General features: G+C 71.4%; 46 protein-coding genes, 1 tRNA gene, 5 pseudogenes and 1 riboswitch (2 of these 53 only partly in view). Of the genes and pseudogenes, 20 read left to right on the top strand and 32 right to left on the bottom strand.

Annotated features, from left to right (window positions below; genetic code table 11):
- From ABZV31_RS23595 to ABZV31_RS23575, 5 genes and pseudogenes are all read right to left on the bottom strand, one after another.
- On the bottom strand, positions 1-959 hold the 5' portion of the coding sequence (locus ABZV31_RS23595) for a hypothetical protein (RefSeq protein ID WP_355897150.1). It extends 127 nt beyond the left edge of the window; only the first 959 of its 1,086 coding nucleotides appear in the window; its start codon is at positions 957-959; its stop codon lies off the left edge, out of view.
- A complete protein-coding gene (locus ABZV31_RS23590; RefSeq protein WP_355897147.1) occupies positions 956-1,885 on the bottom strand; it encodes a hypothetical protein in 930 nt (309 codons plus the stop codon). The genes ABZV31_RS23595 and ABZV31_RS23590 overlap by 4 nt, the downstream gene beginning before the upstream one ends.
- Before the next feature lie 30 nt (positions 1,886-1,915).
- Positions 1,916-2,624 (bottom strand): annotated as a pseudogene (locus tag ABZV31_RS23585) (LPXTG cell wall anchor domain-containing protein).
- A gap of 264 nt (positions 2,625-2,888) precedes the next feature.
- Entirely contained in the window at positions 2,889-3,437 is a 549-nt protein-coding gene (locus ABZV31_RS23580) for an ATP-binding protein (protein ID WP_355897145.1), read from the bottom strand.
- Between the two features lie 246 nt (positions 3,438-3,683).
- Positions 3,684-4,061 (bottom strand): STAS domain-containing protein, encoded by a 378-nt coding sequence (locus tag ABZV31_RS23575; RefSeq protein WP_355897142.1) that lies wholly within the window; start codon positions 4,059-4,061, stop codon positions 3,684-3,686.
- 237 nt (positions 4,062-4,298) lie between these two features.
- Between ABZV31_RS23575 and ABZV31_RS23570 the strand changes: the two genes are divergently transcribed.
- Together ABZV31_RS23570 and ABZV31_RS23565 are read left to right on the top strand one after the other, a co-directional pair.
- Positions 4,299-5,234, top strand: a complete 936-nt coding sequence (locus ABZV31_RS23570) for an RNA polymerase sigma factor SigF (protein ID WP_355897139.1) — start codon at positions 4,299-4,301, stop codon at positions 5,232-5,234.
- A gap of 355 nt (positions 5,235-5,589) precedes the next feature.
- Positions 5,590-7,140 (top strand): RICIN domain-containing protein, encoded by a 1,551-nt coding sequence (locus ABZV31_RS23565; protein WP_355897136.1) that lies wholly within the window; start codon positions 5,590-5,592, stop codon positions 7,138-7,140.
- 99 nt (positions 7,141-7,239) lie between these two features.
- Here the strand turns inward: ABZV31_RS23565 and hutI are convergent, their stop codons facing one another.
- The 4 genes from hutI to hutU form a co-directional block, all read right to left on the bottom strand.
- Entirely contained in the window at positions 7,240-8,436 is a 1,197-nt protein-coding gene (gene hutI, locus ABZV31_RS23560) for an imidazolonepropionase (protein ID WP_355897133.1), read from the bottom strand.
- Positions 8,437-8,533: 97 nt separating this feature from the next.
- Positions 8,534-9,868 (bottom strand): formimidoylglutamate deiminase, encoded by a 1,335-nt coding sequence (locus ABZV31_RS23555; protein WP_355897131.1) that lies wholly within the window; start codon positions 9,866-9,868, stop codon positions 8,534-8,536.
- Positions 9,865-11,082 carry an allantoate amidohydrolase gene (locus ABZV31_RS23550; protein WP_355897128.1) on the bottom strand — a complete coding sequence of 406 codons (1,218 nt, stop codon included), beginning with the start codon at positions 11,080-11,082 and terminating at the stop codon, positions 9,865-9,867. The genes ABZV31_RS23555 and ABZV31_RS23550 overlap by 4 nt, the downstream gene beginning before the upstream one ends.
- On the bottom strand, positions 11,079-12,743 hold the full coding sequence (gene hutU, locus ABZV31_RS23545) for a urocanate hydratase (protein ID WP_355897125.1): 1,665 nt from the start codon (positions 12,741-12,743) through the stop codon (positions 11,079-11,081). The genes ABZV31_RS23550 and hutU overlap by 4 nt, the downstream gene beginning before the upstream one ends.
- Before the next feature lie 161 nt (positions 12,744-12,904).
- On the opposite strand from hutU, the gene ABZV31_RS23540 reads away from it, so the two are divergent.
- The 4 genes and pseudogenes from ABZV31_RS23540 to ABZV31_RS23525 form a co-directional block, all read left to right on the top strand.
- On the top strand, positions 12,905-14,290 hold the full coding sequence (locus ABZV31_RS23540; protein ID WP_355897122.1) for a diaminopimelate decarboxylase: 1,386 nt from the start codon (positions 12,905-12,907) through the stop codon (positions 14,288-14,290).
- A 169-nt stretch (positions 14,291-14,459) separates the two neighbouring features.
- Complete coding sequence (locus tag ABZV31_RS23535; protein ID WP_355897119.1) at positions 14,460-14,852, top strand: hypothetical protein; 393 nt, start codon at positions 14,460-14,462, stop codon at positions 14,850-14,852.
- 86 nt (positions 14,853-14,938) lie between these two features.
- Positions 14,939-15,261 (top strand): annotated as a pseudogene (locus ABZV31_RS23530) (transcriptional regulator); the annotation flags it as partial.
- Positions 15,261-15,449 (top strand): annotated as a pseudogene (locus ABZV31_RS23525) (hypothetical protein); the annotation flags it as partial. The pseudogenes ABZV31_RS23530 and ABZV31_RS23525, both read left to right, overlap by 1 nt.
- 13 nt (positions 15,450-15,462) lie before the next feature.
- On the opposite strand, the gene ABZV31_RS23520 reads toward ABZV31_RS23525, so the two are convergent.
- Together ABZV31_RS23520 and ABZV31_RS23515 are read right to left on the bottom strand one after the other, a co-directional pair.
- Positions 15,463-16,047: a hypothetical protein gene (locus tag ABZV31_RS23520; protein WP_355897117.1), complete on the bottom strand. Its 585-nt coding sequence runs from the start codon at positions 16,045-16,047 to the stop codon at positions 15,463-15,465.
- Between the two features lie 112 nt (positions 16,048-16,159).
- Positions 16,160-17,002: a MurR/RpiR family transcriptional regulator gene (locus tag ABZV31_RS23515; RefSeq protein WP_355897114.1), complete on the bottom strand. Its 843-nt coding sequence runs from the start codon at positions 17,000-17,002 to the stop codon at positions 16,160-16,162.
- A gap of 202 nt (positions 17,003-17,204) precedes the next feature.
- Between ABZV31_RS23515 and ABZV31_RS23510 the strand changes: the two genes are divergently transcribed.
- The 3 genes and pseudogenes from ABZV31_RS23510 (at position 17,205) to ABZV31_RS23500 (ending at position 19,983) form a co-directional block, all read left to right on the top strand.
- Positions 17,205-17,891, top strand: coding sequence for a carbonic anhydrase (locus ABZV31_RS23510; protein ID WP_355897112.1), 687 nt, complete (start codon positions 17,205-17,207; stop codon positions 17,889-17,891).
- Positions 17,892-17,934: 43 nt separating this feature from the next.
- A complete protein-coding gene (locus tag ABZV31_RS23505; protein WP_355897109.1) occupies positions 17,935-19,536 on the top strand; it encodes a SulP family inorganic anion transporter in 1,602 nt (533 codons plus the stop codon).
- A gap of 19 nt (positions 19,537-19,555) precedes the next feature.
- Positions 19,556-19,983: pseudogene (locus ABZV31_RS23500) on the top strand (hypothetical protein).
- Positions 19,984-20,468: 485 nt separating this feature from the next.
- On the opposite strand, the gene ABZV31_RS23495 reads toward ABZV31_RS23500, so the two are convergent.
- Positions 20,469-21,860 (bottom strand): cystathionine beta-synthase, encoded by a 1,392-nt coding sequence (locus ABZV31_RS23495; protein ID WP_355897106.1) that lies wholly within the window; start codon positions 21,858-21,860, stop codon positions 20,469-20,471.
- Positions 21,861-22,020: 160 nt separating this feature from the next.
- Here ABZV31_RS23495 and ABZV31_RS23490 point away from each other — a divergent pair, with 160 nt between their 5' ends.
- The 3 genes from ABZV31_RS23490 (at position 22,021) to ABZV31_RS23480 (ending at position 25,587) form a co-directional block, all read left to right on the top strand.
- Positions 22,021-23,046, top strand: coding sequence for an SGNH/GDSL hydrolase family protein (locus tag ABZV31_RS23490; RefSeq protein WP_355897104.1), 1,026 nt, complete (start codon positions 22,021-22,023; stop codon positions 23,044-23,046).
- A gap of 236 nt (positions 23,047-23,282) precedes the next feature.
- Complete coding sequence (locus ABZV31_RS23485) at positions 23,283-24,503, top strand: acetyl-CoA C-acetyltransferase (RefSeq protein ID WP_355897101.1); 1,221 nt, start codon at positions 23,283-23,285, stop codon at positions 24,501-24,503.
- 292 nt (positions 24,504-24,795) lie between these two features.
- Positions 24,796-25,587, top strand: coding sequence for a hypothetical protein (locus ABZV31_RS23480; protein ID WP_355897098.1), 792 nt, complete (start codon positions 24,796-24,798; stop codon positions 25,585-25,587).
- 58 nt (positions 25,588-25,645) lie between these two features.
- Here the strand turns inward: ABZV31_RS23480 and ABZV31_RS23475 are convergent, their stop codons facing one another.
- Entirely contained in the window at positions 25,646-25,957 is a 312-nt protein-coding gene (locus tag ABZV31_RS23475) for a hypothetical protein (protein ID WP_355897097.1), read from the bottom strand.
- A 101-nt stretch (positions 25,958-26,058) separates the two neighbouring features.
- On the opposite strand from ABZV31_RS23475, the gene ABZV31_RS23470 reads away from it, so the two are divergent.
- A complete protein-coding gene (locus ABZV31_RS23470; protein ID WP_355897094.1) occupies positions 26,059-26,289 on the top strand; it encodes a DUF4287 domain-containing protein in 231 nt (76 codons plus the stop codon).
- A gap of 125 nt (positions 26,290-26,414) precedes the next feature.
- Here the strand turns inward: ABZV31_RS23470 and ABZV31_RS23465 are convergent, their stop codons facing one another.
- From ABZV31_RS23465 to ABZV31_RS23450, 4 genes are all read right to left on the bottom strand, one after another.
- Positions 26,415-27,341 carry a Bax inhibitor-1/YccA family protein gene (locus tag ABZV31_RS23465; RefSeq protein WP_355897091.1) on the bottom strand — a complete coding sequence of 309 codons (927 nt, stop codon included), beginning with the start codon at positions 27,339-27,341 and terminating at the stop codon, positions 26,415-26,417.
- Positions 27,342-27,530: 189 nt separating this feature from the next.
- The gene (locus tag ABZV31_RS23460) at positions 27,531-28,718 is read right to left on the bottom strand and encodes a 4-hydroxybenzoate 3-monooxygenase (RefSeq protein WP_355897088.1); all 1,188 of its coding nucleotides are present in this window, start codon (positions 28,716-28,718) and stop codon (positions 27,531-27,533) included.
- A gap of 206 nt (positions 28,719-28,924) precedes the next feature.
- Entirely contained in the window at positions 28,925-29,356 is a 432-nt protein-coding gene (locus ABZV31_RS23455) for a hypothetical protein (protein WP_355897086.1), read from the bottom strand.
- A gap of 241 nt (positions 29,357-29,597) precedes the next feature.
- A tRNA-Leu gene (locus ABZV31_RS23450) sits at positions 29,598-29,680 on the bottom strand.
- Positions 29,681-30,071: 391 nt separating this feature from the next.
- Here ABZV31_RS23450 and ABZV31_RS23445 point away from each other — a divergent pair.
- Together ABZV31_RS23445 and ABZV31_RS23440 are read left to right on the top strand one after the other, a co-directional pair.
- Positions 30,072-30,872, top strand: a complete 801-nt coding sequence (locus ABZV31_RS23445) for an ABC transporter ATP-binding protein (RefSeq protein WP_355897083.1) — start codon at positions 30,072-30,074, stop codon at positions 30,870-30,872.
- 40 nt (positions 30,873-30,912) lie between these two features.
- Positions 30,913-33,441, top strand: coding sequence for an FtsX-like permease family protein (locus ABZV31_RS23440; protein ID WP_355897080.1), 2,529 nt, complete (start codon positions 30,913-30,915; stop codon positions 33,439-33,441).
- Between the two features lie 66 nt (positions 33,442-33,507).
- Here the strand turns inward: ABZV31_RS23440 and ABZV31_RS23435 are convergent, their stop codons facing one another.
- The 12 genes and pseudogenes from ABZV31_RS23435 to ABZV31_RS23380 form a co-directional block, all read right to left on the bottom strand.
- Positions 33,508-34,818 carry a cyclopropane-fatty-acyl-phospholipid synthase family protein gene (locus tag ABZV31_RS23435; protein ID WP_355897208.1) on the bottom strand — a complete coding sequence of 437 codons (1,311 nt, stop codon included), beginning with the start codon at positions 34,816-34,818 and terminating at the stop codon, positions 33,508-33,510.
- Positions 34,819-35,015: 197 nt separating this feature from the next.
- Positions 35,016-36,398 carry an NAD(P)/FAD-dependent oxidoreductase gene (locus ABZV31_RS23430; RefSeq protein ID WP_355897077.1) on the bottom strand — a complete coding sequence of 461 codons (1,383 nt, stop codon included), beginning with the start codon at positions 36,396-36,398 and terminating at the stop codon, positions 35,016-35,018.
- A gap of 455 nt (positions 36,399-36,853) precedes the next feature.
- The gene (locus ABZV31_RS23425; protein ID WP_355897074.1) at positions 36,854-37,795 is read right to left on the bottom strand and encodes a Ppx/GppA phosphatase family protein; all 942 of its coding nucleotides are present in this window, start codon (positions 37,793-37,795) and stop codon (positions 36,854-36,856) included.
- The gene (locus ABZV31_RS23420) at positions 37,792-38,352 is read right to left on the bottom strand and encodes a DUF501 domain-containing protein (protein WP_355897071.1); all 561 of its coding nucleotides are present in this window, start codon (positions 38,350-38,352) and stop codon (positions 37,792-37,794) included. The genes ABZV31_RS23425 and ABZV31_RS23420 overlap by 4 nt, the downstream gene beginning before the upstream one ends.
- A 25-nt stretch (positions 38,353-38,377) precedes the next feature.
- Positions 38,378-38,854, bottom strand: coding sequence for a septum formation initiator family protein (locus ABZV31_RS23415; RefSeq protein ID WP_355897069.1), 477 nt, complete (start codon positions 38,852-38,854; stop codon positions 38,378-38,380).
- 159 nt (positions 38,855-39,013) lie between these two features.
- Positions 39,014-40,300, bottom strand: coding sequence for a phosphopyruvate hydratase (gene eno, locus ABZV31_RS23410; RefSeq protein ID WP_355897066.1), 1,287 nt, complete (start codon positions 40,298-40,300; stop codon positions 39,014-39,016).
- A 386-nt stretch (positions 40,301-40,686) separates the two neighbouring features.
- Positions 40,687-41,382: a transglycosylase family protein gene (locus ABZV31_RS23405; protein WP_355897063.1), complete on the bottom strand. Its 696-nt coding sequence runs from the start codon at positions 41,380-41,382 to the stop codon at positions 40,687-40,689.
- Positions 41,383-41,386: 4 nt separating this feature from the next.
- Positions 41,387-41,552: riboswitch (cyclic di-AMP (ydaO/yuaA leader) on the bottom strand.
- Positions 41,553-41,734: 182 nt separating this feature from the next.
- The gene (locus tag ABZV31_RS23400) at positions 41,735-42,739 is read right to left on the bottom strand and encodes a transglycosylase family protein (RefSeq protein ID WP_355897060.1); all 1,005 of its coding nucleotides are present in this window, start codon (positions 42,737-42,739) and stop codon (positions 41,735-41,737) included.
- Positions 42,740-42,939: 200 nt separating this feature from the next.
- Complete coding sequence (locus ABZV31_RS23395; protein ID WP_355897057.1) at positions 42,940-44,211, bottom strand: cytochrome P450; 1,272 nt, start codon at positions 44,209-44,211, stop codon at positions 42,940-42,942.
- Complete coding sequence (locus tag ABZV31_RS23390; protein WP_355897054.1) at positions 44,208-45,248, bottom strand: nucleoside triphosphate pyrophosphohydrolase; 1,041 nt, start codon at positions 45,246-45,248, stop codon at positions 44,208-44,210. Before ABZV31_RS23390 ends, ABZV31_RS23395 begins: the two co-directional genes overlap by 4 nt.
- A gap of 123 nt (positions 45,249-45,371) precedes the next feature.
- Positions 45,372-46,019, bottom strand: a complete 648-nt coding sequence (locus tag ABZV31_RS23385; protein ID WP_355897051.1) for a SurA N-terminal domain-containing protein — start codon at positions 46,017-46,019, stop codon at positions 45,372-45,374.
- Between the two features lie 229 nt (positions 46,020-46,248).
- Positions 46,249-46,428 (bottom strand): annotated as a pseudogene (locus ABZV31_RS23380) (peptidoglycan-binding protein); the annotation flags it as partial.
- A gap of 308 nt (positions 46,429-46,736) precedes the next feature.
- On the opposite strand from ABZV31_RS23380, the gene ABZV31_RS23375 reads away from it, so the two are divergent.
- Entirely contained in the window at positions 46,737-46,919 is a 183-nt protein-coding gene (locus ABZV31_RS23375) for an antitoxin (RefSeq protein ID WP_355897049.1), read from the top strand.
- A gap of 179 nt (positions 46,920-47,098) precedes the next feature.
- Complete coding sequence (locus ABZV31_RS23370; RefSeq protein WP_355897047.1) at positions 47,099-47,290, top strand: hypothetical protein; 192 nt, start codon at positions 47,099-47,101, stop codon at positions 47,288-47,290.
- A 24-nt stretch (positions 47,291-47,314) separates the two neighbouring features.
- Here ABZV31_RS23370 and mfd read toward each other — a convergent pair whose 3' ends face one another.
- The 3 genes from mfd to ABZV31_RS23355 all read right to left on the bottom strand — a co-directional run bounded on the left by mfd (position 47,315) and on the right by ABZV31_RS23355 (position 54,606).
- Complete coding sequence (mfd, locus tag ABZV31_RS23365; RefSeq protein ID WP_355897044.1) at positions 47,315-50,851, bottom strand: transcription-repair coupling factor; 3,537 nt, start codon at positions 50,849-50,851, stop codon at positions 47,315-47,317.
- Between the two features lie 405 nt (positions 50,852-51,256).
- Positions 51,257-53,821 (bottom strand): FtsX-like permease family protein, encoded by a 2,565-nt coding sequence (locus tag ABZV31_RS23360; RefSeq protein WP_355897042.1) that lies wholly within the window; start codon positions 53,819-53,821, stop codon positions 51,257-51,259.
- Complete coding sequence (locus ABZV31_RS23355) at positions 53,818-54,606, bottom strand: ABC transporter ATP-binding protein (RefSeq protein WP_355897039.1); 789 nt, start codon at positions 54,604-54,606, stop codon at positions 53,818-53,820. The genes ABZV31_RS23360 and ABZV31_RS23355 overlap by 4 nt, the downstream gene beginning before the upstream one ends.
- Positions 54,607-55,045: 439 nt before the next feature.
- On the opposite strand from ABZV31_RS23355, the gene ABZV31_RS23350 reads away from it, so the two are divergent.
- The 3 genes from ABZV31_RS23350 to ABZV31_RS23340 all read left to right on the top strand — a co-directional run.
- Entirely contained in the window at positions 55,046-56,539 is a 1,494-nt protein-coding gene (locus tag ABZV31_RS23350; RefSeq protein ID WP_355897037.1) for an MFS transporter, read from the top strand.
- 21 nt (positions 56,540-56,560) lie between these two features.
- The gene (locus ABZV31_RS23345) at positions 56,561-57,109 is read left to right on the top strand and encodes a GNAT family N-acetyltransferase (RefSeq protein ID WP_355897035.1); all 549 of its coding nucleotides are present in this window, start codon (positions 56,561-56,563) and stop codon (positions 57,107-57,109) included.
- Positions 57,110-57,274: 165 nt separating this feature from the next.
- Positions 57,275-57,460, top strand: partial view of a DUF485 domain-containing protein gene (locus tag ABZV31_RS23340; protein ID WP_355897032.1) — the start only. It continues 279 nt past the right edge of the window; 186 of the gene's 465 nt are visible here — the first part of the coding sequence; it begins with the start codon at positions 57,275-57,277; the stop codon falls past the right edge of the window.

The following is a 57,460-nucleotide window of genomic DNA, read 5'->3' as shown; positions in this document are numbered from 1 at the left end:
GCGGTGCTGTCGGTGGTGCCGAACCTCGGCAGGTGCAGGGCGAGGCCGGGCAGGCGCAGCCCGCGGTGCCGTACGCCGCCGGGGCGCCGTGGGCGTACCCGGTCCACCAGGGCCATCCCGGCGCGGAACACGGCGGCCGGCACGACCAGGGCCACCAGGATCCAGAACAGGGTCACGCCCCAGGGGCGGCCCACGCCCCACGGCTGCTCGGCGAGGACTTTGCCGCCGTACTTGAGGGAGACGGTGTAGTCGCCGTTGTAGTCGCCGTGCGCCCCGGCGGCCAGTTCGACGGGGAGTCCGATCTCGGCCTTCCGGCCGGGCGCGATCGTGCCGCGCCACTGCTGGTCGTCCCACTGCGGGGCGAACACGCCGTGGGAGGTGCCGACCTGGAAGACGGGGTTCTTGACGGTTTCGGAGCCGACGTTGCCGACGGTGAAGACGAGCGTGCGGGCGGGCGGCGCCCCGAACCAGGTCAGCAGTCCGCCGGCGCCGTCGAGGTGGGTGTCGGTGAGGACGGACAGCCGTCCGCCGGCCGGCTCGGCGGGCAGCGGTTCGACGGCGTGCCCGGCGACCTGGAAGATGGCGTCCGCGTCGGCCTTGGCGCCGGTCACCGTGGCCACGTGCACCACGCACGGGCACGGCGCCGGTGGCTCGGCGACGGGCAGCTTCCGGCTGAAGCGGCCCCTGGCGTCGGTGGTGACGGCCCTCCCGTCCCCGTTGGCGCAGGAGTTGGTGCCGCCGATGACACCCCGGGACGGCACGGACTGCCCGCAGATCAGCAGCATCAGCAGGGTGTGCGGCCGCCAGCCGGTGCCGGTCACGGTGATCGAACCGCCGGTCCCCGCCTGCGACGTGGAGAGCTTCACGCCCGGCCCGTCGGCCGCCGCGGTGCCCGCCAGGGGCATCAGGAGCAGCGCGAGCACCGTCACCAGCGCCGGTATCCGCACCTTGCCGCTCACGTCACCGCTCCCGTCAACTCGACCTGCTCGTACGGTCCTTCGCCGACGTCGCCGCTGTTCGTCGTACGACGCCTGCGCCGCCGTACGACGGACAGGGCCCCGCCTGCCGCCGCCGCACCCGCCGCGCCCGCGCCCGTGGCCACCGAGCCCCAGGGCACGAACCACGCCGACGCGTCCGCCGTGTCGTGCGCCCCGCCCACGGCCGTCACCGTCAGCCGTACGGCGACCGCGTCCAGCGCGGGCCGGTCGGGCCACGGCTCGCTGAGCTGGATGCGGCGGCCCGGGGACAGGACGACGGACAGGGGGCGCGGGGCACGGTCGAGGACCGTGCCGAAGACGCCCTCCGCGTGCACGGCGAGGCGCGGGGCGAGGATCGTGGTGCCGCGGTTGACCAGCTCGTACGTGATGCGGCCGCCGCGCACGGCAACGTGCTCGACGGTCAGCGCGGCCAGCGCCGGTCCGCCGACCCGCAGCCGGAGCCGTACGGTCGCCTCCCGGCCGTCCGTACCGCGCGCGGTGACCGCGCCGGGGCGGTCGCCGGGCGCGGCCGCCGTCGGGACGGTCACCGTGAAAGGAACGTCGGCGCGGGTGCGGGCGGGCACCCGTACCTCGGGCCGGGCGAAGGTGATCGGCACGCCGGTGCCGCGCAGCCGTACGGTGACGGGCTCCGTCCCCCGGTTGGTCACGGACACCGTGTCCTGCAGGACGGTGCCGGGCATGCCCTCGGCGTAGAAGGACGGGCGGCCGCCGCCCGAGGGCGCCACGGACCAGCCGCGCGGGGGTCCGCCCTGCCCGTGCGCAGCCGAGAGTTGGGGGGAGGCGGTCGCGGCCGGAGCGGCGGCCGGCAGGGCGAGAAGGGCGAGGAGGGCGAGGAGGGACAGGCACAGGACGCGGACGGTTGACGGCCCGGGCGGCATGGGCGGCATGGGCGGCTCCAGCGGTCGTACCTACGGCTGTCAGCGGCGGACGCGGGCCGCCTGGTTCCGCCGTGTCAGCCACAGCGCGCCCGCCGCGCCCGCGAGGAGCACGGTGCCGCCGAGCGTGCCGAGGGCGATCGCCGAGTCCTCGGGGCCGGTCTGCGGGAGCTGTCCGCCGGAGCCGGAGCCGGTGCCGCTCTGCGACGAGGACGAGGCCGAGCCCGACGAGCCCCCGCCGCTCGCGGCCGTGACATCGAGGGTGAGCGACGGTCCCGGGCTGTTGGTGGGTATGCATGTGGTCGTCGTACCGAGGGCCTTGATGGTGAGGATGCCCGCCGTGAAGGTGACCTTGCCGGTCTTCCTCGGCTGTACGTGCCGCTCAAGTCGTTGATCTTGATGGGGGTGTTGGCGGGGATCGCGGCCTGGTTGGCCGGGCCCGTCACCGTCGTGGTGCCGCTGTCGGCGCCGCCCAGCTTGATGGTGGCGCTCGGGTTCATCGCGCCCTTGCCCAGCTCGACCGGGCTGGAGGAGACGCCCTTCTGCCAGGACATGGTGATCTTGTAGCCGCTGCCGCTCCTGACGCCCTTGATGTCGATGGGCGAGACGGCGCTCTTGACGCCGATCGGCGTCCGGCACCGGTAGTTGACGTCGACCACGTCGGCCCGCGCAGCGGGGCGGCCAGCAGCACCGCCGAGCCGGCCAGGGCCGCGGCGGACGCGAACGCGGCGGTTCGTTTGTGGTACGACACGGTCCACCCCTCATTCCTGACGGCATATCAGATCGGCCGTCAAGGTACGCCCGGGGCCTTGCCCAGGGAAGACACGACGCGCCCTGGATGTGTGGGATCCGGCACGCAGGACGGGGAGTTCGGAAGGAACGGTGACCCTCGGTAACACGGGAAGGGGAACAGCCACCGCGCAGACCCCCGGCCAAAGGGTCCGCCCTCTCTCTACGCCAGTGCCTCTCTACGCCGGTGTCTCTCCACGCCGCGTCTCTCTACGCCGGCGTCTCTCTACACCGGTGCCCCCAGCTCCGCCCACACCGTCTTGCCGGCGACGCCCGGGGTGCGTACGACGCCCCAGTCGAGGCACAGGCGCTGGACGATGAACATGCCGTGGCCGCCGGGGCGGCCGGCGCGATGGGGGGTGCGCGGGGCCGGCTGGCCGGTGCCGCGGTCGGAGACCTCGATGCGAATCACCTTGTTGTCGCAGGCGATCTCCAGTTCGTCCGGCCCCTCGGCGTGCAGACAGGCGTTGGTGACCAGCTCGGAGACGACGAGCAGCACGTCCTCGGCGGCGGCCCGCCGGTCGGCGCTCGCGGCGGGCAGCCAGCCCCACGCGTACAGCGCCTGGCGAGTGAAGTCGCGGGCGAGCGGCACGACCCCGCTCTCGCCGTCGAAGCTCAGCCTGCGGACCTGACGACCCCCTGACGACACCGTCGGCGCGGCCGCCGCACCCCCTGGGGACGCTCCGGCTGCCGGCATGTCCCCCTCGGACGCCCCGGAAGCGCCGCTGGGCTCCGGGCCACGGTCGCCCGGCGAGAAAGGCCGGGTGGTGCTCATCAGCGCTTCACCTCACCGATTCACCAGTTCACGATTCAGAAGTCACTACACATGGACACAGTGGGTACGCCAGTACACACGCCAGAACGCCGGTCCTCGGCTCCCCGCGGACCGCCGACAGGTTCAGGATGTCTCCTGCCCGACCGATCGGGCAGAACACCCCCGTTTTCGGCACGAACGGCGTGACGTCCGGAACGTGCCGGTCGCAGGGGGCGGGAGAGGCACGTCGGCGGCTCCGGCGACAGCTCAGCCGGCCTCGTCGGCCAGGGCGTCCTCGAGCGTGTCGTGCACGGTGAAGACGGCGTCCGCCCCCGTGATCTCGAACACGCGCGCGACCACCGGCAGCATCCCGGCGAGATGTACGCCACCCCCGGCGGCCTCCGCCTTCAGGCGGGCGCCGAGCAGCACATTCAGCCCCGTGGAGTCGCAGAACTCCAGGCGCGAGCAGTCCACGACGAGCCGCGAGTGCCCCTTGTCCAGGCAGTCCTCGAGGGGCTCGCGCAACAGGTCGGCGGTGTGATGGTCGAGCTCACCCGCCGGTGTCACGACGGCACTGGAACCCTCTTGCCGCACCTCCACCAGAAGCCGGCCCGACTGTGCGCTGCCGACCGTCCCGCGGTCCATGCCGTCTCTCTCCCGAGGTCTTGGCTGCTGACTGACGCCCTCGAACACTACGCCTTCCTCACACACTCCGACACCCGAACAAGCGCACACACTCAGACATACCTACACAGAACGCACTTGCGGTGGCCTTGGGAAAGCGGGTAGGGCTAGTAGAGACACGTACCCGACACGGCCGGCTTTGGAGGCGCCGCACACCGCAGTGCACGAACTGGCTTCGGCAGCCATATGCCGAGAACGATGGAGGACATCATGTCACCCCGGCTCGACGCATCGCATACCCAGAGGGCGACGTCGGCATCCCCTCCGGACCACCTGGATCCCATCGAGCTTCATCCCCTGAGCGCCGAGCGGGCCGATGAGGACGGCGCGCTGGCCGGACTTCCGGACATCCCCCCGTACGACGAAGTGGCGCCGGACGACGCCCGGGCCCTGTCCAAGACCCTCTTCGAGCGGCTGGAATCCCTCGAGGAAGGCACCCACGAGTACTCCTACGTCCGCAACACCCTCGTCGAACTCAACCTCGCCCTGGTCAAGTTCGCCGCCTCCCGCTTCCGCTCCCGCAGCGAGCCGATGGAGGACATCATCCAGGTCGGCACCATCGGCCTGATCAAGGCGATCGACCGCTTCGAACTCTCTCGCGGCGTCGAGTTCCCCACGTTCGCGATGCCCACCATCATCGGCGAGATCAAGCGCTTCTTCCGCGACACCTCGTGGTCCGTGCGCGTACCGCGCCGGCTGCAGGAGCTCCGGCTCGACCTGGCCAAGGCCGGGGACGAACTGGCCCAGCAGCTCGACCGCGCCCCGACGGTGGCGGAGCTCGCCGAGCGCCTCGGCATCTCCAACGACGAGGTCGTGGAGGGCATGGCGGCGTCGAACGCGTACACCGCTTCGTCGCTGGACGCACAGCCGGAGGAGGACGACTCCGAGGGCGCACTCGCCGACCGCATCGGCTACGAGGACCACGGGCTCGAAGGCATCGAGTACGTCGAGTCGTTGAAGCCGCTGATCGCCGAACTCCCCTCCCGGGACCGGAAGATCCTGTCCCTGCGGTTCGTCGCGAACATGACCCAGTCGGAGATCGGCGAGGAGCTCGGCATCTCGCAGATGCACGTCTCACGGCTGCTGTCGCGGACGCTGGTGCGACTGCGCAAGGGCCTGACGGTCGAGGAGTGACGGTCGCGACGGTCGAGGAATGACGGTCGCGACGGCCGTGACGTGACGGTCTCCGACCGCGTCCCAGCCCGGGCCGGCCGTCGTCGTGACGTGAGGGTCGCGACGGCCGAGAAGTGACGGTGTCCGTCCGGTGCCGTGCGCGGCGCCGGACGGCCGTCGGCAGGACACCCTCAGGAGTTCTGCCGCATCCTCAGGAAGCTCACCTGCGCGCCCTTTGGTTACTTGTGGGAACCTCTTTCCCCCAAGGGCCTCATCCATCACTATGGTCACCCGCAAACTGGCCGGTACGTCAGGGCTCCGGGGCCGGCCGCCGCGAACACGCGGCAGCCGCACCGGGGTGCGAGGAGGCAGGTGGATGGCTCGGGCCGACGGGACCGACAACGACGTCGAGACCGGGGACGCGGGCGGCGGGGTGCATGCGGGCGCGTCCGACGCGCAGCTCACCGAGCTGCTGCGCGCGAACACGCCGACCGTCTATCCGGCGTTGCAGGAACTGCGCGCCCGCCACCGCCCCTCGGTCCTCGCCTACGCGCGTCAGTGCACGGCGAGCGAGTCGGCGGCCCGGCAGCTCGCGGCGCAGGCGTTCACCCTGGCGGCCCGCGAGACGGCCCGGGGCGCGGACCCGGGCGTTCCGCTGCGGCTGCACCTCCTGCTGCTGACCGGCCGGTTGGCCGCCTCCTGGGCGCGCGACGAGCGGTCCGGCGGCCTGGATGCCGGGCTGCTGCTGGTGCTGAACACGGCGGGCCCCGAAGGCCCCGTCCCGCCCCTGCTCGCGGCGTTCCACACCCTGCCGACCCGTGCCCAGGGCCTGGTCTGGTACGGGATCGTGGAGCAGGAGCCCGAGGAGCGCACGGCCGCCTTCCTCGGCCTCACCCGCGAGGACGTGGTGTACGGCACTCCCCAGGCGCTCCAGGCCATGGCCCAGGCGTGTCTGAGGTCCCGCCTCGCCGCGTCCGACGACCCACGCTGCGGAGACTTCCGCCGGCTGATCGAGGAGTCGGTACGGCCGGACAACCCGCGTCACAGCGCCGACCTTCAGGCCCACATGGCGCACTGCGCCCACTGCACGGCCGCGTTCGAGGAGCAGACCGCCCTGCGCGACACCCCGCGCACCGTACTGGCCGAGGGCCTGCTGCCGTGCGGCGGCACGGCGTACGTGACGCGGCGCCCGACCGCGCCGCGCGCCAGGGCCGTCACGCGGAGCGCCACGTGGCCGCCGCCCCGCCGCTACGTCCTCGCCTCGGCCGCGCTCGGCGTGGCCCTGGCACCCCTGCTCCTCTTCCTCCTGACCTCGGGCGGCGGCGGCTCGCAGCACCAGCGCTCGGCCGGCTCGGTGACCACACCCACGCCGCCTCCGCAGGTCACGGTGACCGCGACGGTGTCGGCGCCCCCGCCGACGCCCTCGCCCTCTCCGACCTCCAGGAAGCCGTCGGCGAAGCCCAGTCCGCGCCCCTCCCGGACGGTCCGCCCGAAGCCGACCCCGACCCCCTCCCCCACATACCCGCCGAGCGCCGCCTACGCCCAGGTGGTCAACGTCGCCTCGGGCCGCTGCCTGGACGTGGCCGGTGACTTCGACAACGGCACGGACGTCGTCACGGCGCCCTGCAACTCCTCCCGCACCCAGCGCTGGCGGGTCGACTCCGCGCGCGGCGTCCTGCAGTCGTACGCCGACCCCGACTTCTGCCTCGACAGCCGCGGCTCCGTGGACAACGGCGTCGGCATCTGGGGGTGCGACTCGGTCGACGGCGACCACGGCCAGAACCTGAGGTTCACCGTGGATCCGGACGGCGTGATCCGCCCGGCCATCGCCATCGAGACCGCCCTCACCCCGAACGGCGACGGCGAACTGTCCCTGGACCCGCTGTCCGGCGGCCCGGAGCAGCGGTGGCGGGCGGGGGCCTCCTGATCAGGCCTCGCGCCGCACAGGTGCCCCTGCCGCCACGCTCAGACCACGCGCCGCACAGGTGCCCCTGCTGCCTCGCGTCGACGCGGCTTGCCGCCTCGCTCAGACCACGCGCACCCCTCGTCGCCACACGCCCGTGACCAGGGGGACGCCCGGACGGTAGGCCAGGTGGACGTGGCTGGGGGCGTCGAGGAGGGCCAGGTCGGCGTAGGCGCAGGGGGCGAGGCGGCCGATGTCGGTGCGGCGGAGGGCCGTGGCTCCGCCGGCCGTGGCCGACCAGAGCGCCTCGTCCGGGGTCATGCCCATGTCGCGGACGGCGAGGGCGATGCAGAAGGGGACGGAGGAGGTGAAGGACGAGCCCGGGTTGCAGTCCGTGGACAGGGCGACCGTGACGCCGGCGTCCAGGAGGCGGCGGGCGTCGGGCCACTGGGCGCGGGTGGAGAACTCGGCGCCGGGGAGCAGGGTGGCGACGGTACGGCTGTTCGCGAGCGCGTCGACGTCCGCGTCCGTCAGGTGGGTGCAGTGGTCGGCGCTGGCCGCGTCGACCTCGACGGCGAGCTGGACGCCGGGGCCGTAGGAGAGCTGGTTGGCGTGGATGCGCGGGTGCAGGCCCTTGGCCTTCCCTGCGGTGAGGATCGCGCGGGCCTGCTCGCCGTCGAAGGCACCCTTCTCGCAGAAGACGTCGATCCAGCGGGCGTGCGGGGCGCAGGCGTCGAGCATCTCGCCGGTGACGAGGGCGACATAGCCGGCCGGGTCCTCGGCGTAGTCCGGGGAGACGATGTGGGCGCCGAGGTAGGTGACCTCGTCGGTGTGGCGGGCGGCGATGCGCAGGGCGCGGGCCTCGTCCTCGACGGTCAGGCCGTAGCCGGACTTCGTCTCGAGCGTGGTCGTGCCCTGGCGCAGGGCCTCGGCGAGGTAACGCGTGAGGTTGGCCTCCAGTTCCTCGTCGGTCGCGGCGCGGGTGGCGGCGACCGTCGTGCGGATGCCGCCCGCGCTGTAGGCCCGGCCCGACATGCGGGCGTTGAACTCCTCGGTGCGGTCGCCCGCGAAGACCAGGTGGGAGTGGGAGTCGACGAAGCCCGGGATCACCGCCCGGCCGCCGGCGTCGACCCGATTGTCAGTGGCGGGTGCTTTGCTGGATTCACCGGTCCACGCGATGCGGTCGCCGTCGATGACCACGGCCGCGTCCCGGATCAGGCCGAGCGCGGATCCGTCACCGAGGGAGGGGTCGTTGGTGACCAGCGTGGCGATGTTGGTGATGACGGTGGTCGTGCCGTTGCTGCCGGTCGTGCTGCTCATGACGTCCTCGTGGGCGGGGGCGGGGGTGTCGGTGCGGGGGCGGGGGTCGGTGCGAGGGCGGGGGTCGGTGCGAGGGCGGGAGCCGGTGCGGGGGCGGTCAGCCGCGCAGGGCTTCGACGGCGGCCGCGAGGGCCTGCGGCACGTCGGGAACGAGGGTGTGCGCCCCGTCGCGTACGACGTGACGTCCTGCGACGACGGTGTGGCGTACGTCCGCTGCCGTCGCCGCGAATACGGCCGTCTCGGCGGCGAGCCTGGGCAGCGTCCCCGCTGTTCTGACCGAGTCCAGCACGATCGTCGTGAAGTCGGCGAGGGCGCCGGGGGCGAGGCTGCCCGCGTCGCTCCAGCCGAGGGCCGCGTGGCCGTCGGCGGTGGCGGCCCGCAGCAGGGCGGCAGCGGTCCAGTGGCCGCGGATGCGGGTGCGCAGCCGCTCGTTCAGCTCCATCGCGCGTGCCTCTTCGAGCAGGTCGATGACGGCGTGGCTGTCGGAGCCGAGGGAGAGCGGCGAGCCGGCCTTCTGCAGGGCGACGGCGGGTCCGATGCCGTCGGCCAGGTCCCGCTCGGTGGTCGGGCACATGCAGGTGCCGGTGCCGGAGCCGCCGAGGAGGGCGATGTCCTCGTCGGTGAGGTGCGTGTTGTGCACGCCGGTGGTGCGCGGGCCGAGGACGCCGTGGTCGGCGAGGAGCCGGGTCGGAGTGCACCCGTGGGCGGCTCGGCAGGCGTCGTTCTCGGCGGTCTGCTCGGACAGGTGCACATGGAGCGGTGCCCGCCGCTCCTCCGCCCACCGCGCCACCGTCGCGAGCTCCCGCGCGGGCACGGCCCGTACGGAGTGGACGGCGGCCCCGATCCGCGCGTGGTCCCGTTCCTTGAGAACTGAACAGCGTTCGGCCCAGGCCTCGGCCGTTCCGTCGGAGAAGCGGAGCTGGTGCGCGGTGGGCGGCTGTCCGAAGCCGGAGGAGAGGTAGCAGGTGTCGAGTAGGGTGATGCGGATGCCGGCTTCGGCGGCGGCCTCGACCAGGGCCGCGCCCATGGCGTTCGGATCGGCGTACGGCCTGCCGCCCGGGGCGTGGTGGACGTAGTGGAACTCGCCTACGGCGGTGATGCCGGCCAGGGCCATCTCGGCGTACACGGCGCGGGCGAGCGCGTGGTACGTCTCGGGGGTGAGCCGGTCGGCCGTGGTGTACATGACCTCGCGCCAGGTCCAGAAGGTCCCGGAGCCAACCTGAACGGTGCCGCGCAGGGCCCGGTGGAAGGCATGGCTGTGGGTGTTGGCGAGCCCCGGCAGGGTGAGGCCGCGCAGCACCTCGGCGCCCTGCGGCGGGGCGGGGACGTCCGTCCGCAAGGCCGCGATACGGCCGTCCCGTACGTCGAGTGCCACGCCCGGCTCGACGTGGGTGCCGAGCCAGGCATGCTCCAGCCAGTACGTCTGCGTCACCTGCAGGCCAGCCCTTCCAGTACGTCGGCGAGTGCGCGCACCCCGGCCACGCAGTCGTCCTCGGCCGCGAACTCGGCCGGGGAGTGCGAGACGCCGGTGGGGTTGCGCACGAACAGCATGGCGGTCGGGATGCTCCCGGAGAGGATCCCGGCGTCGTGTCCGGCGCCCGTGCCGAGGACGGGCACCTTCAGGTCGGTGTCCTTGCCCAGGATGCGGGCCAGTTCGTCGCGCAGGGCGTGGTCGAACTCGACGACGGGTGTGAACGACTCGCGGACGACGTCGAGGTCGACGCCGTGGACCGCGGCGTACTCGCGGGCCGCCTTCTCGATACCGGTGACCACGGTGTCGAGGGTGTCCTGGTCGGCGGCGCGGGAGTCGAGCCAGCCGCGCACCAGGGAGGGGATCGCGTTGACGCCGTTCGGTTCGACGGCGATCTTGCCGAAGGTGGCTACGGCACCGGCGAGCTGCGCCTCGCGCCGGGCGGCGAGCACGGTCCCGGCGTACGACAGCATCGGGTCGCGCCGGTCGACGAGCCGGGTCGTGCCGGCGTGGTTGGCCTCGCCCCGGAAGTCGAACCGCCACCGCCCGTGCGGCCAGATCGCGCCGGCCACGCCCACGGCGTCTCCGGTGAGGTCGAGGGCCCGCCCCTGCTCGACATGCAGCTCGACGAACGCCCCGATGCGGGCGAGCCGCTCCGGGTCGGGCCCGATGGCATCCGGGTCGTATCCGGCGGCCTCCATGGCCTGCGGCAGCGTGACCCCGTCCCCGTCGGTCAGCCGGTGTGCCTGCTCGACGGTGAGCCGCCCGGCGGTCAGCCGCGATCCGACACACGCCAGCCCGAACCGGGCACCCTCTTCATCGCCGAAGTTGACGATGGCGAGGGGCCTGGTGAACTGCGCTCCCCGGTCGCGCAGTTCGTCGAGCGCAGCGAACGCCGACACGACCCCGAGGGGCCCGTCGAAGGCCCCGCCGTCGGGCACGGAGTCGAGGTGCGACCCGGTGACGACGGCATCCCCTTGGGCGGGGTCGCCGAGCCAGGCCCACTGATTCCCGTTCCGGTCGACTTCGTGGACGAGCCCACGGGCCTCGGCCTGCTCCTGGAACCAGGCCCGGCACTCGGCATCGGCACCGGTCCAGGCGAATCGGCGGTAGCCGCCGGAGGCGGAGCTACGGCCGATCGGCAGCAGCTCCGCCCACATGCTGTGGAAGGTCACGCCTGGTCACCTTCACGCATCGGGACGCGGACGCCCCGCTCGCTCGCCACCGACTCAGCGATGTCGTATCCGGCGTCCACGTGCCGGATCACGCCCATCCCGGGGTCGTTGGTCAGCACCCGCCGGATCTTCTCCCCGGCGAGCTTCGTGCCGTCGGCCACGGTGACCTGGCCGGCGTGGATGGACCGCCCCATGCCGACGCCGCCGCCGTGGTGGATGGAGACCCAGGACGCGCCGGAGGCCACGTTGACCATGGCGTTGAGCAGCGGCCAGTCGGCGATCGCGTCGGAGCCGTCGAGCATGGCCTCGGTCTCGCGGTAGGGGGAGGCGACGGAGCCGCAGTCGAGGTGGTCGCGGCCGATGACGATCGGCGCGGCGAGCTCGCCGCTCGCGACCATGTCGTTGAAGCGCTCACCGGCTTTGTCGCGTTCGCCGTAGCCGAGCCAGCAGATGCGCGCGGGCAGGCCCTGGAAGTGGACCCGTTCCCCGGCCATCCTGATCCAGCGGGCCAGGGACTCGTTCTCGGGGAAGAGCTCCAGGATCGCCTTGTCGGTGCTGGCGATGTCGGAGGCCTCACCGGACAGAGCGGCCCACCGGAAGGGGCCCTTGCCCTCGCAGAACAGCGGCCGGATGTAGGCGGGGACGAAGCCGGGGAAGGCGAACGCCCGGTCGTACCCGGCCAGTTGCGCCTCGCCGCGGATGGAGTTGCCGTAGTCGAAGACCTCGGCACCGGCGTCCATGAAGCCGACCATCGCCTCGACGTGCCTGGCCATGGACTCGCGGGCCCGGGTGGTGAAGCCGGCCGGGTCCTTGGCGGCGTAGGAGGCCATGTCGTCGAAGTCGACGCCGAGCGGCAGGTACGCCAGCGGGTCGTGGGCGGAGGTCTGGTCGGTGACGATGTCGATCGGGGCGCCCATGGCGAGCAGTTGGGGGACGAGCTCGGCGGCGTTGCCGAGGACGCCGATGGACAGCGGGCGGCGGGCGTCGCGGGCCTCGACGGCCAGTTGGAGGGCGTGGTCGAGGGAGTCGGCCCTGACGTCGAGGTAGCGGTGCTCGATGCGGCGCTCGATGGCACGCGGGTCGCAGTCGATGCAGATCGCCACGCCGTCGTTCATCGTCACCGCGAGCGGCTGGGCGCCGCCCATGCCGCCGAGGCCGGCGGTCAGGGTGATGGTCCCGGCGAGCGAGCCGCCGAACTTCTTCGCGGCGACGGCGGCGAAGGTCTCGTAGGTGCCCTGGAGGATGCCCTGGGTGCCGATGTAGATCCAGGAGCCGGCGGTCATCTGGCCGTACATGGTCAGACCGAGGGCCTCCAGGCGGCGGAACTCCTCCCAGTTGGCCCAGTCGCCGACGAGGTTGGAGTTGGCAAGGAGCACGCGCGGGGCCCACTCGTGGGTCTGCATGACGCCGACGGGACGGCCGGACTGGACGAGCATGGTCTCGTCGGCCTTGAGGGTCTTCAGCGTGCGGACCATGGCGTCGAAGGAGCGCCAGTCCCGGGCCGCCTTGCCGGTGCCGCCGTAGACGACGAGTTTGTCGGGGTGCTCGGCGACCTCGGGGTCGAGGTTGTTCTGGAGCATCCGCAGGGCGGCTTCCTGCTGCCATCCCAGGGCGCTCAGTTCCCTACCGCGCGGCGCTCGTACGGGGCGGGGTCCTGACATGGTCTGCCTCCTAGCGGATTGCTCCCGGCGAATTGTTGCTGTGACTATTCACATCCTGTCCTTCTGAATAGAACTAGTCAATACGTTGGTGGGCCGACGCGGGTGCACCCTGGATGATGGCTGGATGTAGGAACGCCGACAGCGACAGGACGGGGGACGGCATGGACAACGGTTACGGCGACGGGGTGAGCGAGGCGGACGGCGAGCGGGCCGCCCGGCGGGACGAGGCGGTGCGGGCCGCGGTGGAGCAGGGGCTGGTCGGACCGGACACCCCCATCGTCGGTCTGCTCGACGTCACGGGCATCCGGGAGTCGGCGGCGGCACTGCGGGCGGCGTTCGACGCGGTGGTGGCGCCGGGGACGCCGGTGCTGCACGCCTTCGCGGTGAAGGCGACCCCGCTCGTGCCGGTGCTGCGGCTGCTGCGGGAGGAGGGCATCGGCGCCGAGGTGGCGAGCCCGGGCGAGCTGGCGCTGGCGCGGGCGGCCGGGATCCCGCCCGCCCGCACCGTCCTCGACTCGCCCGCGAAGACGCCGGCCGAGCTGCGCGAGGCGCTGGCGCTCGGCATCGCCGTCAACGCGGACAACCCGCAGGAGCTGAACCGCATCGACGCCCTGGCTCGGTCGGGCCCCACCCGCTCCCCGCTCGGCATCCGCGTGAACCCGCAGGTCGGCGGGGGCTCCATCGAGGCGCTGTCGACGGCGACGGCGACCTCGAAGTTCGGGGTGGCGCTGCGCGACGAAGGGGCGCGCGAGTGGGTGGTGCGCGCATGCCTGGACCGCCCGTGGCTGACCCGGCTGCACGCCCACACCGGCTCCCAGGGCATCCCGCTCTCCCTTATGGCACAGGGCGTGGCGGAGACGTACGCGCTCGCCGAGGAGATCAACGCGCGCGCCGGGCGGCGGCAGATCGACACCCTCGACATCGGTGGCGGACTGCCGGTGAACTTCAGCTCGGAGGCGACGACACCGACGTACGCGCAGTACGCGCGGCTGCTGAGCGAGGCGGTGCCGGGGCTGTTCGACGGGCGGTACGGCCTGGTGACCGAGTTCGGGCGGTCACTGCTGGCCAAGCACGGCACGGTGGTGGCGCGGGTGGAGTACACCAAGAGCGCCGGCGGGCGGCCGGTCGCCGTCACGCACGCGGGCGTGCAGGTCGCGACGCGGACGGTGTACGCGCCGGCGGCGTGGCCGCTGCGCATCGCCGCGTACGACGCGAAGGGGCGGCCCAAGTCGGGGCCCGAGGTGGTGCAGGACGTCGCCGGGCCCGCCTGCTTCGCGGGCGACCTGCTCGCCGAGGGGCGCGCGCTGCCGCTGCTGGAACAGGGCGACTACGCGGCGGCGCTGGACACCGGCGCGTACTACTTCGCGCACCACTACGCCTACAACTCCCTCGCCCGGCCCGGCATCCACGGCTTCGCCCCGGACGCCTCCGGCGGTGTCGCCTTCGCGACCGTACGGGAGCCACAGGCGCTCGACGAGATTGTGGCCGAGTCGGGAGGGGCGCACGCGAGCGCCCTCACCACGCTTCCCGTGCCCGGGCGCCCTTGACGCCCCCCGGTGGACGCGCCGTTCAACTGGTCCGGAAACGAGCTCAGTTGACCCACCTTAGCCGCCTGGCGCATGTTCCACCGGAAAATGCCAGAACCCTCACCCCTCGCACACACGGTGCGTAGCGTCGGTGTCACTCAGCCGAACGCCAGGCGGGAGGGGAGCCACGGTGCCCGGAATCGACGAGTGCCTGCTGGAAGCCATGCGACTGCCCGGTGCCCGGGGTGCCGCGCTGGTCGACTGGACCAGCGGACTGGCCCTGGGCACCGTCGGTGAGTCGCCGGGCGGCGACCACGAGGCGACCGCGGCGGAGGCCGCCGAGCTGGCCCGGCTGGCCGCCGAGCACGGCGCCTTCACGCCCGCCGACGGCACCGACGACGCCGACCCTCCGGTCGAGGACCTGATCATCAGCAACCGCGACAGCTACCACCTGCCGCGGTTCGTGCGGACGTCCTTCGACAGCAGCGTCTTCCTGCACCTGTGGCTGACCCGCGCGGAGGGCAACCTCGCGCTGGCCCGCATCCGGCTGGGCGAGATGGCCGGACGGCTGGTGCTGGGATGACCGTGGTCAAGGCGACTCCACCGCCGCCCCTGCCGGTGCGGGACAGGGCCGCGGCCCGCGAGCGGCCCTGGGGCGGCGTCTCACCCATGCTGACCCGGCTCGCCGCCGAGCAGGCCACCGGCGTCCTGGGCCGCGAGCGCGGCACGCTTCACCTCGCCGAGGGCCAAGTGGTGCACGCCGAGACCCGTTCGCCCCGGGCCTCGGCGTGCTCCTCACGGCCCACGGTACCCTCGACGCCGAGGCCTGGCAGGAGGCGGTGGCCCGCGCCGACGACGACCACCCGGCCGGCCGCATCCTGGTGGACGCCGGCCGCCTCACCGAGGGCGAGCTGGAGCTGTGCCACCTGGGCGCCCTGTACGACGCGGCGTTCTTCGCCCTGGCCCCCAGCAGCACACCGGGCCGTTTCCGCACCTCGGGCTCAGGGGCCAGATCGAGGACATCCTGATCACACTGTCCGACCAGTACCACCTGCTCCGCCTGATCAGCGGGCGCGGCGGCAACGGCCTCTTCCTCTACCTCGTCCTGGACGCCAAGCGGGCCAACCTGGCGATGGCCCGCCACCAGCTGAAGAAGATCGAGGAGGACCTGGAGGTCTGACCCCCGACCCCTGCTAGACGAGCGCCGCGGTGCGGCGGCGCGCCCCGCCCGGGGCCGCGTCGCCCGCCGCGATGCCCGTGCTGCGGTAGGCCTTGACCGCCTTGCCCGCGGGGCGTCCGCCGCGCTTGTCGAGCCAGTCGACGCGCACCCACAGCAGCGTCTCTCCGGCCCGCTCCCGCCGCCCGAGCCACGCGGCCTTCAGCCGCAGCCCGGTCCCGGCACCGGCCAGCAGCATCCCGCCCGCCGCGGGTACGGCGAACGCGCTGCCCAGCGCGGCCACGAAGGCGAGCAGCAGCCACCAGCGGTGCCCCCGGCGCCAGTTGCGGATACTGACGGCGCGGTCCTGGAGCACGTCGTGCCGTCCGGCGCGGGCGGCGCCGCGCGCGAGGGTGGCGTAGCGCCGACGGCGGACGCACGCCACGACGGCCGCGGTCACGAGGAACAGCGCGGCCCCTGCCATGACACCGATCCGACGCCCGGTCAGCCCCGGCACCAGCAGACCGATCCCCGTCGCGCACACCCCGAGCCACCACAGCGGTGCCGCTCCGGCCCGTACGACGACGGCCACCCGAGCCAGTCCCTGACCTCCGCGTGCCACGTGCTGCCTCCTCATCGTCCTTGTCGTCCCGGCACACTCCGTTCGGGCGGGCAGGTTAGCGAGGATTGGTGAGACGAATCTGAGAGCGCGCCGCAGCGTTCCCGGCAGCTTCTCACTCCACGAACAGCCCCCGCGCCGCCGCCTTCGCGTCGAACTCCTCCAGGCGTGCCTGCGCGTCCGGCAGGTCGTCGCACATGGCCTCCAGCAGGACCCGGCCGAGCAGCATCGGCGCGCACGCGGTGTCGAAAGCGAGCGCGGTGCCGACGGCGGCGGGCAGCAGGAGGTCGGAGTGCTTCGCGACCGGTGCGAAGGCCGAGTCCGCGACCGTGACGACGGTCAGCCCCGCGTCCTTGGCGTAGGCGAGGGTGTCGACGACCTCGCGCGGGTGCCGCGGCAGCGCGAAGCACAGCAGCGCCGAGGCACCCGCCCGTACCGCACCGTCGATGCGGTCGTGGATCATCGTGCCGCCCTCGTTGAGCAGCCGTACGTCCGGGTGCACCTTGGCGGCGAAGTATGCGAAGCCGTACGCCTGGGAGGCCGCGGCCCTGAGGCCGAGGACGGGCAGCGGGCGCGAGGCGGCGAGGACCCGTCCCGCCTTCTGCACCGGCCGCGGATCGGCCAGCGCCTCCGACAGGTGCTTCAGGTTCTCGATCTCGGCCGCGACGGCCTGCTGGTATTCGTTGTACGACGCCGACTCCGCCGCCGGTTCGGCGGGCGCCACCTCGCGCAGGTGCCGGCGCAGTGCCGGGTAGCCGTCGAAGCCGAGGGCGACGGCGAAGCGGGTCACGGACGGCTGGCTGACCCCGGCCAGTTCCGCCAGCTCGACGCTGGACAGGAAGGGCACGTCGGCGGCCCGCCGCACCATGCTGTGCGCGATGCGCCGCTGGGTCGGCGTGAGCCGGTGCCCCTCGAAGAGCGCCTGCAGCCGTGCGGCAGGGCTGTCGGTCACGCTCATGACGTGCTCTCCCCCTCCAGATGTCCTCGACGCCCCGGGAGAGTACTCCCCGACCACTACCTATTCAGACACCAAGAACTCTGCATGAGGTCATACAGGGCGGGCAAGGGATCGACCAAGTGTCGTTAAACGGGCACTCACCGTGACACCCCGTGCGCTTACCGTGAGCAGGCGCTACACGCACGACTCCTGAGGAAGCGTCATGGCCTCCAACCGCAGGGCTTTTCTGACGGCCACCGCCGTCGGCGCACTGGCCGCAGCCCCCGCGACGGCGGCGGGCGGCCATGCGCCGACCGTCGCCGACAGCCCTTCCCGCCCGCCGCCCGCCGCCCACGAGGCGCTCGACGAACTGCTCGCGGGCAACCGGCGGTACGCCACCGGCCGCCCCCGGCACCCTCACGAGGGGAGCCGGCGGCGACATCTGCTGGCCACCGGGCAGCATCCCTTCGCGGTGGTCGTCGGGTGCGTCGACTCCCGGGTGCCGCCGGAGCTGGTCTTCGACCAGGGGCTCGGGGACCTGCTGTGCATAAGGACCGCCGGGCAGGTCCTGGACGAGGCGGTGCTCGGTTCCATCCAGTACGGGGTTGAGGAGCTGCGCATCCCGCTGGTGCTGGTGCTGGGGCACGAGCGGTGCGGGGCGGTCGCGGCGACGCTGGAGCACCTGCGGACGGGGGCCCCGGTGCCCGGCCATCTGGTCCTGCTGGTGGACGAGATCATCCCCGCCGCCCACCGGACGCGGGCGCTGCCCGGCGACTGGGCCGAACACACCATGCGGGCCCACACGGCCTGGGTCCGCGACGCGATCCGCGCCGACCCCGCCTTCACGTCGGCGCACGTCGCGGCGGCTCGCTTCGACCTCGACACGGGGCTCGTCTCCTTGCTGCCCTGAGCTGCCCCGACCTCTCCCCCTCCCTCCCTCACGCGAAGAAGACATGAACCTCACCCGCGCTCTGTCCGTCCTGCCCTCCCCCGCCGACCTCCGCTCCATGACCCGCACGCCCCGGCGCGACCTCATGTGCGGACTCACCGTCGCCGTCGTCGCCCTCCCCCTCGCCCTGGGTTTCGGGGTCACCTCCGGGCTCGGTGCCGCCTCGGGCCTCGCCACCGCGATCGTCGCCGGAGCCCTCGCCGCGCTCTTCGGCGGTTCCGCGCGCCAGGTCAGCGGACCCACCGGCGCGATGACGGTGGTCCTCGTGCCGATCGTGCACCGGTACGGCGCCGCGGGCGTCCTCACCGTCGGTCTGATCGCCGGGGTGATGCTGCTGGCGCTGGCCTTCGCGCGGGCGGGAGCGGCGATGGCGTACGTGCCCGCACCGGTGATCGCCGGTTTCACCATCGGGATCGCCTGTGTGATCGCCCTGCAGCAGGTGCCGGCGGCGCTCGGTGTGCCCACGCCGCCCGGTGAGCAGGTCGCCGTCGTCGCGGCGCGGGCGGCCGAGGGGTTCGGGCGGGCTCAGCAGTGGCCGGCCCCGCTCCTCGCCCTCGGATCGGCCGCGCTGATGCTCGCGGGCGCCCGCTGGAAGCCGGCCGTGCCCTTCTCCCTCGTGGCCGTCGCCGCCGCGACCGCCGTCGCCGAGGCCCTGCACCTGCACGTCACCCGCATCGGCACGCTCCCCGCGTCCCTCCCGGCCCCCTCCCTGGCCTTCCTGGACGTGTCCCGCGTCCCCTCCCTCCTCGCGCCCGCCGCCGCGGTCGCCGCCCTGGCCGCTCTGGAGTCGCTGCTGTCCGCCTCCGTGGCGGACGGCATGCGCCCCGGCGAACGCCACGACCCCGGCAAGGAGCTCTTCGGCCAGGGCATCGCCAACCTCGCGGCCCCGCTCTTCGGCGGCGTCCCGGCGACGGGCGCGATCGCCCGCACGGCGGTCAACGTCCGCACCGGCGCCGCCTCCCGCCTGGCCGCCCTCTCCCACGCGCTGATCCTCGCCGGGATCGTGGCGGTGGCGGCCCCGCTGGTGGGCCATATCCCGCTGGCCTCGCTGGCCGGGGTGCTGCTCGCCACGGCCGTACGGATGGTGGAGACGGACACGGTCCGCGCGATGGCGCGGGCCACCCGCGGGGACGCCCTGGTCCTCGGCCTGACCGCTGCCTCCACCCTCGCCCTCGACCTGGTGCGCGCGGTGCTGATCGGCCTCGGCGTCTCGGTGCTGCTGGCGCTGCGCGCGGCGGTGCGCGGCACCCGGCTCACCCCGGCCGCCGCCGACGAACTGCCCGGCGGCGCGGGCACGGTGACATACCGCTTCGACGGCCCGCTGCTGTTCGCCGGCGCCCACCGCCTGCGCCGCAGCCTCGGCGACGTGCACGACGGCGTCTCGGCCGTCGACCTGCGGCTGTCGGGCCTGACCGCGGTCGACGCCACCGGCGCGCTGGCGCTGAAGGACGCGGTCGGCGAGCTGCGCGGCCGGGGCATCGAGGTCCGCATCACCGGCGTCGACCACAGCCACCGCAAGGCGCTGGAGTCCCTCGGCGTCCTCCCTGCGGGCCCTACGCCGAACAGGGGGGCTATCCCTACTGTGGCGGGCGTCCCGGCTCCCTGACGTGGACCGCATGACCGGAATGGACACGCGGGACGCCGACCTGAAGAAGGAACTCAACGCCACCCTGCAGGCCCGCAGGGAACTGGGCGAGGAGTACGAGTCCGCGCTGGTCGACTCGTTCCTGGAGAAGGTCGACCAGCGCATCGACGGCGCAGTCGAGCGCCGGGTGCGCCGACAGCTCGCCGAGCAGCAGATGACGGTGGCCCGGGACTCCCGGTCGCCGAAGGCCACCGACTCCTGGGGCGAGCGCTTCGGCTTCGGCATCGTCTCGCTGGTGCTGGCGGTCCCGCTGTCCGCGATCGGCGCCGGCACCGCCCCACCTCCCCGGCCTCATCGGCGCCTGGTTCGGCATCGTCGGCGTCAACGCCGTCCAGGCCGCGCGGAGCAACCCCGGCCTTCGGCGGCCGGCGCCGCGGGTCCTCCCAGGACGACGGCTGGGAGGACTGACCGTCCTCCCCCCCGCTGCGCGTGCCGGGTGGCAGCACCCTGATCTGCCGCAGGTAGACGTGCCGGGGCCGGCTGGTGTCGTACGCGACGACGGCCGCACAAAGACATGCGCGGGGACCGCCGCACAAAAACATGCGCGGGGACCGCCGCACCCCCGTTGCCGGGGGGCGGGACGACGGCGGTCCCCGCGAGGGACGCGGGCCGGGTCAGGGCCGGGCTTGCGCGTCCGTGGCGTCCATGGAGGTCCGGGAGCCGCTCCGGAGGTCCTTGGCGCCGTTTCGGTCGCCGGCCGGGGCGCGGAGCCTCCCCCAGTGCTCAACACCTGGGAGGTACCCCCACCGCCCTGCCGGCACCCACTAATCTGCCGGACCCGTGTTAAGCGGGTGCTGCGTGAACGTGACACGCTCGTACCACTTCCGCGACTTCCTCTCAGCCGGAGGTCACCGCACGTTCCCCGCCGACACGCCCGGTTCACCGGACGTTCGCTACTGCTTTCCGCCCTTGGCCAGGAAGGCCAGCAGGTCCTGCCGGCTGACCACACCGGTCGGCTTGCCCTCGACCAGCACGATCGCCGCGTCCGCCGCACCGAGCACGGACATCAGGTCGGCGACCGGCTCGCCGGAGCCGACCTGCGGCAGCGGGGCGGACATGTGCTTCTCCAGCGGGTCCTCCAGCGACGCCCGCTGGGTGAACAGCGCATCGAGCAACTCCCGCTCCACCACGGACCCCACGACCTCCGCCGCCATGACGTCCGGGTGACCGGCGCCCGGCTTCACGATCGGCATCTGCGAGACGCCGTACTCGCGCAGCACCTCGATGGCCTGACCGACGGTCTCGTCGGGGTGCATGTGGACCAGGGAGGGGATGGAGCCGCCCTCCTTGTCGTTGAGGACGTCGCCGACGCGCGCGCTCGGACCCTCGTCCTCCAGGAAGCCGTAGTCGGCCATCCACTCGTCGTTGAAGATCTTGCTGAGGTAGCCGCGCCCGCTGTCGGGCAGGAGGACGACCACGACGTCGTCCGGGCCCAGCCGCTCGGCGACCCGCAGGGCAGCCACGACGGCCATGCCGCAGGAGCCGCCGACCAGCAGGCCCTCCTCTTTGGCCAGCCGCCGGGTCATCTGGAAGGAGTCCTTGTCGGACACGGCGACGATCTCGTCGGCGACGGTCCGGTCGTAGGCGGTGGGCCAGAAGTCCTCACCGACGCCCTCGACGAGGTACGGCCGCCCGGAACCGCCGGAGTACACCGAGCCCTCGGGGTCGGCGCCGATGACCTTGACGCGGCCGTCGCTGACGTCCTTCAGGTAGCGCCCGGTCCCGGAGATGGTGCCGCCGGTGCCGACGCCGGCCACGAAGTGGGTGATCTTTCCCTCCGTCTGCTCCCACAGCTCGGGGCCGGTGGAGTGATAGTGCGACAGGGGGTTGTTGGGGTTGGAGTACTGGTCGGGCTTCCAGGCGCCGGGGGTCTCGCGCACCAGCCGGTCGGAGACGTTGTAGTAGGAGTCCGGGTGCTCCGGCGCCACGGCGGTCGGGCAGACGACCACTTCGGCCCCGTACGCGCGCAGCACGTTGATCTTGTCGGTGGAGACCTTGTCCGGGCACACGAATATGCACCTGTAGCCCTTCTGCTGGGCCACGATGGCAAGCCCCACACCGGTGTTCCCGCTGGTCGGCTCGACGATCGTCCCGCCGGGCTTGAGCTCGCCGCTCTGCTCGGCCGCCTCGATCATGCGCAGGGCGATGCGGTCCTTCACGGAGCCGCCCGGGTTGAAGTACTCGACCTTCGCCAGGACGGTCGCCCGAATGCCCTTGGTGACGTTGTTGAGCCTCACCAGCGGGGTGTTGCCGACGAGGCTGATCATCGAGTCGTGGAATTGCACCGTTGTCTCCGGTTGCTGCAAAAGATGTGGTCGTAGTGGTTCCGCCAGCCTAAGGCCCGGGGCGGCCGCAAGGACGTGCGTTCACTCCCCGTCGAGATTGGGCGACGGTATGTACGGGGCAAGGAGTGGATGTACGGCTACAAGGAGGTGGCGGCGACGCATGACGAGCATGTCGAGGGCGAGGGTGGCCCGGCGCATCGCGGCCGGCGCCGCATACGGGGGCGGCGGGGTCGGCGTGGTCGGGGCGGCCGCCGTGGGTCTGCTGCTGGCCGAGGTGCAGATGGCCAAGCGTCATGTGGGCAACGGCTCGGACAACCACGTGCCGGTGGCGGACGGGCTGTACGGCCATGTCTACGACACCCCCGGCGAACCGCCTCTGAAGCTGGCCATGCTCGGCGACTCCACGGCCGCGGGGCAGGGCGTCCACCGGGCCGGGCAGACGCCGGGCGCGCTGCTGGCCTCGGGCCTGTCGGCGGTGGCGGAGCGTCCGGTGGAGCTGCGGAACGTGGCCCTTCCGGGTGCCCAGTCGGACGACCTGGACCGCCAGGTGGCGCTGGTGCTCGCCGATCCGGCCCAGCTGCTCGACATCTGCGTCATCATGATCGGCGCGAACGACGTGACGCACCGGATGCCGCCGACGCGCTCGGTGCGGCACTTGTCGGCTGCGGTACGCCGTCTGCGCACGGCAGGCGCGGAAGTGGTCGTCGGCACCTGCCCCGACCTGGGCACCATCGAGCCGGTCCAGCAGCCGCTGCGCTGGGTGGCCCGCCGGGCCTCCCGGCAGCTGGCGGCGGCTCAGACGATCGGGGCGGTGGAGCAGGGGGGCCGCACCGTGTCGCTGGGCGACCTGCTGGGCCCCGAGTTCGCGGCGAACCCGCGGGAGCTGTTCGGCCCCGACAACTACCACCCCTCTGCCGAGGGGTATGCCACCGCCGCCATGGCGGTCCTGCCAACGGTCTGCGCGGCACTGGGCATGTGGCCTGCGGAGGAGGAGCGTCCGGACGCGTCGCGGCGTGAGGGCTTCCTGCCGGTGGCCCGGGCGGCGGCCGAGGCGGCGTCCGAGGCGGGCACGGAGGTCACGGCAGCGATGCCGACGGGACCGCGCGGGCCGTGGGCCCTGTTGAAGCGCCGTCGCCGTCGCCGGGTGCCGGAGCCACGACCGGCGCCTGCGACTCCTTCGGCGTAACGGTGGTGGGCGGCAGTTCCCAGCGCCCCACCTGCCCACCCCCACCTGCCCGCGCCCTCACCGTACCCGCGCCCTCTGCGCCCCCAGTCGCCGAAGGCCAAAGCAAGCGCTTAGAAAGTTGCGGCCAGGATCACACCCCAGCACCCGTGACCCCGCCCATACGTACGGGTAACTTCCCAGACAGCCCTGCCCGCCCTCCGTACTTCCCGTACGCACGTACCGCCAATGGAGCCGTGATGCCCGAAGCCGTCATCGTCTCGACTGCCCGCTCCCCCATCGGCCGCGCTTTCAAGGGCTCCCTCAAGGACCTGCGCCCGGACGACCTCGCCGCCACGATCATCCAGGCCGCCCTCGCCAAGGTCCCGGAACTGGACCCCAGGGACATCGACGACCTGATGCTCGGCTGCGGCCTCCCCGGCGGCGAGCAGGGCAACAACCTCGGCCGGATCGTCGCCGTGCAGATGGGCATGGACCACCTGCCGGGCTGCACGATCACCCGCTACTGCTCCTCCTCCCTCCAGACCTCCCGGATGGCCCTGCACGCCATCAAGGCCGGCGAGGGCGACGTGTTCATCTCGGCCGGCGTGGAGATGGTCTCCCGCTACACCAAGGGCAACTCCGACAGCCTCCCGGACACGCACAACCCGCTCTTCGCCGAGGCCGAGGCGCGCACCGCCGCCGTCGCCGAGCAGGAGGGCACCACCTGGCACGACCCGCGCGAGGACGGGCTGCTGCCCGACCCCTACATCGCGATGGGCCAGACCGCGGAGAACCTCGCCCGCTGGAAGGGCATCACCCGCGAGGAGATGGACGAGTTCGGAGTCCGCTCGCAGAACCTCGCAGAGAAGGCCATCAACAACGGCTTCTGGGAGCGCGAGATCACCCCGGTGACCCTCCCCGACGGCACGGTCGTCTCCAAGGACGACGGCCCGCGGCCCGGCGTGACCATGGAGGGCGTGGCCGGGCTCAAGCCCGTCTTCCGCCCCGACGGCCTCGTCACCGCCGGCAACTGCTGCCCCCTCAACGACGGCGCCGCCGCGGTCGTCATCATGTCCGACACCAAGGCCCGCGAGCTGGGCCTCACCCCACTCGCCCGCATCGTCTCCACCGGTGTCTCCGGCCTCTCCCCGGAGATCATGGGCCTCGGCCCGGTCGAGGCCTCGCAGCAGGCGCTGCGGCGGGCCGGCCTGACCATCGACGACATCGACCTGGTCGAGATCAACGAGGCCTTCGCCGCCCAGGTGATCCCCTCCTACCGCGACCTCGGCATCGACCTCGACAAGCTGAACGTCAACGGCGGCGCCATCGCCGTCGGCCACCCCTTCGGCATGACCGGCGCCCGCATCACCGGCACGCTCATCAACTCCCTCCAGTGGCACGACAAGCAGTTCGGCCTGGAGACGATGTGCGTCGGCGGCGGGCAGGGCATGGCGATGGTCATCGAGCGCCTCAGCTGACCCACCTCCTCCACTGAGAGACCGTCAGTGGCCGTATTACCACCCAGCGTGAGCGAACGGCCCGGAATCCAAGAAACCATGGGGTTCCGGGCCGTTTTGTGATCCAATCTCCCCCAGGATGTAACCTATCTCCTTCCACTGAGGTATTTACGCAGGTCAGCGCCGTTTCGCCAGTAAACATCGGGGTGGAAATCCTGTCCGTTTCGTGACGTTACGCACTGACAGCTGGTTAGTCCGCCCTTCAAGCTGATGTAGGAAGTCGGGGGTCGACCTTGAACCCGGGAGTACGTCAGTGAGCGCCATGCCGATCGCCCTGCTGCTCACCACGGCCGCCACCGGCGCCGTGGGCGTCGCCGTCCTGCGCACCCTCCTGGTGCTGCGCCGCCAGGTCGCGGCCCTGCAGAGGCAGCTGGCCGAGAACCACGCCGCCACCGCGCGCGCCCTGCTGCCCGCCGCGCGCAGCCACACCGACGCCGAGCAGATACGCGCCGCCGTGACCCAGGCGCTCGCCGAGGAGCGGGAGCGGGAACTGGCCGAGGCGCGGGCGTTCTGGGCCGCCCAGGAGGCCCGTGACGCCGGAGACGCGCCCTCCCTGCTCGGACTGCCGGACAGCGAGCTGTTCCTGCCGCGCCAGGCCGACTTCGCGAGCCTGGAGCCGCTGGAGCCGGTGACCGAGACCGGCACGGACGCCGACGAGTTCTCCGGGGAGTCCCCGGAGCTGGCCGCGGCCCGCCGCCGCCACCCCTCGCACCCGGACTTCACCCCGTCCCCGTCACCGGTCGTGGGCGACCACGAGCGCACGGTCGCCGCGCTGGAGGAGCTCGCCGAGTCCCGCGTGGAGCTGACCGACGTCCGCCCGGGCCCGCTGGGCACCCTCGACGTCTACGTCTTCGCGGACGGCACGACCCTGTGCATGACTCCGGGCCACCGCGAGACGGCGGAGCGCCTCGCCGCCGCCCTGCGCGCGGGCCGGGCCCCGGTCCTGCTCGGCGGCTCGGGCGTCTCGGGCGCGTACACCCTGACCTTCGCCTGCGGCGAGGAGAACGTGTACATCCTGGCGGACCGGGTCATCGCCTCGCTGTAGGAACGCCGGGCGGAGATCGCCGCAGGAACGCCGGGCGGAGCAGCGTACCGGCCGGCTGTCACACCCCCGCCCGTTTCTGCGCCTCCTTCACCAACCGCACCGCCTCGGCGACCTCATCCTCGTTCTTCAGTACGAGCGCGAGATCGTGCCCGGCAACGGTGATCTGGTCGGCGGCAGCAAACATCCCGGCGTCGGGCATCTCGCGGAGCTCGGTGCCGGGCTCCTCCAGCAACTGCGCCCGCCGTGCCAACTCCCTGGCCAGCGCCAGCGCTTCAGCGGCAGCGCTCCGCTGCAGGCGACTCTGCGGAGCCGCCCTCAGCCGGTCGGCGAAGTGATCCACTGCACGGGTCAGAGGTGTCGTGTCAACCACGCCGCGAGAGTACGCGTCGCACCAGGACTGTTGCCAATACGCCAACGCTCAGGCACGGTGACGTGAAGGACCGGCTTCATCGAATGCGTCCGGAGGCGCCGATGTCCCAAGTCTTCTCCGAGGAGACCCATCGCAATCTGCTCGCCCGCATCCCCCACTGCACCGGTCGTGAAGTCGCCGACTGGTTGCGCACCGTCGAAGAAGGCCCCTCTCTCTTCCGCTTCGAGGAGAAAGTCAGCTGGCTCCGCGCCGAGCACAACCTCGCGTACGGCCACGCCAAAGCGATCATCCATGAGTACGACCTGAGGAGGGCCGCGCGCAAACTGCTCTAGGCGCGCATCGGCACGGCGCCGGATCCGGGCGCCGACACGACGAGCCGACACGGCGAAGGGCCCCGGGGAGACCCCGGGGCCCTTGCGTTCGGCCGCCGTCCGGCGGACCGGCGCATGTCCGGCCGTTAGTCGTTCTGGTTGAGGATCGCGATGATCCGCAGGAACTCCAAGTAGATCCACACCAGCGTCAGCGTGAGGCCGAAGGCCGCCAGCCAGGCCTCCTCGCGCGGGGCGCCGTAGGCGATGCCGTCCTCGACCTGCTTGAAGTCCAGGGCGAGGAAGCAGGCACCGAGGATGATGCCGATGACGCCGAAGAAGATGCCGAGGCCGCCGCTGCGGAAGCCGAGGCCGTCACCGCCGCCGAACACCGCGAACAGCAGGTTCACCACCATCAGCAGCACGAAGCCGAGCGCGGCCGCCATCACGAAGCCGTAGAACCGGCGGTTGACGCGGATCCAGCCCGCCTTGTACGCCACCAGCACACCGGCGAAGACCGCCATCGTGCCGATCACGGCCTGCATGGCCGCGCCGCTGGCGATGCGGTTGTCGACGACGCTGGAGACGACGCCGAGGAAGACGCCCTCGAACGCCGCGTACGTCAGGATCAGCGCGGGCGAGGGCCGACGCTTGAAGGACTGCACGAACGCCAGGACCATGCCGACCAGCGCGGCGCCGATCCCGATGCCGTACGACCGGCTGATGTGGGCGTCGTCGACCGGCAGCAGCGCCCAGGCGAGCGCGGCCGTGACGATCAGGACGCCGAGCGTGGACGCCGTGCGCATGACGACGTCGTCCATCGTCATCCGGCCGGTGGTGGCCGGGGCCTGCGGCGGCGCGCCGTACTGCAGGTCCTGCTGGGCGTAGGGATTCTGAGCGTAAGGGTTCTGCGCGTAAGGGTTACCGCTCGGCTGGGCATACGGGTTGCCCTGAGCGTACGGATTGCCCTGCGTGCCGACAGCGGGGCCCCCGGCCTGCGGCGCGGTGTTGAAGCCCGCGTAGCCGTTGTCGCGGCTGAACCCCCGTCGCGAGAAGACCGGGTTTCTGCTCCTCATCTCACTCCTCCATGGCCACACTGCATGACCTTGGCTCAAGAGTAATGGAAAGGTAAAGGGTCGACCCTAATACCTGGGAAGGATCTTTCCCTCGTCCTGCTGCGGAACACGCTACGCGGGCGGGTGATTCCCGGCCACGGACGGCCTCATTCATGACCAACCTGCGACACGTCCGGAATCGGCCGGAGATCACCGGGCCCGTCTGTCGAGGGGGAACCCGGTGTAGGCCTCGGCGAGGTCGGTCTCGGCGGCGCGGCAGGAGGTGATCCGCTCCAGGCGGGCCAGGTGCAGGCGGTCCTCGAAAGGGGTGGCGTCGGGGGCCCGGTGCAGCATCGTCGTCATGTCATAGCTGAACCGCTCGGCCTGCCAGATCCGGCGCAAACAAGTCGCCGAGTAGGCGTCGAGGAGCTCGGCGGACCCCGTCTCCCTCTCGTACGTCAGCGCCCGCGCGAAGGTGACGACGTCGCCGACGGCGAGATTCAGCCCCTTGGCCCCGGTCGGCGGCACGATGTGCGCGGCGTCGCCGGCGAGGAAGAGACGGCCGTGACGCATGGGCTCGTGGACGTAGCTGCGCATCGGCGTCACGGATTTCTGCGTGATGGGCCCGCGCTCGAGCTTCCAGCCGTCGGCGGTCTCGAACCGCCGCTCCAGTTCGTCCCAGATTTCCTCGTCGGCCCATGTCTCCGCATCGGTGTCCGCGGGCACCTGGAGGTAGAGGCGGGAGACGGACGGGGAGCGCATGGACAGCAGGGCGAAGCCGCGGTCGTGGCGGGCATAGACGAGTTCGTCGTGGGAGGGGGCTACGTCGGCGAGGATGCCGAGCCAGCCGAACGGGTACGTGCGCTCGAAGACCCGGGCGAGCGAGGCGGGGACCGCCTTCCGCGACACCCCCCAGAACCCGTCGCACCCGACGACGTACTCGCACTCCAGCACGTCCCCCTCGCCCGCGTACCGGAACCGCACGCGCGGGCGGTCGCTCTCCGCTCCCTCGACGGCCAGCGCCTCGGCCTGGAACAGCAGCGGTCCGCCCTCCTCGAGCTGAAGGGCGATGAGGTCCTTGCAGACCTCCGTCTGGGCGTAAACCATCACGGACCGGCCGCCGGTGAGGGAGGGGAAGTCGACACGGTGACGGGTCTTCGCGAACCGCAGCTCGATCCCGTCGTGCCGCAGCCCCTCCCGGTCCATCCGCTCCCCGGCTCCCGCCGCACGCAGCACGTCCACGGTCCCCTGCTCCAGGATCCCGGCCCGCTGCCGCTGCTCGACGTAGGCACGGTCGCGGCTCTCCAGGACGACCGAGTCGATCCCGGCGTTGTGGAGCAGCCGGGCGAGGAGCAGGCCGGCGGGGCCGGCTCCGATGATGCCGACGGTGGTGCGCATCGGTCGTTCCCTTCGGGTGGGCGTTGTTGCCGGGGTGCGGGGTGCGTTCGCCTAGTGAACTTCTCTTCACTAGGTTCCCTGCCTGAGTTTCCGACCGAGCTCACCCCGATGTCAATGGTGTCCGTGGCCGCACGCGACCGACCGCCGTGTCCGCGCGATCAGGTCGCGGACACGGCGGTCGGCCCGGGGAGCGGCGTACGCCGCGGTCAGCGGCCCGGCCAGCCGTCCAGGTGGCGGTGCAGGGTCACGGCGGGCTGCGCATCGCCGTTCGGGGCGTGCGCGACCGCGTCGTGGAGGACACCGGTGACCTCGGTGGCGAGGCCGTCGACCTGCGACTTCAGGTCGGCGGCGGGGAGTGAGAACCGGGTCAGCGCGTCCAGTCGGCGGTGAATGTCGGCGAGTTGCCCCTGGGCGGTGTCGTCGAGAGTGAACGGCGTGGGCGTGGACACGACGAACTGGTAGGCCCCGGCGAGGGCCTGACAGCCCGTGCACTTCTTGTTCGCGGCGTCGCTGAGGTTCACCGCGTTCAGGTGCGTGCCCTCCCCCGCGATCGTGACGATCCGGAAGGACACCGCCACGGAACGGCAGTCGTCGTCGGCCGAGCAGCCGGCGGAGACGGCGTTGGCCTGATTGCGCACGGCGGCGGCGTTCACCGTGCCGAACTGGCGGATGGTGAACGAGTCCTTGGCCTGCGTGTGGTGCGCCAGACGTTGCGCAGCAACGGCATGCGGGCGGCACGCCGGATCGAGGTCGACGGCGCCGTACTGACCGTCTACGAAGGCTGACGGCGCGCGGGGGCACGACTTTTCGAAGGGTGAAGACAGGGGGTGAAGCACGCGAGCGCCGCCGATGGGGACGGAGGCGCCGCGCAGTCGGAGGTGCCCGGAACCGGACTTGAACCGGTACGCCCGCAAGGGGCAGCGAGGTTTAAGCTCGCCGTGTCTGCATTCCACCATCCGGGCAGGCCATGGACTCCGCATCGAGGTTCCGAGCCTATCGGGACGCATCCCCCGAACAGCGGACGGGCGGACCGATGTTGTCTTATTTTATTGACGTCTGAGGGTGCATCAGTACTCGGAACAGGCCATCCGCACTTGCCAATACCCTTGCGCGAGGCAGGCGACCGCGCATGCGAAATGACGGAATTTCACCGTCCGAACGAGGGGGCTCCACCTGTTCTCGATGCCCTCTTCTCAGGGACGGCCGTCATCCCCAGGTATGACACGGACGGGTGCGGTCCGACCCGAGTCGCTCCCCGGAACCGGAACAGCGGCTGACTACACGGGCACGATCGGCGACCACGATGGATGGAGTCTTCACGAACCGTCGTCGTCCCGTCAGGAGCACCCACCCGTGACCACCGCACCCACCGCCGGCCGGACCACCGCCGTGGCCGCGCGCGCCACGGATCTGTCGAAAATCTACGGACAGGGCGAGACCCAGGTGGTCGCCCTCGACCGGGTCTCCATCGACTTCCGGCAGGCGGAGTTCACCGCGATCATGGGCCCGTCCGGGTCCGGCAAGTCCACGCTGATGCACTGCGTGGCCGGCCTGGACACCTTCTCCTCCGGTTCCGTACGCATCGGCGACACCGAGCTGGGCTCCCTGAAGGACAAGCAGCTCACCAAGCTGCGCCGGGACAAGATCGGCTTCATCTTCCAGGCGTTCAACCTGCTGCCGACGCTGACGGCCCTGGAGAACATCACCCTTCCGATGGACATCGCCGGCCGCAAGCCGGACAAACAGTGGCTGGACTCCGTGATCCGGATGGTCGGGCTCGCCGACCGGCTCAGCCACCGCCCCTCCCAGCTGTCCGGCGGTCAGCAGCAGCGCGTCGCCGTCGCCCGGGCGCTGGCCTCCAGGCCCGACATCATCTTCGGTGACGAGCCCACCGGAAACCTCGACTCGCGCTCGGGCGCAGAGGTGCTCGGCTTCCTGCGCAACTCCGTACGGGAGCTGGGCCAGACGGTGGTGATGGTGACCCACGACCCGGTGGCGGCGGCGTACGCGGACCGTGTGGTGTTCCTCGCGGACGGCCGGATCGTCGACGAGGTGTACGGGCCGACGGCGGAGTCGGTCCTGGACCGCATGCGGCATCTTCCTGGGGGAAACCCCCAGACCCCCGAGTTCGACGCCAAGGGCCGTACCAGCTGACGTCCCCGTCCACCCTCGTACCCCTGGACTGAGAAAACCCATGTTCCGCACTGCCTTGCGCAACGTATTCGCGCACAAGGCCCGGCTCCTCATGACCGTGCTCGCCGTGATGCTCGGCGTCGCGTTCGTGTCGGGGACCCTGGTCTTCACCAACACCATCTCCGACGCGTACCAGAAGAGCTCCGCCAAGGGCTTCGACCAGGTCGACGTGGCCGTGCAGGCCAAGGCCCAGGAGGACAAGGGCGACCGGATCGGCAGGACCCCCGAACTGACCGGGGCGCTGCTGGAAAAGAGCGCTCACGTGCCGGGGGCCGCCTCCGCCATCGGCGTCGTCAACGGCTTCACCGCGATCGCCGACAAGGACGGCAAGCTGATTGGCGGCGGATTCCGGTCGGAGGGCGGCAACTACTGGGGCGCCAAGGACCCCCGCTACCCGCTGAAGTCCGGCACCGCACCGCACGGCAAGGACGAGGTGCTCATCGACTCCGAGACCGCCAGGCGGGCCGGCTACGAGGTCGGCGACACCGTGCGCATCTCGGTCGACGGCCCCGTCCTGACACCGAGGATCACCGGCATCTTCACCACCGACGACGGCAACGTCGCCGCCGGCGGCAGCCTCGCCCTCTTCGACACGGCGACCGCCCAGCAGCTGTTCGGCAAGCCGGGCACGTACGACGAGATCGACGTGAAGGCGAAGGCGGGCACCAGCCAGTCGGCGCTCAAGGCGCAGCTGGATCGGGCGCTGCCCAAGGGGAAGACGGAGACCACCACCGGGCAGCAACTCGCCGACGACCAGGCGCAGATGATCTCGTCGTCGATGAGCGGCCTGCGCCAGGGCCTGCTGGTCTTCGCCGGCATCGCGCTGTTCGTGGGCACCTTCATCATCGCCAACACCTTCACCATGCTGGTCGCCCAGCGCACCAAGGAGCTCGCGCTGCTGCGCGCGGTCGGCGCCTCCCGCCGCCAGGTCACCCGGTCCGTGCTGATCGAGGCGTTCGTGGTGGGTGCGGTGGCCGCCGTGACCGGTCTGGTCGCCGGCATCGGGATCGGCGCCGGGCTGCGCTCGCTCATGGGCTCGCTGGGTGCGACCGTCCCCGACGGGCCGCTGGTCATCACGCCCGCAACGGTCGGCGCCGCCCTCGCGGTCGGCATCCTGGTGACCATGCTGGCCGCCTGGCTCCCGGGCCGCCGGGCCGCGAAGATCCCGCCGGTCGCGGCGATGAGCAGCGTGCACGCGAAGGCGACCACCAAGTCACTGGTGCTGCGCAACACGATCGGCGCCCTGTTCTCGGCCGCGGGCGTCGCGGTGGTCCTGGCGGCCACGTCGATGAACGGCACGGACGGCCAGGCCCCCATGGGCTTCGGCGCGGTGCTGCTGATCATCGGCGTGTTCATCCTGACCCCGCTGCTGTCCCGCCCGATGATCGCGGCCGCGGCCCCCCTCATGCGCGCCTTCGGCGTCTCGGGCAAGCTGGCCCGGCAGAACTCGGTGCGCAACCCGCGCCGTACGGCGGCCACCGCGTCCGCGCTGATGATCGGCCTGACCCTCATCACCGGCATGACGGTGATGGCGGGCAGCCTGCAGAAGTCGATCGACAAGATGGCGTCGTCCGCGATCCGGGCGGACTACGTGGTGTCGATGGCGAACGGCAACTCCCTCTCCCCGGACGTCGACAAGAAGCTGAGGGCCACCGACGGCGTGACGGCCACCAGCCCGCTGCGCAACGCGCCCTCCCGCATCGAGGGCCAGACCGAGTACCTGACCGGCGTCACCGGCAGCGCGATCGGCAAGCTGACCGACCTCAAGGTCGACGAGGGCTCTTTCACGGTCGGCGGCACGCAGGTCGTCGTCGACGACAACACCGCCAAGTCGTACGGCTGGAAGGCCGGTTCGAGCTTCACGGTCGCCTTCGAGGACGGCGGGAAGCAGCGCCTCACGGTCGCCGGGGTCTACGAGGGCAACGACATGATCCGCGGCATCATGCTCGACAACGCGGTCCTCTCCCCGCACCAGTCGGACCCGACCGACATGCAGGTCATGGTCAAGACGGCCGACGGCGCCTCCGGCGCGACCAAGGACCGGCTGGTGAAGGCCCTAGGCTCCAACCCGGCGATCAAGGTCCAGGACAAGAAGGACATCTCCAACGACATCGCGCGGATGTTCACGTTGATACTGAACATGCTCTACGGCCTGCTGGCCATGGCGGTGATCGTGGCGGTCCTCGGCGTCATCAACACCCTGGCGATGTCGGTCTTCGAACGCTCCCAGGAGATCGGCATGCTCCGCGCGATCGGCCTGGACCGCAAGGGCATCAAGCGGATGGTCCGCCTGGAGTCCCTGGTGATCTCCCTCTTCGGCGGCGTGCTCGGCATCGGCCTGGGCGTGTTCTTCGGCTGGGCGGCCGGTGAGCTGCTCGGTACGAAGATGGCGACGTACGAACTGGTCCTGCCCTGGGCGAGGATGGCCGCCTTCCTGCTGCTGGCCGCGACGGTCGGCGTCCTGGCGGCGCTGTGGCCGGCCCGGCGGGCGGCGCGGCTGAACATGCTGCAGGCGATCAAGGCGGAGTGACGGTACGAGCGTCGGGGCCCCGTTCCGGTGCGGAACGGGGCCCTTCGCCGTACGCGCCACGGCTGTCTACGGCTGTCCCGTCCCCCATGTACGGGAACGCAACGGCATACCGGAGTCACCGGATTCGGGGGTCTTCACGGCGAGCACCTGGTTGACGCCGATGCGGTTGCGCTCGAAGGCGAGCGCGGAGGCCGCCATGTACAGGCGCCAGACGCGGGCGCGGCCGGGGCTGGTGAGCTCCACCGCGCGGGCCCAGTTCGCCTCCAGGTTGGCGACCCAGCAGCGCAGGGTGAGCGCGTAGTGCTCGCGGATCGACTCCACGTCGCGCACCTCGAACCCGGCGCGTTCCAGCTGGGTGACCGTGCTGCCGATGGGGGCGAGCTCGCCGTCCGGGAAGACGTAGGCGTCGATGAACTCGTCCACGTGGTACGTCGACTCGTCCCGTTGCGGGCGGCGGGCGATCTGGTGGTTGAGGAGCCGTCCACCCGGCTTGAGCAGGGCCTGCAGAACGCTCGCGTACTCCAGGTAGCGGGCGGCGCCGACGTGTTCGGCCATGCCGATGGAGGAGATGGCGTCGAAGGGGCCGTCGACGATGTCCCGGTAGTCCTGGACGCGGATCTCCACCTTGTCGGTGAGCCCCTCGTCGGCGACGCGCTTGCGGGCGTACGCCGCCTGCTCCTGGGACAGGGTGACGCCGACGACGCTCACACCGTGCTCGCGGGCCGCGTGGATCGCCATGGAGCCCCAGCCGCAGCCGACGTCGAGGAGCCGCCGACCGGGCTTCAAGCCCAGTTTGAGGCAGATGAGTTCGAGCTTGTCGCGCTGGGCCTCTTCGAGCGTGGCGTCGGGTTCCGGGGCCGGCCAGTAGGCGCAGGAGTACACCATGGAGGGGCCGAGGACGAGTTCGTAGAAGTCGTTGCCGACGTCGTAGTGGTGGCTGATGGCGCGTCTGTCGGTGCGCTTGGTGTGGAGGTGGCCGCGGCGCCGGCGGACCTCCTCGCGGGGCGGCGCGGGTGGCAGCGGGAGGCCGGCGAGCTTCACGAGACCACGGACGGCGGCCCGGACCTCCGGGTCGCGCAGCGCCTCGGTGAGGCTGCGGGCGTCCTCCCCGCGCTCCCAGATCAGCCCCGACATCAGGGCGAGGGCGGTGTACAGATCTCCCTCGACACCGAGGTCACCGGCGACCCAGGCGCGGGCCAGGCCCAGTTCGCCCGGCTTCCACAGCAGCCGGCGCAGGGCGCGGCGATTGCATGCGACCAGCATCGGCGCGTCGGGCGGCCCCGCCTGTGAACCGTCCCAGGCGCGGATGCGCACCGGGAGCGGCGCCCCCAGCAACTGTTCGAGCAGACTCTTGAGCCGCAGCGCGGCTTCGGCCATGGCGCACACCTCCGTGACGACGAACCCCGGAACGTCCTCCACCACGTAAACACCAGCGTGCCCTAAGCGCAGTCCCGCAATGGAGTTACGGCTGGGCAAATCAGATGTAGCCACCACGTATATTGCGCCGGAAACGCCGAAGGACCTCCCGCACCACGGATGGCAGGAGGTCCTTCGGTTGGTTCGGTGACCGGAGGTCAGGAGGCCTTGGCCCGCTCCTCGGTCTTCGGGGCGGCGGCGACCGGCGTCGGCTTGGCGGCCTCGTAGAACTCCTCACGGGGGTTCTCCATGGCGCCCAGCGACACGACCTCGCGCTTGAGGAACATGCCGAGGGTCCAGTCGGCGAAGACGCGGATCTTGCGGTTCCAGGTCGGCATGGCCAGACCGTGGTAGCCGCGGTGCATGTACCAGGCCAGGCGGCCCTTGAGCTTGATCTTCATCTTCCCCATGACGATCATCGCCACGCCCTTGTGCAGGCCGAGGCCCGCCACCGCGCCCTTGTTGGCGTGGCTGTACTCCTTCTGCGGGAAGCCCCGCATGCCGGAGATCACGTTGTCACCGAGGACCTTGGCCTGGCGCAGCGCGTGCTGGGCGTTCGGCGGGCACCAGGCGTTCTCCACGCCGGCCTTGCGGGCGGCGAGGTCGGGCACCTGGGCGTTGTCACCGGCGGCCCAGATGTAGTCCGTGCCCTTGACCTGGAGCGTCGGCTCGCAGTCGATGTGGCCGCGGGGGCCGAGCGGCAGGCCGAAGCGGGACAGCGCCGGGTTCGGCTTGACGCCGGCCGTCCACACGATCGTGTTGGAGTCGACCTCGAGCCCGTTCTTGAGCACCACGTGGCCGTCGACGCAGGACTCCATGGAGGTGGAGAGGTAGACCTCGACGCCGCGGCCCTCGAGGTGCTCCTTGCCGTACTTGCCGAGCTTGGGACCGACCTCGGGGAGGATCTTGTCGGCGGCGTCGACGAGGATGAAGCGCATGTCCTCGCGGGACACGTTCTTGTAGTACTTGGCCGCGTCCCGGGCCATGTCCTCGACCTCGCCGATGGTCTCCGCACCGGCGAAGCCGCCGCCGACGAAGACGAAGGTGAGCGCCTTGCGGCGGATGTCCTCGTCGGTGGTGGAGTCGGCCTTGTCGAGCTGCTCGAGGACGTGGTTGCGCAGGCCGATGGCCTCCTCGATGCTCTTCATGCCGATGCCCTGCTCGGCGAGGCCGGGGATCGGGAAGGTACGGGAGACCGCGCCCATCGCGATGACCAGGTAGTCGAAGGGCAGTTCGTATGCCTCGCCGACCAGCGGGGCGACCGTGGCGACCTTGCGGTCCTGGTCGATGGTGGTGACCCGGCCGGTGAGGACCTCCGCCTTCGGGAGCACGCGTCGCAGCGGGACGACGACGTGACGCGGGGAGATGCTGCCGGCGGCGGCTTCGGGGAGGAAGGGCTGGTAGGTCATGTACGACCGGGGGTCGACGACCGTGACGGTCGCCTCGCCGTAGCGCATCTTCTTCAGGATGCGCCGAGCTGCGTACAGGCCTACGTACCCACCGCCTACTACGAGGATCCTGGGACGCTCCGTGGTGCTCATGGCATTGAGTATCCACCCGCCCCAGGGGGGTAGCTCGTGCGCCCCTTCACAAGCTTGGGCAGGGCCTGTGCTAAACTCCGCGGCCCGCCTGACGGAGGTCATGGCGGCGGAAGGGAACCGCCGGGTGGCGCGGGCCGTTGCCAATGCCGCGTGAGCTGCCCCTCCGGGTCAGGAGAGGCCCTGTGCCGACCCTCCGCCCCACCCTTGCGGAGGCCCTGCCCAACGCACTCCCGAGGAGGCTTTCACGCCTGCTGAGCCCCCGGAAGGGCCCATCAGGCCCTCTTCACGCTCCCGCAGGCCCGAATTCCTTGTGAAGAACTTCACGAAGTTTTCCGACGGGGTGTCGCCGAGGGGCACATCAGGGCCCCCGAACCCGCTCATACGTTATCCGACCTGCTCAGCCGTAGGCTACTGATCGGTAGCAAACGAGACCCACACCACCGGTCCCGGGAGACCTACGCCACCGACCACGCGATGCCGTCGAGGATGTCGTGCTCGCTGACGACGACCTCCTCCGCGCCGATCCGCTCCATGATCGCCAGCAGGATCAGGGCACCCGCGCCGATCACGTCGACGCGGCCCGGGTGCATGGCGCCGATCGCCGCACGCTCGGCGTGCGTGGCGTGCAGCAGCCGCTCGGTGATCTCGTGGACCCGGTCGTGGGAGATGCGGGAGTGGTGGATGGCGGCGGAGTCGTACTCGGGCAGGTCCTGCGCGATCGCCGACACGGTCGTCACCGACCCGGCCAGGCCCACCAGCGTGCGCGCCTCGCGCAGCGGCACCGTCTCCTCGGCGAGGTCCAGGGCGGCCTCGACGTCGGCCCTTATCGCGGCGATCTGCTCCTCGGTGGGCGGGTCGGTGACGACCCCGTCCCGGACGAGGTGACGCTCGGTCATACGGACGCAGCCGATGTCGACGGAGCGCGCCGCGCGCACATGGTCGTCGCCGACGACGAACTCGGTCGAACCGCCGCCGATGTCCACGACCAGGAAGGGCCTGGCGAGGTCTGCACGTCCCGCCAGCTCCTTCGTCGCCCCGGTGAAGGAGAACTCCGCCTCCTGGTCGCCGGAGATCACCTCGGGCTCCACGCCGAGGATGTCCAGCACCCCGCGCACGAACTCGTCCCGGTTCTCGGCGTCCCGGGAGGCGGAGGTGGCGACGAAGCGCAGCCGCTCGGCGCCGTGCTCCTTGATGATCCCGGCGTACTCGCGGCAGGCCGCGAAGGTCCGCTCCAGCGCCTCGGGAGCGAGCCGCCCGGTGCGGTCGACGCCCTGCCCGAGCCGCACGATGGTCATGCGCCGGTCGAGGTCGACGAGTTCGCCCGTCTTCGGGTTCGCGTCGGCGACGAGCAGACGGATGGAATTCGTACCGCAGTCGATGGCGGCGACGCGGGTCACTTCTGGCCCTCCCTGGAGGCTTCGTCGGTGTCGGCGTCCTGCTCCGGGACCGTCACGCACGGGCCCTTCCGCCACCACTCCGGCAGCATCGCGAGCGCCTCGTCGCCGAGGGGGTTCACCCCCGGCCCGGCGGCCAGCGAGTGGGCGACCAGGACGTGCAGGCACTTGACCCGGTCCGGCATGCCGCCCGCGCTCGGGAAGCCCTTCAGCTCCTCGATCTCGTCCCGGCGCCGGATATAGTCCTCGTGCGCGGCGCGGTACGCGGCCGCGAGCTCCGGGTCGGACGCCAGCCGCTCCGTCATCTCCTTCATCACGCCGTTGGCCTCGAGCGTGCCGATCGCGCTCGCGGCGCGCGGGCACGTCAGGTAGTACAGCGTCGGGAAGGGCGTGCCGTCGGGCAGCCGTGGGGCCGTCTCGACAACGTCCGGCTGGCCGCAGGGGCACCGGTGCGCGATCGCGCGCAGCCCGCGCGGCGGCCGCCCGAGCTGCTGCTTGAAGGCCTCGACGTCCGCCTCGGTGGGTTCGGTGCGGGGGGTCGGCGGCGGGGGGGTTTCCATGCCTTACGAAAGTCTCTCTGTCGGTTCACTGGGCGGAGGCATCGGACTTGTCGACCCCGTCCCAGACGTTCCAGTACCAGGGACGGCGGGCCGCCACCAGGTCGAGGCGCGACCGCTTGGCCGCGCCCGGGTCGATCACGACGTAACCGGTCTCACCGGGCATCACGTAGTGCAGCCGCTGCCGGATCTGCTGCTCCGCGTACGCGTCGTCCTGCCAGCGTGCCTTGAGGTCGCGCAGCTGCTCCACCCGCTCCTTGGCCTGCTGCTTCTGCCGCTGCAGGTCGGCGATCTCGGCGCGCTGGGAGACGTACTGCCGCATCGGGTACGCCAGGGCGACCACCAGCGAGCACACGACGAGCGCGAGCAGCGCCGCGCGCCCGGTCAGCCGGGAGCGGCGGGCCTGCCGCCGGGTCTGGGAGCGGTAGACGCGGGCCGCGGTCTGCTCGCCGAGCAGCCTGAGCCTGGTCGTGGTGGAGAACCGGTCCCGGTCCTTCACGGCCATCGTCCCGCCTCCCGTTCGTCCACTTTCACACGTGCGTACGTCCCCGAACACGGTACGGGACCGAGTACGGGGACGTACGTACGACTGGCTGAGCCTTGACCCTTTGCGGCCCAGCCCTTGCTGTGCCCGCTGGTCCGCTGAGCGGAACTGCGGGAAGGCTCAGCCCTTGAAGCGCGGGAAGGCCGAGCGGCCGGCGTACACCGCGGCGTCGTCGAGGATCTCCTCGATGCGCAGCAGCTGGTTGTACTTGGCGACGCGCTCGGAACGGGCCGGGGCGCCGGTCTTGATCTGGCCGCAGTTGGTGGCGACGGCCAGGTCGGCGATGGTGACGTCCTCGGTCTCGCCGGAGCGGTGGGACATCATGCACTTGAAGCCGTTGCGCTGGGCCAGCTCGACGGCGTCCAGGGTCTCGGTCAGGGAGCCGATCTGGTTGACCTTGACCAGCAGGGCGTTGGCGGCGCCCTCCTCGATGCCGCGGGCCAGGCGCTCCGGGTTGGTGACGAACAGGTCGTCGCCGACCAGCTGGACCTTGTCGCCGAGCTTGTCGGTGATGACCTTCCAGCCGGCCCAGTCGTCCTCGAACAGCGGGTCCTCGATGGAGACCAGCGGGTAGGCGGCGACGAGCTCCTCGTAGTACTCCGTCATCTCCGCGGCGGAGCGCTCCTTGCCCTCGAAGAGGTACTTGCCGTCCTTGTAGAACTCGGAGGCGGCGACGTCGAGGGCGAGGGCGATCTGCTGGCCGGGGGCGTAGCCGGCCTCCTTGATGGCCTCCAGGATGAGGTCGAGGGCCTCGCGGTTGGAGCCGAGGTTCGGGGCGAAGCCGCCCTCGTCACCGAGGCCGGTGGACAGGCCCTTGCCCTTCAGGACCTTCTTCAGGGTGTGGTAGACCTCGGCACCCCAGCGCAGCGCCTCGGAGAAGGACTCCGCGCCGATCGGGGCGATCATGAACTCCTGGATGTCCACGTTGGAGTCGGCGTGCGAGCCGCCGTTGAGGATGTTCATCATCGGCACCGGCAGCAGGTGCGCGTTCGGGCCGCCCAGGTAGCGGAAGAGGGGGAGGTCGCTGGCCTCGGAGGCGGCGTGGGCGACGGCGAGGGAGACGCCGAGGATGGCGTTGGCGCCGAGGGAGCCCTTGTTGTCGGTGGCGTCCAGGTCGAACATCGCCTGGTCGATCAGGCGCTGCTCGGTGGCGTCGTAGCCGACCAGCTCCGGGCCGATCTGCTCGATGACGGCCAGGACGGCCTTCTCGACGCCCTTGCCCTGGTAGCGGTTGGGGTCGCCGTCGCGGAGCTCGATGGCCTCGAAGGCGCCGGTGGAAGCGCCGGACGGGACGGCGGCACGACCCGTGCTGCCGTCGTCGAGGCCGACCTCGACCTCGACCGTGGGGTTGCCTCGGGAGTCCAGGATTTCCCGGGCTACGACGACGTCGATGGACGGCACGAGCATCTCCTTCTTGGATGTGACGCTGGAAGTGCGGGGCTGGTGTGCCTTGCGACTAGAGCCTAACCGCCCGGAGCCATCGGCCAGCCGACCGACCGTCCCGTGGACAGGGTGACCGTACACTTTGTTTCCACACGAAACAAAGGGGCCTGGAGAAGCCGGGATGAAGACCGGGAGAAGAAAAGCCCCGCCCCGGTGCGTACGGGGGAACACGCACCGGGGCGGGGAGCCCGTCGGGGACGGGCGGCGAGCCCCACGTGACCTCCACTGTGCGACCTCCACTGTGGAGGCCACGCGCACGAGGGACCTGTGGCTCGGCTACCGGCCGGCTGTCACTTCAGGTGCAGCTGGCCGACCGGCTGTCACTTCAGGTGCAGCTGGCCGACCGGCTGTCACTTCAGGTGCAGCTGCTGGCCCGGGTAGATGAGGTTGGCGTCCTCGACGATGTCCTTGTTCAGTTCGAACAGCTTCTGCCAGCCACCCTGGACGCGGTGCTTCTCGGCGATCGAGCTGAGGGTGTCGCCCGCGACCACCTTGTACTCGCCGTCGCCCTTCTTGACCTTCTTGCCGGTCGGGGTGGTGACGGTCTTCTTGGCGGCCGGACGCTGCGCGGAGCGGTTGGCGGCCTGCTGCTCGGTGGAGCGGGTGGTGGTGCTGCTCTTCGTGGAGCTGCCGGAGCCGTTGCTCGACGAGGAGCCCGTGCTGCCGGTGTAGGCGGCGCTGGACAGGCCCTTGCCGCAGACCGGCCAGGCGCCCTTGCCCTGGCCCGCGAGGACCTTCTCGGCGATGGCTATCTGCTGCGCCTTGGTGGCCAGGTCGGCACGCGGGGCGTAGGCGGTGCCGCCGTAGGCGGCCCAGGTGGAGTTGGTGAACTGCAGACCGCCGTAGAAGCCGTTGCCGGTGTTGATGGACCAGTTGCCGCCGGACTCGCACTGGGCGACCGCGTCCCACTCGGAAGCGGTGGCGGCGGAGGCGTTGCCGGCCGCCATCAGCGGGGCGGCGACGGCGGCACCGGTGACACCGGCGAGCGCGATGGCACGGGTTGCCTTGGACGGACGACGGTGCTTGCCCTTGCCGGAAAACAGCATGGATGGATCCCCTCACCGACGCCTGCGAGGTGAGCTGTCGGGTTCGGGCCGGTTGAGTTGCCCGGCCGCGCCCCTTGCGAGGCACGGCTTCACCCCCAGCCGCTCCGGTCAACTGCCCGGCGCGGCACTTACCTTGGGTCCCCCGCTCCTGCCTACGGCGCTTGACGCGACGACTGTTCCCGGGCAGCCGCTGGCAGGATTCGGCGTTGCGGCAGCCGGGGCTCGCGATGGCGAGCGGTCATGACCGTAGACACGCGATCCGCCGAATTTCAAAGACGATCAGGGCTTCTGAGACTCATCCCACACTTTCATTGCACCGGACATTCGGCGCGAAGTATGACGTGAACTCCCGCTACTTTTGGGCCGTTTCGGCAGGAACTTCAAGGGTCTGACCGGCAACGAGGTGGTCCGGGTCGGCGCCGATCTCGTCCTTGTTCGCGGCATAGAGCGCGCGCCACCCGCCCGGGAGGTCAAGGGAGTCGGCGATGGACGCGAGGGATTCGCCGGAGCGGACGGTGTACGAGTCGTCGACGGTGGCGCGTGCACCGCTGTCGCCGCGTGAGGCGTGACGACCAGAGGCGGCGGCCGTACGGTTGTCGGCCGGATCCTCGGCGGCACTGTCGCCACGGTGGCGGCCGGTACCGAGCGCCCCGGTGTCGACCAGGGCCGAAGAGCCGCCGGTCTGCCCGGAGTTGTCCGAGTCGCCGAACTCGGGAGCCGCCGTGGGTGAGCTGCCGAAGCCCCGCGAGTCGCTCGCATCGGATTCAGTGGATGTGTCGGACTTGGGGGAGTTGTCCACCTTGGTAGGCGAAGAAGGTGAAGAGGAAGGCTTCGTAGCGGATTCGACCGACGAGCCGGAGGGGCCCGTCGACGAGTCGGACAGACCATGGTCGGTCGACTCGGACGAGTCGGAGGATCCGGACGAGTCGGAAGCCGAGGACGAGCCGCTCCCCACGCCGGTGTCGATGTTCGCCTCACCGGAGTCCTTGGTGAGACCGGAGAGCAGCCCGCAGGTGGGCCAGGCACCGGGGCCCCGGTCGGCGAGGATCTTCTCGGCGACCGCTATCTGCTGGGACCGGCTGGCCTGGTCGGCGCTCGGGGCGTAGGCGAGGCCGCCGTACTTCTCCCAGTCGTCCTGGGTCAACTGCAGGCCGCCGTAGTAGCCGTTGCCGTTGTCGGCGCTCCAGGAGCCGCCGCTCTCGCACTCGGCCACCTTGTCCCACGTGGTGCCGTCGGCCGCGCTCGCGCCGGTGGCGCCGAGGAGCGGGATGGCGATGGCGGAACCGGTCACTCCGGCCGCAACAAGGAGAGCCGGAGCCTGACGGGGGCGACGGTGACGACCGTTCCCGGAGAGCATGCGGAAACCTTTCGTGCGACAGCAGTGACCGGCGCGGCGGATGCTGCTCGGCGCCGCGCTGATGCGTGAACGTATCGGGTGACGATCACTTGTCACAAGTTAATGCCGCGCAGATCACGTGAAGATCACATAGTTGAACGTGTGTCATCTTTGCCCTCGTCAGCGGGCCGGTGCAGGGCCCTTTTCGCCCCGTGTCCGACTTACCGGACCGGCGTGAAGCGGACGGGCAGTGTCCGCAGTCCGCGCATGATGAGCCCGCCACGCCAGCGCAAGTCGGCCGGATCGGCGTCGAGTTGGAGATCGGGGAGCCGGGTGAGGAGGGTGGCGAGCGCGGTCTGGCCCTCCAGCCGGGCGAGCGGGGCGCCGAGGCAGTAGTGGATGCCGTGGCCGTACCCGAGGTGCTGGTTGTCACGTCGGCCGAGGTCGAGAACGTCGGGGTCGGCGAACCGCGCCGGATCCCGGTCGGCGGCGGCGAGGACGACGAGGACCGGGTCGCCGGGTGCGATGTCCTGCCCGCCGATGGTGAGCGGCCGGGTGGCGAACCGCCAGGTGGCGAGCTCCACGGGACCGTCGTAGCGCAGGAGTTCCTCGACGCCGGTCTCCAGCAGGCCGCTTTCGCCGCTCTCCAGGGACTTCTGGAGCCGGTCCCGCTGCTCGGGGTGGGTGAGGAGGGCGTACGTGCCGTTGCCGATGAGGTTGACGGTGGTCTCGAAGCCGGCGAAGAGGAGGATGAAGGCCATGGCGGCGGCCTCGTTCTCGGTGAGGTGCTCGCCGTGGTCGGAGGCGCGGATGAGGCCGGAGATGAGGTCCTCGGCCGGGCCGGGCTCGGCCGGGAGCGCCGCGCGCTTGCGGTGGATCAGGTCGGCGAGATAGCCGCGCATCTTCTTCACCGACCGCGCGACACCGCCGCGCGGCCCTCCCCCGTGCCGGATCATCATGCCCGCCCAGTCCCGGAAGTCGTCCTGGTCCTCGCGCGGGACGCCGAGCATGTCGCAGATGGCGTAGATGGGCAGGGGGAAGGCGAACTCGTGGATGAGGTCGGCCGTGCCCCGGTCCGCGAACCGGTCAATGAGGTCGTCGGCCAGCTCCTGCACCCGGGGCGCGAACTCGGCGACGCGGCGGGGCGTGAACGCCTTGCTGACCAGCCGGCGCAGCCGGGTGTGGTCCGGCGGGTCGATGTTGAGCAGGTGCGTCATCAGCTCGGCCTTGCGCTCGCCGGGGATACCGGTCTTGCCCTTGGCGTGCGCGGGCTCGTCGTGGTGCGCCGGGTTCTTGCTCAGCCGCTGGTCGGCCAGGGCCTGCTTGGCGTCGGCGTACCGCGTGACCAGCCAGGCCTCGACCCCACTGGGCAGCCGCGTGCGGTGCACGGGGGCGTGCTCGCGCAGCCAGGCGTACGCCGGGTACGGGTCGGCGGCGAACTCCCAGGTGAAGAGGTCGGGGGCGGGGCTGTCGGGCGTGGGCTGATCGGTCACTCTCCGACGGTATCCGGCCGTGTGCCCGTCGCCTCCCCCTCCGTCTCCCTGATCGCGTCCCGGTACGCGCGCGCCGCCACCCGCAGCGCCGCCTCCGGGTCGACGCCCTCCGCCTCGGCACGCACCGCCAGGGCGAGCAGTTCGTAGCCGATGCCCGCACCCTTCGGCAGGGGCACCTCGAGGCCCGCCGTGCGCACCCGGGACGCCAGCTTCGCCGCGAGCGCCAGGCCGGGCTGGCCGAGGGGGATGCCCTCCGTCACGGAGCTGCGCTGCTTCTCCTGTGCCTTCGTGCGCAGCCAGTGCTCCTTGACCTCCTCGGGGGTGGCGGCCGTCTCCTCTCCGAAGACGTGCGGATGGCGGTGGATCAGCTTGGCGACGATACCGCCGGCCACGTCGTCGATGGAGAAGGGCGCCTCGGGGTCCTCCTCGGCGATGCGGGCGTGGAAGACGACCTGGAGCAGGACGTCGCCCAGCTCCTCGCGCAGCTCCTCCCGGTCGCCGTCCTCGATCGCCTCGACCAGCTCGTACGCCTCCTCGATGCCGTACTTCGCCAGGCCCTTGTGGGTCTGCCGGGAGGACCAGGGGCACTCGGCGCGGATGCGGTCCATGACCTGGACGAGGTCGAGCAGGCGGGCGCCCGGCAGGTCGTAGGAGGCGGGGAGCAGCTCCAGCTCCGGCATGCGGACACGGCCGGTGCCGGCGAGGCGGGCCAGGCCGTCGGTCAGGGCCGGCTCGCCCTCGCCGGTCGCCACGACCACGACCGTGCGGCCTCCGGCGCAGGCGTCGAGGAGCTCCTCGGCGCTTGGCGCCGCCTCGTCCACGGTTATGCCCGCCTCGCGCAGATACGGCAGCTGCGGGTGTGCCCCGTCCGCGCACAGCACCCGGTCGGCCGCACGCAGCGCCTGCCAGGCGGGCCAGGACATGAGGCCGGGGGCGACGCGGTGGCTGGTGGTGAGCAGGACGATGCGGCCGGGGGCGTCGGTCGCGTCCGGGTTCCGGTCCTGGCCTGGGGCGTCTTCGAAGCTGGTGGTGTTCACGCTCCGAACGTAACGCACGGGACCGACGGCCCCACGAGTTGTCCACAGGCACGCGTCCCGAGTTGTCCACAGGGACGCTTCCCCGACTTGTTCACAGGGTGGGCCGCCGTACCGTTCCGCCAGTCACGCCATCTGCTGCGTCCCCGGCGTCGAGACCTCCCTGACCCAGGGCGTGGTGGCGTCCACGCGGCTGCTCTTCTGGACGTCCCAGGTGCCGTAGCGCGGATTGAGGTCGACGTGGAGTTCGCCGGAGGCGGTGGACAGGGCCTTCCAGAAGGCCGGCCGGCTGGTGTCGGTGTGGAGCTTGGCCGCGAGCTTCTGGGCCTCGAGCTGGAGGCGGAGGTTGTCGTCGAGGCGCTGCGGCGGCACCCCGTACTGCTGCAGCCACGCCGTCTGGAGCGCCTTGACGCCGCCCGCCTGCTGCTCCAGCGAAGAGCGCATCTGCTGGACCTCCCGGCGGGTGACGGTGATGCCGGCGTCCTGGGCGGCGCGGTCGAGCACCTGGTCGAGCACCATCTGGTGCAGGGTGTCCCGGGCGAGGGTGCCGGTCTGGGCGATGACCTGCTGGTACTGCGTGTCGTCCGGCACCACGGCCCGCTGCGCCCGGCGCACCTCGTCCACCCTGCTCTGCAACTGTGCGACGGTGATCCGCTGCCCGCCGACGACGGCCGCCGCGCCGGGATGCGCATCGTTTCCGCAGGCGGTGAGGAGGGGGGCCACCGCGGCGATCGCGGCGGACAGGACGAGCGCGGTGCGACGGCGGCGGTGCAAGGAAGCCTCCCGAGGAGATTGTGCGACGGTGCACAAAGTCTTGCGGTGATCGATGGTAGGCAGCGGCCGGGCTCTGGCCAACCCATTCGACCAACGATTCACCAGGACTTCGGGCACCGCCGCGCCCCCCTCGGTACGGCGGTCCTCGCTACGGCGGTCCTCAGCACGTGACAGTCGTCGGCGTCAGCCGGTGACAGTCGTCGGCGTCAGCCGGTGACAGTCGTCGGCGTCAGCCGGTGATCGCGACGGGCGCGTCCCAGGCGTCGCGGTCGACGGTGATGGTGTAGCCGTTCCGCGTCTCCTTGCTGTTGACCATGTACTGGTGGGCGCGGCTGTGGCCGGTGTACTGGGTGGAGCCGAACGGCCAGTCCGCGGTCGTGGTGTTCTGCTTGTCCCACAGCGCGTACCACGGGGAGCGACTCGGCGGCGGCGAGGGCCACGCCCCCGCCGCCCGATGCCTGCGGTCCGCCCGACCCCGTGGTCCGGTCCGTGCATCCGGCCACGGCGAGCGCCATCACGGCAGCCGCAAACCGCCCCGCCCCTCAGACGCGTCACGGCGCGTTCCTCCCCTTGCCTCCCCGGTCCCGCCCCTCGTTTCGGCGGCTGTTCCCTGGTTCCCACGGTAGCGGGACAAAGAGACCATATGGGGCTTAAAGAGGCATATAACGCAGGTCGGGCGTATCGTCGTTGCTGAGTCACGTCCGGAAGGAGCTCTGGATGGGCATCTTCGACAAAATCAAGGACATGGCGCAGGGCAAGTCCAAGCACCTGTCCGACGCCGCCGAGAAGAAGGCCAACGAGAAGACGGGCAACAAGTACGAGGACCAGGTCGACGACGCCCAGCAGGACATCGAGGGCAGGATCGGCATGGACCGCGACCGCCGGCCCGACGAACCGTAGGGCCGCAGACTCTCGGAGCAGCACGAGGCCGGCAGGGCGCGGCACACCCCTGGCCCCGGCCCACTGAACGACCACGCACCACAGCCGCCCGCGGAACCCACCCTCCGCGGGCGGTCTCACGCCGTTCCCGCGCGTGCCGCTTGACCCTGCCGCTGGTGTCAGGGTCCGACGATCCCCGCATGAGCACCCCGGACAGCAGCACCCCGAACGGGGACGTCACCGCCGGGCCCGCCTCCGACCGGGCGCTGAAGGTCGCCCGGGAACGCCTCGCCGTCATCGACGAGCGCATCACCGCACCGCTCGTCGTCCGCGCCCGGCCGACGGCGGCGCTGCGGGAGGCCACCGGCGCGCGCGTACGGCCGGCGGCCTGAAGCCCCGCCTCGAAGCCCTCGGTGCTACGACCCCAGGATCGACGTCAGGAACTCCCCGACCCACGCCAGCAGTTCCCGTCCGACCAGTGGCTTGCCGCCGATCTTCGCGGTCTTGGGGCGGGGGACGAGGACCTGGTGGACGGCCGGCTTGATGACCGTGCCGGGGTACAGGCGCTTGACCCTCAGTTCCTGGGACTCGCGCAGGTCCACCGGGGCGAAGCGGATGTTGCTGCCCTGCAGGACGATCTCACCGACGCCGCACGCACGCGCCAGCATGCGCAAGCCCGCCACCAGCAGCAGGTTCTCCACCGGCTCCGGCAACTTGCCGTAGCGATCGGTGAGTTCCTCCCGTACGGACTTGATGTCCTCCTCCGTGTTGGCGGAGGCGATGGCCCGGTAGGCCTGCAGGCGCAGCCGCTCGCCGGGGGCGTAGTCGTGCGGGACGTGCGCGTCGACGGGCAGCTCGACCTTGACCTCGAGCGGCGGCTCCTCCTCGATCTCGTCGGTCTCCAGCTGGCGCCGGTAGTCGGCGACGGCCTCGCCGACCATGCGGACGTACAGGTCGAAGCCGACGCCCGCGATGTGGCCGGACTGCTCGCCGCCGAGGAGGTTGCCGGCGCCGCGGATCTCCAGGTCCTTCATCGCCACATACATGCCCGCGCCCATCTCGGAGTGCTGGGCGATCGTCGCCAGGCGCTCGTGGGCCGTCTCCGTCAGCGGCTTCTCCGGCGGGTACAGGAAGTACGCGTAGCCGCGCTCGCGGCCACGGCCGACGCGACCGCGCAGCTGGTGCAGCTGGGACAGGCCGAAGGTGTCGCTTCGCTCCACGATCAGGGTGTTGGCGTTGGAGATGTCGATGCCGGACTCGACGATCGTCGTGGAGACGAGCACGTCGAACTTCTTCTCCCAGAAGTCGACGACGACCTGTTCCAGCGCCGCCTCCGGCATCTGGCCGTGGGCCGTGGCGATGCGCGCCTCGGGGACGATCTCGCGCAGTCTCGCGGCCGCCCGGTCGATCGACTCCACGCGGTTGTGGATGTAGAAGACCTGGCCCTCGCGCAGCAGCTCGCGGCGGATCGCGGCGCCGATCTGCTTCTCCTCGTAGGGGCCGACGAAGGTCAGCACCGGGTGGCGCTCCTCCGGCGGGGTGGTGATCGTGGACATCTCGCGGATGCCCGTCACCGCCATCTCCAGCGTGCGCGGGATCGGGGTCGCGGACATCGTCAGTACGTCGACGTTCGCGCGCAGCTTCTTCAGCTGCTCCTTGTGCTCGACGCCGAAGCGCTGCTCCTCGTCGACGATGACCAGGCCCAGGTCCTTGAACTTCGTCTCGGAGGAGAACAGCCGGTGGGTGCCGATGACGACGTCCACCGAGCCCTCCCGCAGCCCGTCCAGGACCGCCTTCGCCTCGGCGTCGGTCTGGAAGCGGGACAGCGCCTTGACGTTCACCGGGAACTGGGAGTACCGCTCGCTGAACGTCGCGAAGTGCTGCTGCACCAGCAGCGTCGTCGGGACGAGGACCGCGGCCTGCTTGCCGTCCTGGACGGCCTTGAAGGCGGCCCGGACCGCGATCTCCGTTTTGCCGTACCCCACGTCGCCGCAGATCAGGCGGTCCATCGGGACCGACTTCTCCATGTCCTCCTTGACCTCGGCGATCGTGGTGAGCTGGTCGGGCGTCTCCGCGTAGGGGAAGGCGTCCTCCAGCTCGCGCTGCCAGGGCGTGTCCGGGGCGAAGGCGTGCCCGGGGGCCGCCATGCGCGCGCTGTACAGCTTGATCAGGTCGGCGGCGATCTCCTTGACCGCCTTCTTGGCGCGCGCCTTGGTCTTCGTCCAGTCGGCGCCGCCCAGCCGGTGCAGCGTCGGGGCCTCGCCGCCGACGTACTTGGTGATCTGCTCCAGCTGGTCGGTGGGGATGTAGAGGCGGTCGCCGGGCTGGCCGCGCTTGGCGGGGGCGTACTCCACCACCAGGTACTCGCGGGTGGCGCCCTGGACCGTCCGCTGCACCATCTCGATGTAGCGGCCGACGCCGTGCTGCTCGTGGACGATGTAGTCGCCCGCCTCCAGCGTCAGCGGGTCGATGGTCTTGCGGCGGCGGGCCGGCATGCGGGCGCCGTCCCGGCCGGCCGCCTTCTGGCCGGACAGGTCGGTCTCCGCGAGCACCGCCAGCTTCAGGGCCGGGTCGACGAAGCCGTGGTCGATCGAGCCGCACGCCACGTGCACGACCGACGGGGACAGCTCCCCGAGGTCGGTGTCCAGGCGGGCGGCGATGCCCTCCCCGCCGAGCACCTCGACGGTGCGGGCCGCCGGGCCGTGGCCCTCGGTGACGAAGACCGTGCGCCAGCCGTCGGCGAGCCAGCCCTTGGTGTCGGCGAGCGCCTTGGCGGTGTCGCCGCGGTAGGTCTCGGGCGCGTGCATGCCGAGCTTGAGAGTGTCCCCGTCCTCGTCGGCGTCGTCCGCCGCGAACGGCGACACCGACCACCACATCATGTCCAGCTCGCGCGCGCGGTCCCGGACGTCGGCGATGGACCACAGGGAGGCCGCGCCGACGTCGATGGGCGCCTCGCCGCCGCCGGCGGTGGCCGCCCAGGAGGCCTGCAGGAACTCCTGCGAGGTCGCCACCAGGTCGGCCGCGCGCGTGCGCACCCGCTCCGGGTCGCACACGACGGCCATGGCGCCCTTGGGCATGACGTCGAGCAGCAGCTCCATGTCGTCGACGAGGACGGGCGCGAGGGACTCCATGCCCTCGACCGCAATGCCCTCGGCGATCTTGCCGAGCAGCTCGCCGAGCTCCGGGTGCTGCTCGGCGAGGGCACGCGCGCGTGCGCGGAGGTCGTCGGTGAGCAGCAGCTCGCGGCAGGGCGGGGCCCACAGGCCGTGCTCGGCGACTTCGAGGGAGCGCTGGTCGGCGACCTTGAAGTAGCGGATCTCCTCGACGTCGTCGCCCCAGAACTCGATGCGCAAGGGGTGTTCCTCGGTGGGCGGGAAGACGTCGAGGATGCCGCCGCGGACGGCGAACTCGCCGCGCTTCTCCACGAGCTCCACGCGGGAGTACGCGGCGGCGGCGAGGGCGTCCACCACGTCGTTCAGGTCGGCGGTCTGGCCCGTCCTCAGAGACACCGGTTCCAGGTCGCCGAGGCCCTTGACCTGCGGCTGGAGGACCGAGCGCACGGGTGCCACGACGACGGAGACCGGTCCGGTCTCGGGGTCGTCGGGGCTCGGGTGGGCCAGGCGGCGCAGCACGGCGAGGCGGCGGCCGACGGTGTCGCTGCGCGGGCTGAGCCGCTCGTGCGGGAGCGTCTCCCAGGAGGGGTACTCCACGACGCCCTCCGGGGGCAGCAGCGAGCGCAGGGCCGCCGCCAGGTCCTCGGCCTCGCGGCCGGTCGCCGTCACCGCGAGCACGGGGCGGCCGGCCTCGCGGGCCAGGGCGGCGACCGCGAAGGGGCGGGCCGCCGGGGGGCCGACGAGGTCGACGTGCATGCGGTTGCCGTCCGCGGCCGCGGTGATCGCTTCCGCTAGGGCGGGGTCCTTGACGACGGCGTCGAGCAGACCGTGCAGGCTCATGGAGGGGGCTTCCGTCCGGTGGTGGGCAACACGAAGGGCCCGACTCGTAAGACGGGCCGGGGGTCTCCAGCGTACGACGGTGTGGTGGGTGCGGTCGGGGCTGTGGACAACGTCCCATCTGCCGCCGGGCGCCCGGCGCCGCGGTTGCCGTCGGGTCCGTCGGGTGGGTCCGCTCGCCCGCGCCGGCGGGCTGTCGCTGCGCCCACCCGTGCCGCCCTGGGGGTGCCCCCAGGGCGTCAAGGCACCTTGGGGGAGACACGACTGCCCGCAGCTACGCGGCTAGACGGCTACGCGGCTACGCGGCTACGCGCGAACGCGGAAGCCCGGTGGCGAAGAGTCCCCACACTCCCCGGCACCGGGTTCCGTCCCCCGTGACCCCCGTCCACGGTGGCCCCAGGACAGCCGCTACTCGGTCGCGATCGCGTTCAGTACGTTCATCCGCCCCGCCCGGAACGCCGGGATCAGCGCCGCGAACAGGCCCACGAAGGCCGAGCCGATGAACACCCCGATGATCGTCGGCCAGGGGATGTCCAGGACGTTCAGGCCCTCCAGGGCGAGGAGCTTCTGGGCGGTCGCGCCCCAGCCCATCCCCAGGCCCAGGCCCAGCAGCGCGCCGAACAGCGCGATCAGCACCGACTCCATGCGGATCATGCGCCGCAGCTGCCTGCGCGACAGGCCGATCGCCCGCAGCAGGCCGATCTCCCGCGTCCGCTCGACCACCGACAGGGCCAGGGTGTTCACCACGCCGAGGACCGCGACGATGATCGCCAGGGCGAGCAGGCCGTAGACCATGTTGAGCAGCTGGCCGACCTGGTTCTTCAGTTCCTTCTTGTAGTCGGTCTGGTCGCGCACCTGGTACTGCGGGTACGGCTGCATCGACTTCTTCAGGGCCGCGTACGCCTGCTTCTCCTGGCCGTCCTTGGCCTCGGCGAACATGATCACGTTCGACGGGATCTTGTTCTTCGGGACGTACTTCTCCACGGTCGCGATGCTGGTGTAGCGCGCACCCTTGTCGAGGGCGGAGTCGTCGCTGGTGATGGCCGCGACCTTGAGCTTCGCCGTCCGGCCACCCTTGAAGGCGACGGTGATGGTGTCGCCGACGTGCACGCCGTGCTTCTTGGCGTAGTCGGAGCCGACCGACATGGCGTCCTTGTCGTAGGCGGCAGTCAGGGTGCCCTCGGTGGTGGTGCGGCGCAGGTCGTCGGCGTACGACGGGTCCGCGGCCGTGATCCCGGTGTCGTCGGTCTTGCCGTCGGGCGAGGTCAGCGTGGCGTCGAGGTCCTTGTAGCGGGTGACGTGGGCCAGGCCCGGCGTGTGCTGCATGGCCTTCTCGGCCTGCGGCACGATCCGCTGGTTGCCCTGGACGATGAAGTCCGCGCCGACCGACTTGTCCAGCTCGTCCGTCGCCGAGGCCACCATCGAGGAGCCGACCACCGACAGGCACGCGACCAGCGCGAGGCCGATCATCAGGGCCGCGCCCGTGGCGCCGGTGCGGCGCGGGTTGCGCAGGGCGTTGCGCTCGGCCATGCGGCCGACGGGGCCGAAGGCCCGCAGCAGCACCGCGCTGATCACCCGGACCACCCAGCCGGCCAGCAGCGGGCCGATCACCACGAAGCCGATCAGGGTCAGCACGACGCCCGCGCCCAGCACCAGCGAGCCGTCGCTGGCCTTCTTCGCGCTCGCCGCCGTGTACAGGGCGGCACCCCCGGCACCCGTGAGCACCAGGCCGATCAGGCCGCGCACCCGGCCCGCCCTGCCGTCGGCCGGGGTACCGGCATCGCGCAGGGCGGCCATCGGGGAGATCTTGCCGGCGCGGCGGGCGGGCAGGTAGGCGGCGAGGACCGTGACGACGACGCCCAGCACCAGACCGGCCACCGGCGTGGTCGCCTTCACCGTCAGGTCCCGCGTCGACAGGTCCATGCCCATCGCGCTCATGAGCTTCATCAGGCCGATCGCGATCCCGACACCGGCGCCGACGCCGAGGATCGAGCCGCCGACACCGAGCAGCAGCGCCTCCACCAGCACCGACCGGTTGACCTGCTTGCGGGACGCGCCGATCGCCCGCATCAGACCGATCTCGCGGGTGCGCTGGGCGACCAGCATCGAGAACGTGTTGATGATCAGGAAGATGCCGACCAGGAACGCGATGCCGGCGAAGCCGAGCATGGCGTACTTGATGACGTTCATGAACTGGCCGACACCCTTGCGGTTCTCGTCGGCGTTCTCCTTCTGCGTCTGGACCTTGTACGGCCCGTTCAGCGCCCGGGAGACGGTCTGCTTGAGCCGCGCGTCGGAGACGCCGGGCGCGGCGGTGACGTTGATCTGGGTGAACCGGCCGGTGGTGCCGAGTAGTTCGCGCTGCGCGGTGGCGGTGTCGAAGTAGACGACGGCGGCACCGGGGTTGGTCACCTTGAAGGTGGCGATGCCGACGATGCGCGCCTTGAAGTCACCGGTGACGGCGATGGTGCGCAGCTCGTCGCCGAGCTTCAGGTGGTGCTTGTCGGCGGTGTCGGCGTCGATCATCACCTCGGTCGGCCCGCGCGGGGCGTGTCCTGAGGTGATCTCCATCGAACGCAAGTCGTTCCTGGTCCAGTTACCGGCGATCGTCGGAGCGCCGTTGCTGGAGCCCATGTTCTTGTTGGCGCTGTTGACGACGGTCACACTCATCGAACTGACCGCGCCCTCGGCGGACTTGACGCCCTTCGCCTTCTTCGCCCGCTCCAGCACGGACGCGGGCAGCGACTCGGGCACGCCGTTCTTCGGCAGTTCGTCGCTCTTCGCGGACTTCGGCGACACCGTCACGTCGGACGCTGTCGCCGCGAACAGCTTGTCGAACGTCGTGTTCATGGTGTCCGTGAACACGAGCGTGCCGCACACGAACGCCACCGACAGCAGCACCGCTGTCGCGGACAGCGCCATGCGGCCCTTGTGCGCGAAGAAGTTGCGCAGGGAGGTCTTCAGGACGGTCATGACGTCCGCCCCCGGGCGTCGAAGTCCTTCATACGGTCCAGGACCTGGTCGGCCGTCGGCTGGTACATCTCGTCGACGATCCGGCCATCGGCGAGATACAGCACGCGGTCGGCGTACGAGGCGGCCACCGGGTCGTGCGTGACCATCACGATGGTCTGGCCCAGCTCGTCGACCGACCGGCGCAGGAAGCCCAGCACCTCGGCACCCGCGCGGGAGTCGAGGTTTCCGGTCGGCTCGTCACCGAAGATGATCTCGGGGCGGGCGGCGAGCGCGCGGGCCACGGCGACGCGCTGCTGCTGGCCGCCGGAGAGCTGGTTCGGCCGGTGCCTGAGCCGCCCGGCGAGGCCGACGGTCTCCACCACCCGGTCCAGCCACGCCTTGTCCGGCTTCCGCCCGGCGATGTCCATGGGCAGCGTGATGTTCTCGATCGCGTTCAGCGTCGGCAGCAGGTTGTACGCCTGGAAGATGAAGCCGATCCGGTCCCGGCGCAGTTGCGTGAGCTTCTTGTCCTTCAGGCCGGTGATCTCGGTCTCGTCCAGGTAGATCTGCCCGCTGGTGACGGTGTCGAGCCCGGCCAGGCAGTGCATCAGCGTGGACTTGCCGGACCCCGAGGGGCCCATGATCGCGGTGAACTGGCCGCGGGCGATGTCCACGTCGACGTGGTCGAGGGCGACGACGCGGGTCTCCCCGGCCCCGTACGCCTTCACGACCTGCCGCGCCCGCGCGGCAACGGCCGTAGGCCCTCCAGTACCCCCGTGCCTGGGAATGGTCACAGCCGATGTCACGGTAAGTCTCCTATATCGTTCAGCAATTGAGTCGTGCGACGTCATCCGGGACGCCATGGGTTCCAGTCGTTGGGTCGTAGCGTCGTAGGGTCGTAGGAAGTGCTGCGCCGACGAGTCTGGTCGGCCAGGGGTCCCGGCGCGCTGGTGCTCAGCGCAGTCTTTGGCTGGGGAAAACCCCACCCCCGTCGGTTCGGTGCGCCGCCCCCCAGCGGCGTAAAGCCAGGTTAAGGACGACTCTCGTGCCGTCTCGTCCTCCGCGGGTACGAACCCTCCCCGAGCCCTGATGCGGAGGTACCCCTAGGGGCTGTCCACCGACGGGTGGACCCCTTCTCGGGGTCGGCTCCACCCTCCGGCCCACTCAGGCTCCACCCTCCCGCAACGTCAGGGTCACGTGGGAAGCTGTCCGTCGGCAGGTAGGTGCAAGGGGAAAGGATCCGGGGTGGGCAGCACCAGACCCGCGATACGCGACACCACGCAGGGCACCACAGCCGACCGGCGGGGCGCGGTCGTTGCCGCCCTCATGCTCGCCATGGCGCTGGCCGCGCTCGACTCCACGATCGTCTCCACCGCCGTCCCGCAGATCGTCGGCGACCTCGGCGGCTTCTCCGTCTTCTCCTGGCTGTTCTCCGGCTACCTGCTCGCGGTGACGGTCACCCTGCCCGTCTACGGCAAGCTCTCCGACACCTTCGGCCGCAAGCCGGTGCTGATCGCGGGCGCCAGCGTCTTCCTGCTCGGCTCCCTGCTGTGCGCCGCCGCCTGGAACATGGGCGCGCTGATCGCCTTCCGCATCGTGCAGGGCCTGGGCGGCGGCGCGCTCCAGGGCACGGTCCAGACGCTCGCCGCCGACCTGTACCCCCTGGAGGAGCGCCCGAAGATCCAGGCGAAGCTGTCCACGGTGTGGGCGGTGTCGGCGATCGCCGGCCCGGCCCTGGGCGGCGTCCTGGCCGCGTACGCCGACTGGCGCTGGATCTTCCTCATCAACCTGCCGATCGGCTCGGTCGCCCTGTGGCTGATCGTCCGCCACCTCCACGAGCCGGACCGTCAGCCGGTGAACCGCCCGCGCATCGACTGGGCCGGCGCGCTCGCGGTGTTCGCCTGCGGCGGCGCGCTGCTCACCGCACTGGTGCAGGGCGGGGTCGCGTGGCCGTGGCTGTCGGCCCCCTCGATCGCCCTGTTCGGTACGGGACTAGCCCTGGCCGCACTCGTCGTCGTGATCGAACGCCGGGCAGCCGAGCCCATCATCCCCGGGTGGGTGTGGCGCCGCCGCACCATCGCCGCCGTCAATCTCGCCCTCGGGGCGCTGGGACTGCTGATGGTGGCCCCGACGGTCTTCCTGCCGACCTACGCCCAGTCCGTCCTCGGCCTCGCCCCCGTGGCCGCCGGATTCGTCCTGTCCGTGTGGACGCTCAGCTGGCCGGTCTCGGCGGCCCTGAGCCAGCACGTCTACCGGCGGATCGGCTTCCGCAACACCGCGATGCTCGGCATCGGCGCGGCGACACTGATCCTGTTCGCGTTCCGGTTCCTGCCGTATCCGGGCGCGGCCTGGCAGCCGACGGCGCTGATGCTCCTGCTCGGCGCCGCCCTCGGCCTGTTCCAACTCCCCCTCATCGTCGGCGTCCAGTCGACCGTCGTCTGGTCGGAACGCGGTACGGCGACCGCCTCCGTCCTCTTCTGCCGCCAAACCGGCCAGACGATCGGCGCGTCCCTCTTCGGCGCGGTCGCCAACGGGGTGCTGTCCGCGCGGCTCGGCGGCGCGAGCGACCTCGACTCGGTGACACGGGCGCTGGACGCGGGGACGGCACCGGAGGTGACACGCCGGGCCATCGCGGACGCGGTCCACGCCGTGTACCTGGGGGCGTCGTGCGCGGCAGCGCTGGCGTTCCTGGTCCTGCTGCTGTTGGCCCCGCGCCGCTTCCCGGTCCTCAAGGACTGAGCCGTACGTATGCTGCGGCCCATGGTGGCCTTGGAACGTCTGCGGGCCGACCACGCGGACGCCCTGCCGGCCTTCGAGCGGGAGAACCGCGGGTACTTCGCGCGCTCGGTGCCGGATCGCGGGGACGCCTACTGCACCGAGTCCGGGTTCGCCGCCCGCCACCAGGCCCTCCTGGCCGAACAGGAGGCGGGCGTCTGCCACTTCCACGTCGTCCTGGACGAGGAAGGGAACCTGATCGGACGCGTCAACCTGGTCGACGTCGAGGACGGTTCCGCAGAACTCGGCTACCGCGTCGGCGAACGGGCGGCGGGCCGGGGCGTGGCGACGGCGGCGGTGGGCGAGCTGTGCCGGGTGGCCGCGACGGCGTACGGGTTGCCATCACTCACGGCGGTCACCACGCTGGACAACCCGGCCTCCATGACTTGGAAGCACGACACTGCGCCTGCGGCGCGGCCCCACGGCAACCCCTCACCCCCCACCCAGACCCACCCAAACCCCCTAGTTCCACACCAAACCGCTCCTGGGTCCACTCCTCGCGGCGTTCGAAGTGACTGCGCGCAAAAAATCTGAGTTAACGCGGGTAACACCCGAGGTCATAACGGTAAGGACCTACCGACCACTCAGTTTGGCGAAAACGTCGCGCATCCCTGCCCCTCCGAGTAGCGTGCGTGACTCGCCCCCACCTCCCTGCGGTCCGCCGCACCGGACCAGAGCCGCCATTCGAGGAGCACCGGGATGTCGTACGAGCCGTCCCCGCCGTACCCGTATTCACCGCACGATGCGTCCCCGCCGTACCCGTATTCACCGCACCATGCGTCCCCGTCGTACGCGACGTATCCCTGGCAGCCGCAGCCGCCCGAACCGGCGCCGCGGCGGCTGCCGCCCCGGGCGGCGCTGGGGCACCACAGCGACCTGCGGGTC

Origin of the sequence: Streptomyces sp. NPDC005202, assembly GCF_040608235.1 — a bacterium.
Classification (GTDB): Bacteria; Actinomycetota; Actinomycetes; order Streptomycetales; family Streptomycetaceae; genus Streptomyces.
The sequence above is the reverse complement of the archived record's forward strand: the minus strand, read 5'-3'. Positions and strand labels throughout refer to the sequence as shown.

Coding starts and splice junctions, on each gene's coding strand:
- ABZV31_RS23590 (WP_355897147.1), bottom strand. CDS start 1,885: ATGCCGCCCATGCCGCCCGGGCCGTCAACCGTCCGCGTCCTGTGCCTG.
- ABZV31_RS23580 (WP_355897145.1), bottom strand. CDS start 3,437: ATGAGCACCACCCGGCCTTTCTCGCCGGGCGACCGTGGCCCGGAGCCC.
- ABZV31_RS23575 (WP_355897142.1), bottom strand. CDS start 4,061: ATGGACCGCGGGACGGTCGGCAGCGCACAGTCGGGCCGGCTTCTGGTG.
- ABZV31_RS23570 (WP_355897139.1), top strand. CDS start 4,299: ATGGAGGACATCATGTCACCCCGGCTCGACGCATCGCATACCCAGAGG.
- ABZV31_RS23565 (WP_355897136.1), top strand. CDS start 5,590: ATGGCTCGGGCCGACGGGACCGACAACGACGTCGAGACCGGGGACGCG.
- hutI (WP_355897133.1), bottom strand. CDS start 8,436: ATGAGCAGCACGACCGGCAGCAACGGCACGACCACCGTCATCACCAAC.
- hutU (WP_355897125.1), bottom strand. CDS start 12,743: ATGTCAGGACCCCGCCCCGTACGAGCGCCGCGCGGTAGGGAACTGAGC.
- ABZV31_RS23540 (WP_355897122.1), top strand. CDS start 12,905: ATGGACAACGGTTACGGCGACGGGGTGAGCGAGGCGGACGGCGAGCGG.
- ABZV31_RS23515 (WP_355897114.1), bottom strand. CDS start 17,002: ATGAGCGTGACCGACAGCCCTGCCGCACGGCTGCAGGCGCTCTTCGAG.
- ABZV31_RS23510 (WP_355897112.1), top strand. CDS start 17,205: ATGGCCTCCAACCGCAGGGCTTTTCTGACGGCCACCGCCGTCGGCGCA.
- ABZV31_RS23505 (WP_355897109.1), top strand. CDS start 17,935: ATGAACCTCACCCGCGCTCTGTCCGTCCTGCCCTCCCCCGCCGACCTC.
- ABZV31_RS23490 (WP_355897104.1), top strand. CDS start 22,021: ATGACGAGCATGTCGAGGGCGAGGGTGGCCCGGCGCATCGCGGCCGGC.
- ABZV31_RS23485 (WP_355897101.1), top strand. CDS start 23,283: ATGCCCGAAGCCGTCATCGTCTCGACTGCCCGCTCCCCCATCGGCCGC.
- ABZV31_RS23470 (WP_355897094.1), top strand. CDS start 26,059: ATGTCCCAAGTCTTCTCCGAGGAGACCCATCGCAATCTGCTCGCCCGC.
- ABZV31_RS23465 (WP_355897091.1), bottom strand. CDS start 27,341: ATGAGGAGCAGAAACCCGGTCTTCTCGCGACGGGGGTTCAGCCGCGAC.
- ABZV31_RS23460 (WP_355897088.1), bottom strand. CDS start 28,718: ATGCGCACCACCGTCGGCATCATCGGAGCCGGCCCCGCCGGCCTGCTC.
- ABZV31_RS23440 (WP_355897080.1), top strand. CDS start 30,913: ATGTTCCGCACTGCCTTGCGCAACGTATTCGCGCACAAGGCCCGGCTC.
- ABZV31_RS23435 (WP_355897208.1), bottom strand. CDS start 34,818: ATGGCCGAAGCCGCGCTGCGGCTCAAGAGTCTGCTCGAACAGTTGCTG.
- ABZV31_RS23430 (WP_355897077.1), bottom strand. CDS start 36,398: ATGAGCACCACGGAGCGTCCCAGGATCCTCGTAGTAGGCGGTGGGTAC.
- ABZV31_RS23420 (WP_355897071.1), bottom strand. CDS start 38,352: ATGGAAACCCCCCCGCCGCCGACCCCCCGCACCGAACCCACCGAGGCG.
- ABZV31_RS23415 (WP_355897069.1), bottom strand. CDS start 38,854: ATGGCCGTGAAGGACCGGGACCGGTTCTCCACCACGACCAGGCTCAGG.
- eno (WP_355897066.1), bottom strand. CDS start 40,300: ATGCTCGTGCCGTCCATCGACGTCGTCGTAGCCCGGGAAATCCTGGAC.
- ABZV31_RS23405 (WP_355897063.1), bottom strand. CDS start 41,382: ATGCTGTTTTCCGGCAAGGGCAAGCACCGTCGTCCGTCCAAGGCAACC.
- ABZV31_RS23400 (WP_355897060.1), bottom strand. CDS start 42,739: ATGCTCTCCGGGAACGGTCGTCACCGTCGCCCCCGTCAGGCTCCGGCT.
- ABZV31_RS23375 (WP_355897049.1), top strand. CDS start 46,737: ATGGGCATCTTCGACAAAATCAAGGACATGGCGCAGGGCAAGTCCAAG.
- ABZV31_RS23370 (WP_355897047.1), top strand. CDS start 47,099: ATGAGCACCCCGGACAGCAGCACCCCGAACGGGGACGTCACCGCCGGG.
- mfd (WP_355897044.1), bottom strand. CDS start 50,851: ATGAGCCTGCACGGTCTGCTCGACGCCGTCGTCAAGGACCCCGCCCTA.
- ABZV31_RS23360 (WP_355897042.1), bottom strand. CDS start 53,821: ATGACCGTCCTGAAGACCTCCCTGCGCAACTTCTTCGCGCACAAGGGC.
- ABZV31_RS23345 (WP_355897035.1), top strand. CDS start 56,561: ATGGTGGCCTTGGAACGTCTGCGGGCCGACCACGCGGACGCCCTGCCG.